Source organism: Micromonospora sp. NPDC002296, assembly GCF_040296145.1.
In the GTDB taxonomy this organism is placed as follows: Bacteria; Actinomycetota; Actinomycetes; order Mycobacteriales; family Micromonosporaceae; genus Micromonospora.
On sequence record NZ_JBEOWQ010000001.1, the window covers coordinates 283,136 to 339,882 of the forward strand.

The 56,747-nt window shown below is 74.1% G+C and carries 54 protein-coding genes (2 of these 54 running past the window's edge); 33 read left to right on the plus strand and 21 right to left on the minus strand.

Features of this window, described 5'->3' with window-relative positions; all coding sequences use genetic code 11:
- The 3 genes in view from ABT023_RS01340 to ABT023_RS01350 are tightly spaced (each overlapping or abutting the next) and all read left to right on the plus strand, a layout consistent with a single transcriptional unit that may run on beyond the window.
- Positions 1-513: the 3' portion of a 5-oxoprolinase subunit B family protein gene (locus tag ABT023_RS01340; RefSeq protein ID WP_350880413.1), read on the plus strand. Its footprint begins 99 nt before the window's first position; the window shows 513 of its 612 coding nt (coding positions 100-612); the start codon falls outside the window, past its left edge; the stop codon is at positions 511-513.
- On the plus strand, positions 510-1,394 hold the full coding sequence (locus ABT023_RS01345) for a 5-oxoprolinase subunit C family protein (RefSeq protein ID WP_350880415.1): 885 nt from the start codon (positions 510-512) through the stop codon (positions 1,392-1,394). Before ABT023_RS01340 ends, ABT023_RS01345 begins: the two co-directional genes overlap by 4 nt.
- Positions 1,378-2,127 carry a LamB/YcsF family protein gene (locus tag ABT023_RS01350; protein WP_350880417.1) on the plus strand — a complete coding sequence of 250 codons (750 nt, stop codon included), beginning with the start codon at positions 1,378-1,380 and terminating at the stop codon, positions 2,125-2,127. Before ABT023_RS01345 ends, ABT023_RS01350 begins: the two co-directional genes overlap by 17 nt.
- Before the next feature lie 39 nt (positions 2,128-2,166).
- On the opposite strand, the gene ABT023_RS01355 is transcribed toward ABT023_RS01350, so the two are convergent.
- From ABT023_RS01355 to ABT023_RS01385, 7 genes are all read right to left on the minus strand, one after another.
- Positions 2,167-3,999, minus strand: coding sequence for an NHL domain-containing thioredoxin family protein (locus ABT023_RS01355; RefSeq protein WP_350880419.1), 1,833 nt, complete (start codon positions 3,997-3,999; stop codon positions 2,167-2,169).
- A gap of 120 nt (positions 4,000-4,119) precedes the next feature.
- Positions 4,120-7,272 carry a hypothetical protein gene (locus ABT023_RS01360; RefSeq protein WP_350880421.1) on the minus strand — a complete coding sequence of 1,051 codons (3,153 nt, stop codon included), beginning with the start codon at positions 7,270-7,272 and terminating at the stop codon, positions 4,120-4,122.
- A 343-nt stretch (positions 7,273-7,615) separates the two neighbouring features.
- On the minus strand, positions 7,616-7,753 hold the full coding sequence (locus ABT023_RS01365; protein WP_165878079.1) for a hypothetical protein: 138 nt from the start codon (positions 7,751-7,753) through the stop codon (positions 7,616-7,618).
- 222 nt (positions 7,754-7,975) lie between these two features.
- On the minus strand, positions 7,976-9,469 hold the full coding sequence (locus tag ABT023_RS01370) for a dihydrolipoamide acetyltransferase family protein (RefSeq protein WP_350880423.1): 1,494 nt from the start codon (positions 9,467-9,469) through the stop codon (positions 7,976-7,978).
- The gene (locus ABT023_RS01375) at positions 9,466-10,455 is read right to left on the minus strand and encodes an alpha-ketoacid dehydrogenase subunit beta (RefSeq protein ID WP_350880425.1); all 990 of its coding nucleotides are present in this window, start codon (positions 10,453-10,455) and stop codon (positions 9,466-9,468) included. The genes ABT023_RS01370 and ABT023_RS01375 overlap by 4 nt, the downstream gene beginning before the upstream one ends.
- Positions 10,455-11,639, minus strand: a complete 1,185-nt coding sequence (gene pdhA / locus ABT023_RS01380; protein WP_350880427.1) for a pyruvate dehydrogenase (acetyl-transferring) E1 component subunit alpha — start codon at positions 11,637-11,639, stop codon at positions 10,455-10,457. The genes ABT023_RS01375 and pdhA overlap by 1 nt, the downstream gene beginning before the upstream one ends.
- 610 nt (positions 11,640-12,249) lie before the next feature.
- Positions 12,250-12,852, minus strand: a complete 603-nt coding sequence (locus ABT023_RS01385) for a hypothetical protein (RefSeq protein WP_350880429.1) — start codon at positions 12,850-12,852, stop codon at positions 12,250-12,252.
- A gap of 11 nt (positions 12,853-12,863) precedes the next feature.
- Here ABT023_RS01385 and ABT023_RS01390 point away from each other — a divergent pair, with 11 nt between their 5' ends.
- Positions 12,864-13,685, plus strand: a complete 822-nt coding sequence (locus tag ABT023_RS01390) for a phosphoesterase PA-phosphatase (RefSeq protein ID WP_350880431.1) — start codon at positions 12,864-12,866, stop codon at positions 13,683-13,685.
- Positions 13,686-13,795: 110 nt separating this feature from the next.
- Here ABT023_RS01390 and ABT023_RS01395 read toward each other — a convergent pair whose 3' ends face one another.
- From ABT023_RS01395 to ABT023_RS01405, 3 genes are read right to left on the minus strand one after another with little or no spacing between them, the layout of a single operon-like run.
- Positions 13,796-15,013, minus strand: coding sequence for a hypothetical protein (locus tag ABT023_RS01395; protein WP_350880433.1), 1,218 nt, complete (start codon positions 15,011-15,013; stop codon positions 13,796-13,798).
- A gap of 53 nt (positions 15,014-15,066) precedes the next feature.
- Positions 15,067-16,758, minus strand: a complete 1,692-nt coding sequence (locus ABT023_RS01400) for a GTPase (protein WP_350880435.1) — start codon at positions 16,756-16,758, stop codon at positions 15,067-15,069.
- Positions 16,755-18,602, minus strand: coding sequence for a GTPase domain-containing protein (locus ABT023_RS01405; protein WP_350880437.1), 1,848 nt, complete (start codon positions 18,600-18,602; stop codon positions 16,755-16,757). The genes ABT023_RS01400 and ABT023_RS01405 overlap by 4 nt, the downstream gene beginning before the upstream one ends.
- A 209-nt stretch (positions 18,603-18,811) precedes the next feature.
- Here ABT023_RS01405 and dnaK point away from each other — a divergent pair, with 209 nt between their 5' ends.
- The 5 genes from dnaK (at position 18,812) to ABT023_RS01430 (ending at position 23,591) form a co-directional block, all read left to right on the plus strand.
- Complete coding sequence (gene dnaK, locus ABT023_RS01410; RefSeq protein ID WP_350880439.1) at positions 18,812-20,686, plus strand: molecular chaperone DnaK; 1,875 nt, start codon at positions 18,812-18,814, stop codon at positions 20,684-20,686.
- Between the two features lie 46 nt (positions 20,687-20,732).
- Positions 20,733-21,476, plus strand: coding sequence for a nucleotide exchange factor GrpE (grpE, locus tag ABT023_RS01415; RefSeq protein WP_350880441.1), 744 nt, complete (start codon positions 20,733-20,735; stop codon positions 21,474-21,476).
- A gap of 79 nt (positions 21,477-21,555) precedes the next feature.
- Positions 21,556-22,743 (plus strand): molecular chaperone DnaJ, encoded by a 1,188-nt coding sequence (gene dnaJ / locus ABT023_RS01420; RefSeq protein WP_350880443.1) that lies wholly within the window; start codon positions 21,556-21,558, stop codon positions 22,741-22,743.
- A 32-nt stretch (positions 22,744-22,775) separates the two neighbouring features.
- Complete coding sequence (locus tag ABT023_RS01425; RefSeq protein ID WP_350880445.1) at positions 22,776-23,210, plus strand: heat shock protein transcriptional repressor HspR; 435 nt, start codon at positions 22,776-22,778, stop codon at positions 23,208-23,210.
- A gap of 159 nt (positions 23,211-23,369) precedes the next feature.
- Positions 23,370-23,591: a hypothetical protein gene (locus tag ABT023_RS01430; protein ID WP_350880447.1), complete on the plus strand. Its 222-nt coding sequence runs from the start codon at positions 23,370-23,372 to the stop codon at positions 23,589-23,591.
- Between the two features lie 75 nt (positions 23,592-23,666).
- On the opposite strand, the gene ABT023_RS01435 is transcribed toward ABT023_RS01430, so the two are convergent.
- The 3 genes from ABT023_RS01435 to ABT023_RS01445 form a co-directional block, all read right to left on the minus strand.
- A complete protein-coding gene (locus tag ABT023_RS01435; RefSeq protein WP_350880449.1) occupies positions 23,667-24,098 on the minus strand; it encodes a hypothetical protein in 432 nt (143 codons plus the stop codon).
- Between the two features lie 174 nt (positions 24,099-24,272).
- Positions 24,273-25,478, minus strand: coding sequence for a cation:proton antiporter (locus ABT023_RS01440; RefSeq protein ID WP_350880451.1), 1,206 nt, complete (start codon positions 25,476-25,478; stop codon positions 24,273-24,275).
- Between the two features lie 7 nt (positions 25,479-25,485).
- Positions 25,486-25,986 carry a cation:proton antiporter regulatory subunit gene (locus ABT023_RS01445; protein ID WP_350880452.1) on the minus strand — a complete coding sequence of 167 codons (501 nt, stop codon included), beginning with the start codon at positions 25,984-25,986 and terminating at the stop codon, positions 25,486-25,488.
- Between the two features lie 197 nt (positions 25,987-26,183).
- On the opposite strand from ABT023_RS01445, the gene ABT023_RS01450 reads away from it, so the two are divergent.
- A complete protein-coding gene (locus ABT023_RS01450; protein ID WP_350880454.1) occupies positions 26,184-27,116 on the plus strand; it encodes a beta propeller repeat protein in 933 nt (310 codons plus the stop codon).
- A 106-nt stretch (positions 27,117-27,222) separates the two neighbouring features.
- On the opposite strand, the gene ABT023_RS01455 is transcribed toward ABT023_RS01450, so the two are convergent.
- A complete protein-coding gene (locus tag ABT023_RS01455; RefSeq protein WP_350880456.1) occupies positions 27,223-27,441 on the minus strand; it encodes a winged helix-turn-helix domain-containing protein in 219 nt (72 codons plus the stop codon).
- Positions 27,442-27,747: 306 nt separating this feature from the next.
- On the opposite strand from ABT023_RS01455, the gene ABT023_RS01460 reads away from it, so the two are divergent.
- The 17 genes from ABT023_RS01460 (at position 27,748) to ABT023_RS01540 (ending at position 41,804) form a co-directional block, all read left to right on the plus strand.
- Positions 27,748-28,116, plus strand: coding sequence for a DivIVA domain-containing protein (locus tag ABT023_RS01460; protein WP_502890564.1), 369 nt, complete (start codon positions 27,748-27,750; stop codon positions 28,114-28,116).
- On the plus strand, positions 28,113-28,364 hold the full coding sequence (locus ABT023_RS01465) for a hypothetical protein (RefSeq protein WP_350880460.1): 252 nt from the start codon (positions 28,113-28,115) through the stop codon (positions 28,362-28,364). The genes ABT023_RS01460 and ABT023_RS01465 overlap by 4 nt, the downstream gene beginning before the upstream one ends.
- 150 nt (positions 28,365-28,514) lie before the next feature.
- Complete coding sequence (clpB, locus tag ABT023_RS01470) at positions 28,515-31,103, plus strand: ATP-dependent chaperone ClpB (protein ID WP_350880462.1); 2,589 nt, start codon at positions 28,515-28,517, stop codon at positions 31,101-31,103.
- Positions 31,104-31,194: 91 nt separating this feature from the next.
- Positions 31,195-31,566 carry a hypothetical protein gene (locus ABT023_RS01475; RefSeq protein WP_350880464.1) on the plus strand — a complete coding sequence of 124 codons (372 nt, stop codon included), beginning with the start codon at positions 31,195-31,197 and terminating at the stop codon, positions 31,564-31,566.
- A 69-nt stretch (positions 31,567-31,635) separates the two neighbouring features.
- A complete protein-coding gene (locus ABT023_RS01480; RefSeq protein WP_350880466.1) occupies positions 31,636-32,517 on the plus strand; it encodes a hypothetical protein in 882 nt (293 codons plus the stop codon).
- Positions 32,518-32,600: 83 nt separating this feature from the next.
- A complete protein-coding gene (locus tag ABT023_RS01485) occupies positions 32,601-33,233 on the plus strand; it encodes a DUF4178 domain-containing protein (RefSeq protein WP_350880468.1) in 633 nt (210 codons plus the stop codon).
- 3 nt (positions 33,234-33,236) lie between these two features.
- Positions 33,237-33,740 (plus strand): DUF2617 family protein, encoded by a 504-nt coding sequence (locus ABT023_RS01490; RefSeq protein ID WP_350880470.1) that lies wholly within the window; start codon positions 33,237-33,239, stop codon positions 33,738-33,740.
- Between the two features lie 55 nt (positions 33,741-33,795).
- Entirely contained in the window at positions 33,796-34,224 is a 429-nt protein-coding gene (locus ABT023_RS01495; RefSeq protein ID WP_350880472.1) for a DUF4247 domain-containing protein, read from the plus strand.
- Between the two features lie 34 nt (positions 34,225-34,258).
- On the plus strand, positions 34,259-34,681 hold the full coding sequence (locus ABT023_RS01500) for a DUF350 domain-containing protein (RefSeq protein WP_350880474.1): 423 nt from the start codon (positions 34,259-34,261) through the stop codon (positions 34,679-34,681).
- Positions 34,681-35,463 (plus strand): hypothetical protein, encoded by a 783-nt coding sequence (locus ABT023_RS01505; protein ID WP_350880476.1) that lies wholly within the window; start codon positions 34,681-34,683, stop codon positions 35,461-35,463. The genes ABT023_RS01500 and ABT023_RS01505 overlap by 1 nt, the downstream gene beginning before the upstream one ends.
- Positions 35,460-37,052 (plus strand): polyamine aminopropyltransferase, encoded by a 1,593-nt coding sequence (locus tag ABT023_RS01510; protein ID WP_350880478.1) that lies wholly within the window; start codon positions 35,460-35,462, stop codon positions 37,050-37,052. Before ABT023_RS01505 ends, ABT023_RS01510 begins: the two co-directional genes overlap by 4 nt.
- A 40-nt stretch (positions 37,053-37,092) precedes the next feature.
- Positions 37,093-38,115, plus strand: a complete 1,023-nt coding sequence (locus ABT023_RS01515) for a hypothetical protein (RefSeq protein WP_350880626.1) — start codon at positions 37,093-37,095, stop codon at positions 38,113-38,115.
- Positions 38,116-38,173: 58 nt separating this feature from the next.
- A complete protein-coding gene (locus tag ABT023_RS01520) occupies positions 38,174-39,091 on the plus strand; it encodes a hypothetical protein (RefSeq protein ID WP_350880480.1) in 918 nt (305 codons plus the stop codon).
- Between the two features lie 126 nt (positions 39,092-39,217).
- Positions 39,218-39,844, plus strand: a complete 627-nt coding sequence (locus tag ABT023_RS01525) for a hypothetical protein (RefSeq protein WP_350880482.1) — start codon at positions 39,218-39,220, stop codon at positions 39,842-39,844.
- Between the two features lie 8 nt (positions 39,845-39,852).
- On the plus strand, positions 39,853-40,662 hold the full coding sequence (locus ABT023_RS01530) for an SDR family NAD(P)-dependent oxidoreductase (RefSeq protein ID WP_350880484.1): 810 nt from the start codon (positions 39,853-39,855) through the stop codon (positions 40,660-40,662).
- Positions 40,663-40,829: 167 nt separating this feature from the next.
- On the plus strand, positions 40,830-41,369 hold the full coding sequence (pyrE, locus tag ABT023_RS01535; RefSeq protein ID WP_350880486.1) for an orotate phosphoribosyltransferase: 540 nt from the start codon (positions 40,830-40,832) through the stop codon (positions 41,367-41,369).
- Between the two features lie 57 nt (positions 41,370-41,426).
- Entirely contained in the window at positions 41,427-41,804 is a 378-nt protein-coding gene (locus ABT023_RS01540; RefSeq protein WP_007454255.1) for an ArsR/SmtB family transcription factor, read from the plus strand.
- A gap of 208 nt (positions 41,805-42,012) precedes the next feature.
- Here the strand turns inward: ABT023_RS01540 and ABT023_RS01545 are convergent, their stop codons facing one another.
- The 3 genes from ABT023_RS01545 to ABT023_RS01555 all read right to left on the minus strand — a co-directional run bounded on the left by ABT023_RS01545 (position 42,013) and on the right by ABT023_RS01555 (position 47,046).
- On the minus strand, positions 42,013-42,909 hold the full coding sequence (locus ABT023_RS01545; RefSeq protein WP_350880488.1) for a DedA family protein: 897 nt from the start codon (positions 42,907-42,909) through the stop codon (positions 42,013-42,015).
- Between the two features lie 97 nt (positions 42,910-43,006).
- Positions 43,007-45,529 (minus strand): polynucleotide kinase-phosphatase, encoded by a 2,523-nt coding sequence (locus ABT023_RS01550; protein WP_350880489.1) that lies wholly within the window; start codon positions 45,527-45,529, stop codon positions 43,007-43,009.
- Positions 45,526-47,046, minus strand: coding sequence for a 3' terminal RNA ribose 2'-O-methyltransferase Hen1 (locus ABT023_RS01555; RefSeq protein WP_350880490.1), 1,521 nt, complete (start codon positions 47,044-47,046; stop codon positions 45,526-45,528). The genes ABT023_RS01550 and ABT023_RS01555 overlap by 4 nt, the downstream gene beginning before the upstream one ends.
- 120 nt (positions 47,047-47,166) lie before the next feature.
- On the opposite strand from ABT023_RS01555, the gene ABT023_RS01560 reads away from it, so the two are divergent.
- Positions 47,167-47,652, plus strand: coding sequence for a SigE family RNA polymerase sigma factor (locus tag ABT023_RS01560; protein ID WP_350880492.1), 486 nt, complete (start codon positions 47,167-47,169; stop codon positions 47,650-47,652).
- A complete protein-coding gene (locus ABT023_RS01565; RefSeq protein WP_350880494.1) occupies positions 47,649-48,716 on the plus strand; it encodes an LCP family protein in 1,068 nt (355 codons plus the stop codon). Before ABT023_RS01560 ends, ABT023_RS01565 begins: the two co-directional genes overlap by 4 nt.
- 69 nt (positions 48,717-48,785) lie before the next feature.
- On the opposite strand, the gene ABT023_RS01570 is transcribed toward ABT023_RS01565, so the two are convergent.
- On the minus strand, positions 48,786-48,998 hold the full coding sequence (locus tag ABT023_RS01570; RefSeq protein WP_350880496.1) for a hypothetical protein: 213 nt from the start codon (positions 48,996-48,998) through the stop codon (positions 48,786-48,788).
- A gap of 133 nt (positions 48,999-49,131) precedes the next feature.
- Here ABT023_RS01570 and ABT023_RS01575 point away from each other — a divergent pair, with 133 nt between their 5' ends.
- Positions 49,132-49,515 (plus strand): phage holin family protein, encoded by a 384-nt coding sequence (locus tag ABT023_RS01575; RefSeq protein ID WP_350880498.1) that lies wholly within the window; start codon positions 49,132-49,134, stop codon positions 49,513-49,515.
- Between the two features lie 180 nt (positions 49,516-49,695).
- Positions 49,696-50,718, plus strand: a complete 1,023-nt coding sequence (fbaA, locus tag ABT023_RS01580) for a class II fructose-bisphosphate aldolase (RefSeq protein WP_350880500.1) — start codon at positions 49,696-49,698, stop codon at positions 50,716-50,718.
- Between the two features lie 62 nt (positions 50,719-50,780).
- Here the strand turns inward: fbaA and ABT023_RS01585 are convergent, their stop codons facing one another.
- The gene (locus ABT023_RS01585) at positions 50,781-51,989 is read right to left on the minus strand and encodes an LOG family protein (RefSeq protein ID WP_350880502.1); all 1,209 of its coding nucleotides are present in this window, start codon (positions 51,987-51,989) and stop codon (positions 50,781-50,783) included.
- 328 nt (positions 51,990-52,317) lie between these two features.
- Between ABT023_RS01585 and ABT023_RS01590 the strand changes: the two genes are divergently transcribed.
- The gene (locus ABT023_RS01590; RefSeq protein WP_350880503.1) at positions 52,318-52,746 is read left to right on the plus strand and encodes a DUF3151 domain-containing protein; all 429 of its coding nucleotides are present in this window, start codon (positions 52,318-52,320) and stop codon (positions 52,744-52,746) included.
- 58 nt (positions 52,747-52,804) lie between these two features.
- On the opposite strand, the gene ABT023_RS01595 is transcribed toward ABT023_RS01590, so the two are convergent.
- The gene (locus tag ABT023_RS01595; RefSeq protein ID WP_502890565.1) at positions 52,805-54,598 is read right to left on the minus strand and encodes a MinD/ParA family ATP-binding protein; all 1,794 of its coding nucleotides are present in this window, start codon (positions 54,596-54,598) and stop codon (positions 52,805-52,807) included.
- A gap of 892 nt (positions 54,599-55,490) precedes the next feature.
- Positions 55,491-56,489 carry a diacylglycerol kinase family protein gene (locus tag ABT023_RS01600; RefSeq protein ID WP_350880505.1) on the minus strand — a complete coding sequence of 333 codons (999 nt, stop codon included), beginning with the start codon at positions 56,487-56,489 and terminating at the stop codon, positions 55,491-55,493.
- Between the two features lie 122 nt (positions 56,490-56,611).
- Between ABT023_RS01600 and ABT023_RS01605 the strand changes: the two genes are divergently transcribed.
- A protein-coding gene (locus ABT023_RS01605; RefSeq protein ID WP_350880507.1) for an adenylosuccinate synthase crosses the window boundary here: on the plus strand, positions 56,612-56,747 show its start. Its footprint extends 1,154 nt past the window's final position; only the first 136 of its 1,290 coding nucleotides appear in the window; its start codon is at positions 56,612-56,614; its stop codon lies off the right edge, out of view.

Genomic DNA, 56,747 nt, shown 5'->3' on the forward strand with positions numbered 1-56,747 from the left:
GCCGGCGAGCTGACCGCCGTCGAGATCGTCCCGGCGGCCCGTACCGTGCTGCTCGACGGGGTGCCCGACCCGGCCCGGGCCGCCGCACTCGTCGCCGGCTGGACGCCCCGGCCCGCCGACGCCGCCGCGCCCGCCGACGAGGTCGAGGTCCCCGTCGGGTACGACGGTGCGGACCTGCCCGCCGTCGCCGGCCACTGGGGGGTGGACGTGCCCGAGGTGGTCGCCCGGCTCACCGGCACCGAGTTCCGGGTCGCCTTCTGCGGGTTCGCGCCCGGGTTCGCGTACCTGACCGGGCTGCCGGCGGAATGGGCCGTACCCCGGCTGCCGACGCCCCGGGCCCGGGTGCCGGCCGGCTCGGTCGCCCTGGCCGGCCCGTACGCCGGGATCTACCCCGGCGCGTCGCCCGGCGGCTGGCTGCTGGTCGGCCGGACCGACCTGACCCTGTTCGACGTACGCGCCGACCCGCCGGCCCGGCTCACCCCGGGCACCCGGGTCCGCCTGGCGGCCCGGTGACCGCCCCACCGGCCGCCGGCGATCCGGCCGGCCGGATCGAGGTGCTGCGGGCCGGCGCGCTCACCACCGTGCAGGACCAGGGGCGGCCCGGCTGGGCGCACCTCGGTGTGCCCCGGTCCGGGGCGCTCGACCCGGCGGCGCTGCGGCTGGCCAACCGCCTCGTCGGCAACCCGGAGGCCGCCGCCGGCCTGGAGATCACCCTGACCGGCTGCACGCTGCGGCTGACCCGGGCCGGCACGGTCGCGATCGCCGGCGCGGACGTCGACGTCCGGGTCGGCGACCGGCCCGGCGACGTCGGCCGGCCCCTCGCGGTCCCGGCCGGGGCGATCGTGCGGGTCGGCCCGGCCCGCGCCGGGCTACGCAGCTGGCTCGCGGTGGCCGGCGGGATCGCCGTCGCACCGGTGCTCGGCAGCCGGTCCACCGACACCCTCTCCGGCCTCGGCCCGCCCCCGCTGCGCGACGGCGACACCCTGCCGCTCGGCGCCCCGGCCGGCGACCCCGCGCCGGTGGACGGCACCGTCGGCCGCCCGGCCCCGGTCGAGCTGCTCCTCGGGCTCCGACCCGGCCCCCGGGACGACTGGTTCACCTCTGCCGCGTTCGACCTGCTGTACGACACGGCGTACGCGGTGAGCACGGTGAGCAACCGGGTCGGCGCGCGACTGGTCGGCGCGCCGCTGGCCCGCGCGGTGGCCGGGGAACTGCCCAGCGAGGGCATCGTGCTGGGCGCGGTGCAGGTGCCCGCCGACGGCCAGCCGCTGATCTTCCTCGCCGACCACCCGACCACCGGCGGTTACCCGGTCGTCGGGGTGGTGGACGACGTGACCGGGCTCGCGCAGGCCCGCCCAGGGACTACGGTGAGGTTCCATGGACCTCAACGCTGACCTCGGCGAGGGATTCGGCATCTGGCGGCTCGGCGACGACGAGGCGCTGCTGGACCTGATCACCTCGGCCAACGTCGCCTGCGGCTTCCACGGCGGCGACCCGTCCACCATGCGCCGGGTCTGCGCCGCCGCCGCCGAGCGCGGGGTCACCGTCGGCGCCCAGGTCGGCTACCGGGACCTCGCCGGATTCGGCCGCCGGCACATCGCGTACACCTTCGCCGACCTGCGCGACGAGGTGACCTACCAGCTCGGCGCGCTCGACGCGTTCTGCCGGGCGTTCCACATCCGGGTCCGATACCTCAAGCCGCACGGCGCGCTCTACCACGCGGCGGCGGCCGACGAGCCGCAGGCCGCCGCGCTGGTCGCCGCGATCAACGACTACGACCACGAGCTGCCGGTGCTCTGCGCGCCCGGTTCGGTGCTGGCCCAGCTCGCCACCGGGGCGGGCATCCGGGTGGTCGCCGAGGGCTTCGCCGACCGGGGCTACCTGCCCAACGGCGCGCTGGTGCCCCGCACCGCCCTCGGCGCGCTGGTCACCGACCCCGAGCGGGTGGCCGAGCGGGCCGTCCGGATGGCCACCGAGCGGACCGTGGTCGCGGTCGACGGCACCGTCGTCCCCTGCCCGGTCGAATCGATCTGTCTGCACGGGGACACCCCGGGGGCCGTGGCGTCCGCCGCCCTGGTGCGGGCCGCGCTCATCGACGCGGGAGTCACCCCCACCCCGTTCGTGTGAACGGGCCGCTCCGCCGGCCCCGCTTCGGAGCGGCGGCGCTCAGGCGTCCAGGCCGCGCAGGACCAGGGGGAGCCGGGCGGCGGCGCCCTCGACCACCCGGACCGGCACGCCCCAGTCCTGCCGGGTCAGGTGGCAGGCCGCATGCTCCACGTCGGCGTCGCACGTCGCCGCCTGGGCGGTCACCTGGAGCACCCCGCCGGCCACCGTCCCGTCGACCACCAGCCGGCGGGACAGCTCCGTGCCGGTGCCCGCCCCGTCCAGCAGCAGCTCCGGCGGGGACGCCGAGACCACCAGCCGGGTCGACGGCCCGTACGTCTCGTCCAGCTTCTGCCCCGGGGCCGGGGTGAAGACGATGTCCAGCGTCACCTCGCCGGCCGCCACCTCCGTCGGCTTGCGTTCGGTGCGGTGCCGGGGGCCGTCAACCGTGCTCGCCCCGGCGGCCGACAGCACGCCCGGGGCCAGCCGGGTCAGCCGGTGCGCCGCCGACTCGACCACCAGCACCCCACCGTCGGCGGTCAGCACCAGGTCGCTCGGCTCGGCCAGCCCGTCGGCGACCGTGGACACCTGACCGGTCCCCGGGTCGAACCGCCGTACCGCGCCGTTGTACGTGTCGGCGACCAGCACCGAGCCGTCCGGCAGCGCGCAGACGCCCAGCGGGTGCTGGAACAACGCCCGCTCGGCCGGCCCGTCGACGTGGCCGAAGTCGAACAGGCCCTGCCCGACGGCGGTGCCCAGAACGCCGTTCTCGACGTACCGGACCGCGCTCGTCTCGCTGTCGGCGATCCACAGCCGAGCGCCGTCGGTCGACACCGACAGGCCGGACGGCTGCGCCATCCACGCCTCGGTCAGGGGGCCGTCGCGCAGCGCCTCGACCGTCGTGCCGGCGTACATACCCGCCGTGCGGCGGATCGGGTCGAACCACCAGAGCTGGTGGATGCCGGCCATCGCGACGATCACCCTGTCGTCGTACCAGGCCAGGTCCCAGGGGGAGGAGAGGTCGACCGAGAGCGCGTCGTGGGCGTGGTCGTCCACCGTGGAGCGCCACTGCCGGCCGGTGCCGGTGACGGTGACCACCTCGCCGGTGCCCAGCCGTACGCCGCGCAGCAGGTGGTTGACGGTGTCCGCGACGACCAGGTCGTACCCGGCGACCTCGGCCACGTGCTCCGGCAGCCGGCACAACCCCTGCGGCTCGGAGAACGCGGCGGCACCCGCCGGGCCGTCGGCCCGCCCCCGCTCGCCCGAGCCGATCCGGCGGACCAGGGTCTCGCCGTCGGGGGCCAGTTCGGCCAGGCAGTGCCGGGCCGAGTCGGAGATCAGCAGGTTCCCGCCGTCGAGCAGGACCGCCTTGCCGGGGAAGCGCAGGAGGGTCTCCGGCTCGGCCGGCGGCACGTACGGGCCGTCGCCCCGGTGCAGGGTGCCCTTGGCCTCGTGGGCGGCGACCAACTCGTCCACCAGCCGGGCCAGCCCCTCGGCGTGGCCCTCGCCGGCCATGGTGGCCACCACGTACCCCTCAGGGTCGATCACCGCGAGGGTCGGCCAGGCCCGGGCCGCGTACTGCTGCCACATGTCCAGCTCGGGATCGTCCAGGACGGGGTGGTGCACGCCGTACCGCTCGACGGCGGCGGCGAGGGCGTCCGGGTCCTTCTCGTGCTCGAACTTCGGCGAATGGACGCCGACGACGACCAGCACGTCGGCGTACTTCTCCTCCAGCGGGCGCAGCTCGTCGAGCACGTGCAGGCAGTTGATGCAGCAGAAGGTCCAAAAGTCCGCGACTACGATCTTGCCGCGCAGGTCGGCCAGCTTCAGGTCCCGCCCACCCGTGTTCAGCCAACCCCGTCCGCGCAGCTCCGGGGCCCGTACTCGTGCGCTCATCTCCTCAGTCTGCCCGAACGGGGATGCCCCGCACGCCAACACCCTGCGCGGCCCCGGTCACACCCGGCGTACGACGAGGGCGGGGCCACGGTGGTCCGTGGCCCCGCCCTCGGGAATCCGCTACTTGGCGGACGGCTTCAGGCAGAGCACCTTGTTCGGCACGTCGCCTGGGAGCAGCGCGGACGGCTGGGCCGGGCCGCACTTCTCCTTGGCGTCGACCCTCGACACCACGGTGAAGGTGTCGGCGTCGCCGCAGGACGCCGCCGTCACGTTGGCACCAACCCGCTTCACGCAGGAGCCGACCGCCGGCACCTTGTCGTCGCTGAACTTGCCGAGCAGCATGAGCAGGCCGAGCGGGACCGCGAGGATCAGCACGGCGGCCACCAGCACGGCGACCAGCACCCGGCCGTTGCGCACTTTCGGTGGTGGCGCCTCGGTCTTCTGCTCGGCCGCGTCCGGCTTGAACGAGTCGAACCGGCCCTGTTCGGGCTCCACGTCCCAGGACGAACCCGACTGCTGGCCCTGCGTCGGGAAGGCCGGCGGGAAGCCACCCTGGGCCGGCTCGCCGAACGGGGCCGGGCCGTGCCCGGGCACCGCGCCCTGGACGGCCCCGCCGCCGCTGACCGGGGCCGACGGGCCGCCGAACTGGTCATTCGGCCGGTCGCCGTCGTGCGGTCGGACGCCGTTCACCGGCCGGTTGCTGGCCGGCGGGTCCACGAAGGACGGCACGCCGGGCGGGAAGACGGGCGGGGCTGCCGCTGCCGCGGCGGCCGGCCCGTCGCCGTATCCGTGTTGCCGGTCGGGCTCGTCGAAGCGCTGCGGCGCCCGGTCGTCGAACCGCTGCTGCTGGCCGTGCTCGTCGAACCGGCCGTGCGGGCTCGGCTCGTCGAACCGGCTCTGCGGCCCGGGCTCGTCGAACCGACCGTGCTGGGCGGGCTCGTCGAACCGACCGTGCGGGCTCGGCTCGTCGAACCGGGCCTGTGGGCCGTGCTCGTCGAAGTGTCCCTGTGGGCCCGGCTCGTCGAAGCGGTGCGGCGGGTTGGGGTCGGGGTAGAAGCCGTGCCCCTCCGCCTGCTCCGGCTCCTCGACCGGCTCCGGGCGGGTGGGCCGGCCGTACACCCGGGGCTGCGGCGCGGGCGTGTCGCTGGGCCGGGCCTGGTCGGTCGGGGGCGTCACCCGGCTGGTCAGCGGCACGGACGCGCTCGCCGAGACGCTGCCGGCCGCGCCGGCTGCGGACTCCCCGGCCTCTGGCAGGGAGACAGCGGCACGGGCGGACGCCTGGCCCTCCGGCGAAATCCGGGGAGCGGGAACGACCGGGCCGGCGGGAGGCTGGGGCTCCTCGGCGTGGCCCCAGCCGTTGTCGGCCCCCGCCAGTTCCGGCTCGTACGCCGACGGCCCACCCTCGCGGCCTGACGGCTCGGCCTCCGGGGTGAACTGGGCCGGCGGCAGGTAGTCGGCCGGCGGGACGGCGGCCAGGCTGGCGCCGGGCACCCGCTGCTCCTGCGGCGGCAGCGGGACCGCGTTGGCCGGCGAGATCCCCGGTGCCGGTGCCGGCTGGTACAGCGGCCGGTCCTCCGACCGCTCCGGCTCCCAGCCGTTGCCGGCCGGCTGCGGCGCGGCGGGCGCTGCCTCGGCGGAACGTCCCCACGCCTCGCCCGGTGCCCACGGCTCGACGTCCGGCACGCCGGGCCGCTCGGTCCGATCCGGGCCGGGCCATTGCTGCTGGTCCTCTGCCGGGGCGTTCCAGGATGGCGGCCCGTCCACGTTGACGGTGGCGGTGGCCCGGGCAGGCGGCACCGACGTCGGCTCGGCCGCCGCCCAGTCCGGGACGGCCGGCCGGTCCCCCTGCTGCTGCGGCACCGACGCCGCGCCCCACGCGCCGGGCTTGGCCGTGCCGTCGGCGCCGCCCCAGGCGGTCGGCTGCGGCTGGTCGTCGGGCTTGCCTTCCGCGGCAGCCCAGCCGCCGGAGCGGGCGGGGTCGTCCTGAGGGGTGGCGGGCGAGCCGGCGTTCCAGCCGCCGGAGCGGGTGGGGTCGTCCTGTCCGTCGGCGTTCCAGCCGCCGGAGCGGGCGGGGTCGTCGTCCGGCTGTCCGTTGGGGTTCCAGCCGTCGGACGGGTTGGCGTCGGCCTGGGCGGGCCAGGCGTCCTGGGGCGGGGTGGCCTGGCCGGGGATGCGGGCGGCGCCCCGGGCGGCCGACTCGTTCTGGCCCCAGGGCGTGGACGGTTGCTCGGCCTTGCCGGCGAACGCGGGCTGCTCGGTCGGGGCCCAGCCAACTGGGTGAACGGGTCCGCCGTCCGGCTGCCGGCCGGCGTTCCAGCCGCCGGAGCGGGTGGGGTCGTCCTGAGGGGTGGCGGGCGAGCCGGCGTTCCAGCCGCCGGAGCGGGCGGGGTCGTCCTGTCCGTCGGCGTTCCAGCCGCCGGACGGGTTGGCGTCGGCCTGGGCGGGCCAGGCGTCCTGGGGCGGGGTGGCCTGGCCGGGGACGCGGGCGGCCCCCCGGGCGGCCGACTCGTTCTGGCCCCACGCGGCGGGCGGCTGCTCGGCCTGGGCGGGCCAGGCCGGCGCCGGCTGTTCGGGCTGCGCTCCCCAGGCGGGCTGGGGCGGATCACCGGCGGAGCCGGGCGGCGTGGGCGGCGCGGTGGCGGCCCAGGCGGGGCCGGGCTGATCCTCCTGCTTCCAGCCCGGCCCCGGCTGGTCGGCCTGGCCCCAGGCGGGCTGCGACGCGGCGGACGGTGGCCCCCACGCGTCCGGCCGGTTCGGCTCCGGCTGCTGTGCGGGCGCCTGGGCGGCGCCCCACGCGGCGGTGGGTGGCTGGTCGTTCTGCGGTGCGGCGCCCCACGCGGCGGTGGGTGGCTGGTCGTTCTGCGGTGCGGCGCCCCACGCGGCGGGCGGCGGCTGGTCGCCCTGCGGCGTGGCGCCCCAGGCGGCGGGCGGCGGGGCGTTCAGCGGGGCGGCGCCCCAGGCCGCCGTCGGCGGCTGGCTACCCTGCGGTGCGGCGCCCCACGCGGCGGTGGGTGGCTGGTCGCCCTGCGGCGTGGCGCCCCAGGCTGCGGTCGGCGGCTGGGCGTTCGGCGGGGCGGCGGCACCCCAGGCCGCCGTGGGCGGCTGGTCGTTCTGCGTTGCCCGGGCGGGAGCTGGCGGACTCGGCCGGGTCGTGGGGGGCGGGGGTGCCCAGCCCAGGTCCGGGTTGGCGACGCCGTACGGCGCGGGCGCGCCGGTGCCCGGCGACACCTCGTCCGGCTCTTGGCCGGGGTGGTGCGGGCCCTCGGACGTCATCGGTGCGCCTCCTCCATCAACTGTCGGCCGCCGACGCCGACGGTGCGTCGGCGTCGGTGCCGGTGTCGCCGGCGATACCGGCAGCGGGGACTCCCCGCACCGTATCCGGTGACCGCCCGCGGCATCCGGGGAGCACCGGCCGTCACTCCGCGTCGCCGGACCGTGTCGAGCAGCATCTATCGGCGCGACGGGTCCGGACGGTGTGGTTGACGACCGAGCCCCACCGTACCGGGCGGTGCTGCGGGGCGGAATCCCGGTGTCAATCGGTCCGAAACGCCGACGACCCGCCCGGGGGTGACCGGGCGGGTCGTCGAACTGGAGGAGGAGAGAAAAGTGTGGGGCGTCAGCTCATGTGACGCTGGGCGATGGCGAGAAGCTCGTCACGGACCGCGGGCGAGTTGGCGGAACGCAGCGCGTGCTCGATGGCGCGGGCACGGCGGTTGGCGTCGCGGCGGTTGCGGATTCGCTCGATCATGCTCATCTGGATCTCTCCTCCTGGCTTATTCGGTTGTCAGCCCCTGATGTATCCATTGAAGCGCAAGATGGGCGGGGAGTCCATCGATTAGTAGGTGAGCTGAGACACCTGCCTAAGGATCGTAGGTCAACGAGGCTTTCAGCCTGGGTTTTCTTCTGCCAACGGCAACGGCCGGTGTGCCGGGCGTTCACCCGTGGCACACCGGCCGTCGCTGGTGTCGGCTAACCGTCAGGTCCAGGCGAGCAGCGCCGCCTCCGGGTCGGCCAGGAAGTCCCCGATGTCGCGGAGGAACTTCGACCCGAGCTCACCGTCGATGATCCGGTGGTCGAAGGACAGGCCCAGCGTGGTCACCTGACGCGGCCGGACCTTGCCCTTGTGTACCCAGGGCATCTCACGGACCGCGCCGAAGGCCAGGATCGCCGACTCGCCCGGGGGGAGGATCGGCGTGCCGGTGTCCACCCCGAACACCCCGACGTTGGTGATCGTCAAGGTGCCGCCGGACATGGCGGCGGGCGAGGTCCGGCCGGCCTTGGCCGTCTGCACCAGGTCGGTCATCGCGTCCGCCAACTCGCGCAGCGACAGCCGGCCCGCGTCCTTGATGTTCGGCACGATCAGCCCGCGCTCGGTGGCCGCCGCGATGCCCAGGTTGACGTAGTCCTTGACGACGATCTCGTCACCGGCCCACGTCGAGTTGACCATCGGGTGCCGACGCACCGCGAGCAGCACCGCCTTGGCCACCAGCAGCAGCGGCGAGACCCGGACGTCGCGCCACTCCCGCCGGCCGCGCAGCCGGTCCAGGGCCTTGGTCGCCCGAGTGACGTCGACGGTCATGAACTCCGTCACGTGCGGGGCCGTGAACGCCGAGCGGGACATGTTCTCGGCGGTGAGCTTACGTACCCCCTTGACAGGGATGCGCTGCTCGCGGTCCGCGCCGAAGCTCGCCGCCGCCGTGGTCGGTGCCGCCGCCGTCAGCGGCTCGGCCGCCGTCGCGGTGCCGCTCGCCGCCTGCCGTACGTCCTCCCGGCTGATCGAGCCCAGTGGACCTGAGCCGGTCAGCGCGGCCAGGTCGACCCCGAGGTCCCGGGCGAGCTTGCGTACCGGCGGCTTGGCCAGCACCGGCCCGCCTGCTCGCGTACCCCCGTGGCCGTTGCCGTTCGTCGGCGCGGCGACCACCGGAGCGGCCGGGACCGGTGCCGGGGCGGCCGGTGCCGGAGCGTGGCTCGCCGGGGCGGCGGTGGACTGGGCCGGGACCCCGCCCTTGCGCGGCCGGCGCTTGGCCGCCGTGGTGCGCGGGCCGTAGCCGACCAGGACGGCGGTACGGCCGCCCGGGGCGGGGCCGCCGATCAGGCCCGGCTCGACCGCGCCCTCGCTCGGGGCCACCTCGACCGCCGCCAGCGATGCCGCCGACGGGGTGGGCAGGTCCGCCGACGGGGTGCCCGTGGTCGACTCCTCGATCGGGCCGGCGCCTGGGTCGGTGTCGATCGCGATGATCGGCGTGCCGACCTCGATCGTGCTGCCCGCCGGGTGGAAGATCGACCGCACCTGGCCGGCCCACTTCGCCGGGATCTCGACGGCGGCCTTGGCCGTCTCCACCTCGACGATCGGCTGGTTCAGCTCGATCATGTCGCCCACCTTGACCAGCCAGGTGAGGATCTCGCCCTCGGCCAGGCCCTCGCCCAGGTCGGGCAGGTTGAACTCCTTGATCCGCGACACGCCGCTCACCACCCGAAGGCCCGGTCGACGGCGTCGAGCACCCGATCGAGGTCAGGCAGGTACTCCTCCTCCACCCGGGAGGCCGGGTAGGGGGTGTCGAAGCCGGTCACCCGCAGCACCGGGGACTCCAGGGAGTAGAAGCACTCCTCGGTGATCCGGGCGGCGATCTCCGAGCCCAGGCCCAGGTTGCCCGGGGCCTCGTGCACCACCACGCACCGGCCGGTGCGCCGCACCGACTCGTACGCGGCGGTCAGGTCCAGCGGGGAGAGGGTGCGCAGGTCGACGACCTCCAGCTCCCGGCCGTCCTCCGCGGCGGCGGTCGCCGCCTCCACGCAGGTGCGCACCATCGGGCCGTACGCGAGCACGGTCACGTCCGTCCCGGGTCGCGTCACCCGGGCCGAGTGCAGCGGGTACGCCGCCGACAGCGGGGTGTCCAGCTCGACCGGACCCTTCTCCCAGTAGCGCCGCTTGGGCTCCAGGAAGACGATCGGGTCGTCCGAGGCGATCGCCTGCTGGATCATCGAGTAGCCGTCCTGCGGGTTTGCGCAGGTGACGACCTTCAGGCCGGCGGTGTGCGCGAAGTACGCCTCCGGCGACTCCGAGTGGTGCTCGACCGCGCCGATGCCCCCGCCGTACGGAATGCGGATGACCATCGGGATGCGGAGCTTGCCCTGCGAGCGGTAGTGCATCTTCGCCACCTGCGACACGATCTGGTCGTACGCGGGGTAGACGAAGCCGTCGAACTGGATCTCGCAGACCGGGCGGAAGCCGCGGATGGCCAGGCCGACCGCGGTGCCGATGATGCCGGACTCGGCCAACGGGGTGTCGATCACCCGCTGGTCGCCGAAGTCCTTCTGGAGCCCGTCGGTGACCCGGAAGACGCCGCCGAGCTTGCCGACGTCCTCGCCCATGATGATGACCTTCGGGTCGTCCTCCAGGGCCCTGCGCAGGCCGGTGTTGAGCGCCTTTCCGAGGGTGAGCGTCTCCGTGGCCATCAGTGGGCGCTCCCCTCGAACGACTCCATGTAGCGGCTGAACCGCGCCCGCTGCTCGTCGAGCTCGGGGGACCCGTTGGGGTAGACGTGGTCGAACATCGTCACCGGCTCGGGGTCGGGCATGGCGAGCACCCGCTCGCGCAGGTCCACCGACTCGGCGCGGGCCTGCTCGTCGATCTCGGCGAAGAAGCCGTCGTCGGCGATCTTCTGCTTCTCCAGGAACGCCTTCATCCGGGCGATCGGGTCCTTGGCCTGCCAGGCCTCGACCTCGCTGGCGATCCGGTACCGGGTCGGGTCGTCGGAGGTGGTGTGCGCCCCCATCCGGTAGGTGTATGCCTCGATCAGGCGGGGGCCCTGGCCGTGTCGCGCGTTGTCCAGCGCGTGCCGGGTCACCGCGTACGAGGCGAGCACGTCGTTGCCGTCGACCCGGACGCCGGGGAATCCGAAGCCGCCGGCCCGTTGGTAGAGCGGCACCCGGGTCTGCCGCTCCAGGGGCTCGGAGATGGCGTACTGGTTGTTCTGGCAGAAGAACACCAGCGGGGCGTTGAAGACGCTGGCCCAGACGAACGCCTCGTTGACGTCGCCCTGGCTGGTTGCGCCGTCGCCGAAGTAGGCGATCACCGCCTCGCCGTCCTCGGTCCCGGTCTTGCCGTCCATGTGGACGCCCATGGCATACCCGGTCGCGTGCAGGGTCTGTGCCCCGATCACGATCGTGTACATGTTGAACTTGAACTCGTTCGGGTCCCAGCCGCCCTGGTTGACGCCCCGGAACAGGCCGAGCGGCATGATCGGGTCGATGCCCCGGCAGTAGAGGACGCCGTGCTCCCGGTAGGTCGGGAAGGCCATGTCCTGGCTGCGCAGCGCCCGGCCGGAGCCGACCTGCGCGGCCTCCTGGCCCAGCAGGCTCGCCCACAGGCCCAGTTCGCCCTGCCGCTGCAACGCGGTGGCCTCGGCGTCGAGCTTGCGGACCAGCACGAGGTCGCGGTAGAGCCCGCGGTACTCCTCGTCGGTGAAGTCGACGCGGTACTCCGTCCCGTCCGGGCCGAACGCCGTCTCGATGCGCTCGCCCTCGGGCGTCAGCAGCTGTACGAGTTCCGGGTTGCCGGAAGCCGCTGACGCGGCCCGCTTGGAACGGGGTGCGGCCCGCCGGCCGCGGGTGGTGACCCCGGGGTCGCCCTTTGCCATCCGTCTCTCCCTGTCATGTCTGCGTCGGCACCGGGGGTGACCCGTCCGCGCGCAAATCGTGCGCCGGCCCGGCCGGTGCCGGGCTGGTCCTGGCGGCCGCGCCTAGCCCCGGTGGGGGTTGCCGCGCGGCGTGAAGCCGGATCCGTGGGACGAACCCGGTTCGGGAGCGCCGACGCCCAACCGGGCCTGCCGCGGGGTGCGCGGAGGCCGCGGCTGCGTTGCCGTCGTGGTCCATATTCGCAGAGGAGGTGAGGGGCCCCACAGTACGCCCGCCCCAGGTTTCCCGGCGGTGTCGGATTAGCGGCTCATCAGGCTATTTGTCGTAGCCGGACTCGCGTCTCGGTGGCGGCGGCGGACAAATTGTGTGTCGACACGCTGTGGTGCCTGGTCAACTGACCGTCACTGGTCCAAGCTGATGACGCCGGGGCGCACCTTTCGGGGGGTTATGTCCGCTTATTGCTGCTCCGCCGCCCGTGACCGTGTCCGACGACCGAGGAGTGTGCGTGTCCCAGTCAGGTGAGGGTCCGGCCGCTCCGCTGCTCGGTCGGCACCGCGCGGCGGGCGGCTACCGCCGGGTCGTCGGCGTGCACCGCGCCCCCGGCTCCGCCGCTCACGGCCGGGGGTACCTCTTCACGGTCGCCCTGCTCGCCGGCACCGCCTCGATGCCGATCCTCGCCGCCGTCAGCGCCGGCTCGGCCACGGTGGGCAGCACGGCGCTGCCGGACAGCAGCACCCCGTTCATTCCCACCCCGTCCGTCGGCCCGGTGGTCGTCCCGCTGCCGGGGAACGGCCGGCCCGAGGTGATCCCGGCCGCCCGGCCGGGCACGGTCGTGGTGCCGTCGACCGACCCGGATCTGGCACCGCTGGCCCCGGCCCCGCCGGCCGACCCCGATCGGTCCGGCCCGGACGCGATACGCCACCCGCCGCCCCCGGCGCCGATCCCCCCGCCGGCCCCCCGGCCGCCCGCGACGTCCCCCTCGCCGAGCCCGACCCCGGCGCCACACCCGACGCCGGTGCCGTCACCGACCGACCCGCCGACGCCGGATCCGACGCCCACGGTGACGCTCTCCGGCTCGACGCAGGCCCCTTCCCCGCCGGGCGACACCGGGCCCTCGCCCAGCTCGGAGCCGACGAGTTCGGAACCGACCAGTTCGGAGCCGACCACGAGCAGCCTCGGCGCGACCGTTGACCCGGCCGCCCGGCCGCGTGGCATGCTCCGCGGTCGTGGAGCGTGAACCGGATCGGCGGGCAGGCGCGCGGCAGCGACCGGAGCGGGGCCAGGCCGGCGCGACCGGGGACGGGGCGCTGAGCGGCCCGGGCCTCCCGACCGAGCCGACCGAGCCGACCGAGCCGGCCGAGCCGACCGAGCCGGCCGAGCCGACCGAGCCGGCCGAGCCGACCGAGCCGGCCGAGCCGACCGAGCCGGCCGAGCCGGCCGAGCCGGCCGAGCCGACTGAGCCGACTGAGCCGGGCCTGCGGATCGCCCGGCTGGTCACGGAGCTGACCGCGCCGGCCGTCCTGGTGACCCTGCTGACCGTGGTGGTCGCCTGGCACGGAGCCCGGGGCGGGGTCCACGGGCTGGCCTGGGGGCTGCTCGCCACCGTCTTCGCCAGCGGCATCCCGTTCGCGTACATCCTCGGCGGGGTGCGGCGCGGACGGCTCACCGACCACCACGTCGGCGTACGCGAGCAGCGCCGGCTGCCGCTGCTGTTCGGGCTGGCCTCGGTGGCGGTCGGGTGGGCCCTGCTCGCGGCGTTCGGCGGGCCCCGTCCGCTGCTCGCCCTGGGGGCCGCCGGCGTGGTGGGGCTGGTCGTGGCGGTGGCGGTGAGCCACTGGTGGAAGATGTCGATCCATACGGCGGTGGCCGCCGGGGCGGTGGCCGTCCTGGCGCTCACCTTCGGCGCGCCGCTGCTGGCCGCCGCGCCGCTGCCCGTGCTGGTGGGCTGGTCAAGGGTGCGGCTGCGCGCCCACACGCTCCCGCAGGTGGTGATCGGCGGCGCCGTCGGCGGGCTGGTCGCCGGGGTCGTCTACGCCACGCTCGGCTGAGCCGCCCGCCCCGGGCCGCTCCTGACCCGGCGGGCCCGGCGGGCCCTCGGGCAGGGCCGGCCACCCGTCGGGGCGGGCGCTCAGCGGTCGAGCAGCGACGCCGTGCCCGCTCAGGCCCCGTCGTCGGCGAGCCGGTGCCGGTTCGCCTCGATCCAGGCGTCCAGGGCGACCGGGTCGTCCGGGTCCACCCCGTCGGCCATGAGCTGGGCCACGGCCGCGGTGGCCGGGCTGCGCCGTTCCCCTGTCGAGTAGAGCCGGGCGAACTCCGGGATCATCTCCTCGATCGCGGTGTCGGTCCGGGTCGCCGCCGCCTCCGGCAGCCCTCTGCGCCGGGCCGCGTACGCCGCCCAGCCGCGCAGCACCCGGGGGAGCATCGCGGCGTCGTCCATGTCGAGCACGGCCCGCCGGTGCACCCAGTCGAGCAGGAACAGCTCGGCCACCGTGGGGCTCCACCGCAGCGGGTCCGCGTCCGGGAAGCTCGCGGCGTGGTCGAGCAGCAGGCTGAGACAGAAGTGCAGCGAGGCGAGCCCCGCGTCGTCGGACGGGTCCAGATCGAACCGGACCGCCTCGGGCGAGGCGAGAAATGCCCGGACCAGGGCGGTCCGCTCGTCGCCGGAGAGCGGCTCGGCGCCACGGGCGGCACGCGCCGGCGGGGGCAGCAGCGCGAGCCGCGCGCCGGCCAGCGCGCGGTCGGTGGCGAGTGATCCCTCGGCGGGCAGCTCGCCCAGCTCGTCGGTGACCGTCAGGTGCCGGCCGACCTCGCCGTGCAGCCTGGCCGGGTCCTCCTCCCGGAACCAGGTCAACTCGTCGCCGTCGACCATCTCCCGGACCTGGTCGACGATCCGGCCGGCAGGGCCACCGACGAAGATGTCCTTGGCGATGCCGATGTTGTGGTCGACCAGGGCCACCAGCGCGTGCTCCGGGCCGCCGGCCTCGTTGTCGTAGGCAAAGGTGGCCAGGTAGGAGGTCTGGTCGCCGTACACATCGCCGTAGCACCAGGTGCCGGTGAGGTGCACCCGGCCGAGCTGCTCGGACCAGGCGGGGGCCTGGGTGCCGGGGTGGACCTTCGCCGCGCCCTCCGCGTCCGGCACCAGGGCTGCGAAGACGGTGCGAATGGTCTTTGCCGCGGCCGTGCGGCGGCGGGTGGTGGCGGCGAGGAAGCCGGAGACGAACTCCCGGACGGCCCCCTCCCGGTCGGTCTCGGCGACCGCGTAGACGCTGCCCAACAGCGCCGCGCCGAGCATCTCGGCATCGAGGGCGGTGTCGAGCCTGGTCACGTCGCGTGCGGCGTGCAGCACCGCGTCGTAGGGGGTCTGAGGCGTGGCCATGCGTCGACCCTACGCCCGCGGGGGAGCCCCGGACAGTGAAGGCTGACGGGGGTTCAGCTGCGCTCGGCGTCCCGCAACGCCTGCCTCGCCTGCCCGTACCGGTCGAGCACCGCCCGGACCGGCGTCACCACGCACTCCCGGCCGACCGCATCGACGGCGGCGGTGAGTCGCTTCTCGGCCCGGCGGCGGGCCCGGCGGGCCGACCAGCGCACCACCGGGCGGGTCAGCGCGGCCAGCAGCAGCCCGGCGAGCAGGCCGCCGAGCAGCAACACGGTGGGCAGCGGGGCCTCGCCGACCCGGGGATACTCCAGCGCCGGCAGGCCGAGGGCCCGCAGCGCGTAGCCGAGGGCGAGCCAGCCGAGGCCGGCGACGGCCGCGACCGTGACCAGCCACTGCACCGCGCCGACGAACCGCCACCAGATCGGCCTGCGGTCCATTCCCAGGTCGGCGCCGGCCACCGCGCGGTCCAGCGCGTCCGGCAGGTCGCCCAGCCGGGACCGGGCGGCGGTGGTCACCGCGGTCGCCCAGGGGGTCGGCAGACCCGCGGCGGACCGGTCGGCCACCGCCCGCACGGCCAGCCCCAGCGCCGAGCGTTGGGCGGCGGTCGGATCGGGTACGGAGGTCGCGGCGACCAGGCTCTCCGCAGGGGCCCCCGCGTCCGCGCCGGCGACCGGGCCGGGCAGGTGCAGCCGGCGCAGCGGGTCGGGGCGCAGCCGCCGCCAGCCCCGCACCAGCGGCCAACCGGTGCTGGCCACGGCCCGGTGCCGATATGCCCCTTCGACCGCCGCCGCCACCGTTGGCACGCCGGCCGTCTCGGCCAGCGCTCGGCTCAGCGAGCCGATGGTTCCCTCGTCCGGCCCGGCGGCCGGCGCGTCGGCGGCGACCAACTCGTCCAGCCCGGCGACGACCGCGTCGACGTCCCCGGCGAGGCGCCGCAGCGCGGCCTGCCGCCCGGCGACCGTGCGTTCCAGCGTCCCGCGCAGGTCGACGATCCCGGCCGGGTCGACGGCGGTGGTGGCCAGCAGCGGCACCCCGCCCAGCCCGTCGTGGTCGAGCAGCCGGCGAAGGTCGTCCAGCACCCGGGGCAGCTCGGCCGGGGGCAGCCGGTCGGCCTGGTTGAGCACCACCAGCGTCACGTCCCGGTGTCGGCGGAACTCGCGCAGGTAGCTGGTGTGGATCACCCGGTCGGCGTACTTCTGCGGGTCGACGACCCAGACCACCAGGTCGACCAGGCCGAGCAGCCGGTCGACCTCCAGCCGGTGCGACCGCTGCACCGAGTCGAAGTCCGGCAGGTCGAGCAGCACCAGCCCGTGCAGGGCGGACTCGTCGTCGGCGTCGAGCGCGCTCTCCCGGACGAACCGGTGGCGGGGCAGCACGCCGATCCAGTCGAGCAGCCGGTTCGCCCCGTCCAGTGGGCCCCAGACGCAGGCGTGCGCCACGCCGGTGGTGGGGCGGCGCACCCCGACCGGGGAGAGACCCAGCCGGGCGAGCGCGTTGAACAGGCTCGACTTGCCGCTGCCGGTGGCCCCGGCGAGGGCGACGACGGTGTGGTCCCGGGAGAGCGCAAGCCGGGTGCCGGCCCGCTCGACCAGGGTGTGCGCGGGCACGAGCTGGGTGTCCGGGAGCTGGCCGTCCACCGCGTCGAGGAACCGGCGGACCGCGTCCAGGCGGGCGATCAGCACGTCGGGGTCGACCCGCTGGTCACCCCGGAGCGCCGCGCGCACCCGGTCGGCGATGTTGGTCATCGGGCCTCGGCCTCCGGGGTCGGTGCGGCGGGCAGGCCCGGCGCGTCGGCCATCGCCAGGCCGCTACGGCGCCGGGCGTCCTCCACCCGGTCGCCCGCGGCGCGCAGCGGGTCGCCGACGTCCGCCGCCGGGCGGGCCGCCGCGGTGCGGGACAGGAACCGGTCGGCCTCGGCGTCGAGCAGCTCCCGGACCCGCGCCAGCAGGTCGCCCCGGGCCCGGTTGGCCAGCGTACGGACGGCCTGGTCGCCGAAGATCGCCTGGAGCACGGCCTGCGCGGCGACGGTGGTGCCGGCCCCGGTGGCCACCTCCAGCCCGGTCGGGATGAACGCGGTCGAGGCGAAAACGGCGATCATCACGGCCAGCCCGGTGGCGTTGACCGCGTACGAGGCGGTGCGGGCCACGAACCGCTTGTCGCCGCCCTCGGCCCGGACCAGCTCCAGCACCCCGCGCTGCCAGTCGCGGACCAGGCGCTCGGCGCGGGCGGGGAAGTCCTCGGCCGGGTGCGCCAACGGCGGGTCGAGCAGCGCCGCCCCGGCGGGGTGTGCCCGCCACCCGGTGTACGCGTTCTCGGCCGCCTCGGCGGCCACTCCCCGCAGCAGCGTGACGAGCTGGGACTCGATGGCGTTGCTCAGCTCCGCGGCGGGCGCGGGCCGGCCGGTCACCGCGGACACCAGGCGGTCTCGCAGCCGGCCGATCCGGGCCTCCAGGGTGCGGAAGAACTCGCCGGTGCCGACGAACTCCTGCCAGCGGGCGAGCACCTCGCCGCGGAGCAGCCGGCCGTCCTTCAGCCCCTGCTCCACGGTCCGCTCAGCCCCCCGGTACGCGGCCTGCACCCGCTCGTCCAGGGCGTCGGCGGCGGCCACCTGCTCGTCGGCGGCGTCGGCCAGCCCCGCCACCGCGGGGTGCAGGGCGGCCAGCGCCCCGTCCAGCGTCTGTCGGACGACGGCGGCCCGTGCCCCGGCGTCGGCGGCCAGCCGGGCGAACCAGGTGCTCAGCGGGGCGGTGGTCTGGTCCGGCAGCAGGCCCTGGCCGTCCACCCACGTCTCGGGCAGGACGAACAGCGGCGCCGCGCCGAGGCCCTGGTCGGCGAGCATCTCGGCCAAATGGGCGGCCACCTCGTCGGTCGCCTCCGCCGGCACCCGGTCGAGCACCATCGCGATCACCACGCCCCGGGCCCGCGCGGTGTGCAGCAGTTCCCAGGGGACCGCGTCGGCGTACCGGGCGGCGGTGGTGACGAAGAGCCAGAGGTCGGCGGCGGCGAGGAGTTGCCCGGCCAGCGCCCGGTTGGCGTCGACCACCGAGTCGATGTCGGGGGCGTCGAGGAAGGCCAGCCCGGCGGGGAGCGCCGGGGCGGTGACCAGGTGCAGGGTCCCAGGGTCCTCGCTCGGCTCGTTGGTGCGGGTGAGGCCCGGCAGCAGCTCGCCCTGGCGGAACCAGCCGGAGTCGGCCGGGTTGCACACCAGCACCGGCGAGCGGGTGGTCGGCCGGAGCACCCCGGCGGCGCTGACCCGGGCCTGGACCAGGCTGTTGACCAGGGTCGACTTGCCGGCCCCGGTGGAGCCGCCGACGACCACCAGCAGCGGCGCGTCGAGCCGGGCCATCCGGGGCAGGAGATAGTCGTCGAGCTGCGCGGTGAGGCTCGCGCCGATCTGGCGGGCGGACTCGGCCGAGGGCAGGGCGAGCGGGAACCGGGCCGCGCCGATCGCGGCCCGCAGGCCGGTGAGCGCGACGGGCAGGCCGTCTCCGGTAGGGCCGGACGGGTCCTCCCCGGCGTCCCCGGTGCCGGTACGGGCGGCGACGGCGGGCGAACCGGAGCGGGTGGCGGGATCCCCGTGCGTCGTCACCGCTAAAGCGTGCCCGACCGGCGCAAGAGAAGACAACCGGGCTCCCCTGGAACGTGAAGTTGCGTCGGGTCGGCTCAACCCGATTTGACGATCGCCGTGGGCGTGGCACTATTGAGTCAAGTTCACTCAACTTGTGGCGAGTGCGCGGCGGGTTGATCCCGTCACCTGCCCAACGTAAGAACCCCAACGTAAGAAGCGAGGAAGCGAAGATGGCACGTGCGGTCGGTATCGACCTCGGCACGACGAACTCCTGCGTCAGCGTTCTCGAGGGCGGTGAGCCAGCCGTCATCGCCAACGCTGAGGGCTCGCGGACGACCCCGTCGATCGTCGCGTTCGCCCGCAACGGCGAGGTGCTCGTCGGTGAGGTCGCCAAGCGCCAGGCGGTGACGAACCCGGACCGGACCATCCGGTCGGTCAAGCGGGAGGTCGGCACCAACTGGACCGTCGACATCGACGGCAAGAAGTACACCCCGCAGGAGATCTCAGCCCGGACGCTGATGAAGCTCAAGCGGGACGCCGAGGCGTACCTGGGCGAGCAGATCACCGACGCGGTGATCACCGTCCCGGCCTACTTCAACGACAGCCAGCGCCAGGCCACCAAGGAGGCCGGCGAGATCGCCGGCTTCAACGTGCTGCGGATCGTCAACGAGCCGACCGCCGCCGCCCTGGCGTACGGGCTGGACAAGGGCTCCAAGGAGCAGACCGTCCTGGTCTTCGACCTCGGCGGCGGCACCTTCGACGTCTCGCTGCTGGAGCTGGCCGAGGGCGTCGTCGAGGTCAAGTCCACCAGCGGTGACAACCAGCTCGGTGGCGACGACTGGGACCAGCGGATCATCGACCACCTGGTGAAGACCTTCCGGGGCGAGCACGGCATCGACCTGGCCCAGGACAAGATGGCCCTCCAGCGGCTCCGCGAGGCGGCCGAGAAGGCCAAGATCGAGCTGTCGGCGGCCACCACCAGCAACATCAACCTGCCGTACATCACCGCCGGCGCGGCGGGCCCGCTGCACCTGGACGTGACACTCAGCCGCGCCGAGTTCCAGCGGATGACGCAGGACCTGCTGGACCGCTGCAAGGGCCCGTTCGAGCAGGCCGTGAAGGACGCCGGCATCAAGGTCGCCGACGTCGAGCACGTGATCCTGGTCGGCGGCTCGACCCGGATGCCGGCCGTGACCGACCTGGTCAAGCAGCTCACCGGCCGCGACCCGAACAAGGGCGTCAACCCGGACGAGGTCGTCGCCGTCGGCGCCGCACTCCAGGCGGGCGTGCTCAAGGGCGAGGTCAAGGACGTCCTGCTGCTCGACGTGACCCCGCTGAGCCTGGGTATCGAGACCAAGGGCGGCATCTTCACCAAGCTCATCGAGCGCAACACCACCATCCCGAGCAAGCGCTCCGAGGTCTTCACCACGGCCGACGACAACCAGCCGTCGGTGCTGATCCAGGTGTTCCAGGGCGAGCGGGAGATCGCGGCCTACAACAAGAAGCTCGGCACCTTCGAGCTGACCGGCCTCCCGCCCGCGCCGCGCGGCGTGCCGCAGGTCGAGGTCACGTTCGACATCGACGCCAACGGCATCGTGAACGTGCACGCGAAGGACCTGGGCACCGGCAAGGAACAGAAGATGACGATCACCGGTGGCTCCTCGCTGCCGAAGGACGACATCGAGCGGATGCGCCGGGACGCCGAGGAGCACGCCGACGACGACAAGCGTCGTCGCGAGGAGGCGGAGACCCGCAACCTCGCCGAGGCGCTCCAGTGGCAGACCGAGAAGTTCCTCGCCGAGAGCGGTGACAAGCTGCCGGCCGAGAACCGGGAGCAGCTCACCGAGGCCCTCGGCGAGCTGCGCGGCGCGCTCGGCGGCCAGGACATCGAGAAGATCAAGGCTGCCCACGAGCGGCTCGCGCAGGTCTCCCAGCAGGCCGGCTCGCTGCTTTACGCGTCTCAGCAGGCCGATCAGGCCGAGCCGGGCCAGCAGCCGGGTGCGGCGGGCGCGGCGGGCGCGGGGACCGGGGCGACCGGCGGCGCGCAGGCCGGCGGCGCCGACGACGTGGTCGACGCGGAGATCGTGGACGAGGACAAGAAGTGACGATCCGCCTCGGACACGTACTCACGGCAGAGGGATGAGGTAACCCATGACGGAGAAGCCACGAGCCGCCGACCCGGGCTCCACCGGGTCGGCGCCGGGTGGCTCCGCGACCGCCGGGCAGTCCGCCGGCGAGCAGCCGCGGGTCGTCATCCGTGACAACCGCAAGATCAACACGTCGGAGGAGCCTGCCGCCACCGACGCCGGGGCGGACGTCCCGGCGGAGGGGCTGGTCGCCGACGCCGAGGTCGTGGTCGACGAGATCGAGGTCGAGGCCGCCTCCGTGGACGGGCCGCCCGTGGTCGACGCCCCGGCGCAGCCGGTGGAGAGCGGCACCCAGGCCACCGGCGCGCCGCCCGGCGCGGAGTCGGAGGGGCTGCGGGCCGAGCTCGACGAGCGGACCCGGGACCTCCAGCGGGTCACGGCGGAGTACGCCAACTACCGCAAGCGGGTGGACCGGGACCGCAGCCTGGTCCAGGAGCAGGCGACCGGCTCGGTGCTCGCCGCGCTGCTGCCGATCCTGGACGACCTGGACCGGGCCCGCGAGCACGGTGATCTGGTGGGCCCGTTCGGTTCGGTGGCCGAGCAGCTCACCACCGCGCTGGGCAGGTTCGGCCTGAACGCGTTCGGCGAGCAGGGCGACCCGTTCGACCCGACCCGACACGAGGCGGTTGCCCACCAAACCTCCGCCGACGTGACCGAACCGACCTGCGTACAGGTCATGCGCCGGGGCTATCAGCTCGGCGAACGGTTGCTGCGGCCGGCCATGGTCGCGGTCGCCGACCCGGAGTAGTGCCGACCCGCGCCGTCCCGCCCGCCCGCACCGGGCGGGCGGGACGTCCGGGATACGTCCCGTGGAAGGGGGTGGACCGGTGAGTTCCAAGGACTGGATCGAGAAGGACTACTACGCCACGCTGGGCGTGCAGAAGTCCGCCTCCCCGGACGAGATCAAGAAGTCGTACCGAAAGCTGGCCCGGGAGTCGCACCCGGACCACAACCCCGGCGAACCACAGGCCGAGGAGCGGTTCAAGGCTGTCTCCGAGGCGTACGCGGTGCTCGGCGACGAGGCCAAGCGCCGCGAGTACGACGAGATGCGCTCGCTGTTCGGCTCGGGCGCCTTCCGGCGCAACGCCCGGGGAGCGGGCGGGCCCGGTGGGCAGCCGTTCGACGTCTCGGACATGTTCGGCGGCGCGGCCGGCGGCGGTGACCGTCGCTTCGGCGGGGCCGGCTTCCAGGACCTGTTCAGTTCGATCTTCTCGGGCGGCGGGGCAGCCGGTGGCCCGTCCCGTCCGCGCGGCCCCGCCAAGGGCCGGGACATCGAGACCGAGGTGGCGCTCGACTTCGACGACGCGGTACGCGGGGTGACCCTCCCGCTGACCCTGCGCGCGCCCGGGATCTGCGACACCTGCCACGGCAGCGGGGCGAAGCCCGGCACCCAGCCGGTGACCTGCCAGGTCTGCCACGGCGCCGGGGTGACCACCCGGAACCAGGGGTCGTTCAGCCTCTCCGAGCCGTGTCGCAACTGCCAGGGCGTGGGCACGGTCGTCGAGGAGAAGTGCCCGGAGTGCCACGGCACCGGCGGGGTCACCAAGACCCGCACGCTGAACGTCCGCTTCCCCGCCGGGGTGGCCGACGGGCAGCGGATCCGGCTGGCCGGGCGCGGCGAGCCGGGCGAGCGCGGCGGCCCGGCCGGCGACCTGTTCGTGCACGTGAAGGTCCGGCCGGACGATCTGTTCGGGCGTACCGGGGACGACCTGACGCTGACCGTGCAGATCACCTTCCCGGAGGCCGTGTTCGGTACGGACCTCCGGGTCCCCACGCTCGACGGCACGGTGACCCTGCGGGTGCCGCCGGGCACGCCGGGCGGCCGGGTGCTGCGGGCCCGGGGCAAGGGCGTGGTACGCAGGGACGGCCGGGCCGGCGACCTTCTGGTCACGCTGGACGTGGTGGTGCCGGCACGGGTGTCCGACGAGGCGCGGGCGGCGCTGGAGGCGTTCGCCGAGCAGTCCCCGCCGGCCGCCCGGGAACATCTCGACGCCCGGGTGCGTCGATTCAGTTGAGCCTGCTGGAGTGCGTGCGGAGGTGAGCGGGGATGGTGGGAGAGTTCACCGGCTCGGATGACCCTGCCTACGAGGCCAAGGTCCTGATGATCTCGGTGGCGGCGCGGATGGCGGGGATGCATCCGCAGACGCTGCGCCAGTACGACCGGCTCGGCCTGGTGCAGGCCGGCCGGGCGGCCGGTGGAGGGCGCCGCTACAGCGTCCGGGACGTGGTGCTGCTGCGCGAGGTGCAGCGGCTCAGCCAGGACGAGGGGGTCAACCTGGCCGGGGTCAAGCGGATCATCGGCCTGGAGCGCCTGCTGGAGCATGCGCAGCAGCGGATCGCCCGGATGGAGGCGGAGCTCGACGCCGCGTACCGCCGGGTGGCCGAGCTGGAGTCGCTGGCCCGGTTTCCCGGTCGGGACCTGGTGCCCACCACCCGCACGTCCACCGCTCTGGTGGTCTGGCGCCCGCGCCGCGACCGCTGACCGCACAGTTCCACAGCTCCGGACCGTTCCACCGGCCCGGTCCGCTTCCCGGGTATCCCGGCGCGGACCGGGCCGTTCCGTTAACCTGTGAATCAGGCCCTATCCGCTCAATTCGGGCCAGAGGCACCGCTGGAACCACCGCACCGGCGAGGGGGGACCATGTCGGAACCGGCCAAGAAGGTGGCGCAGCAGGCGGAGGCGCGGCTCGACCGGATCGCGAAGTCCGCCCGGGAGCAGTTCAACAAGATCACCGAGAGTCGGTTCACCGACAGGATCAAGGACGGCCGGTTCGCCGACCAGGTCGACCACGGCGTCGACCAGGGGCGGGCCGACGTGCGGCGCGACCAGCGGGGCGAAGGGCGCGGCGGGTCGGCCGCCTGACGGCCGGTACGCCGACGTGCGGGCCGGGTTCCACGGGGGAACCCGGCCCGTTCGCGTGCCCGGGACGCGTGCGGCTCAGCCGATGCGGCGGTTCTCCCGGACCAGACCGCCCTCGCACCAGTCCCGGTAGGCGAACAGGTTCGGACGGGCCAGCAGCACCCGGCTGTTGTGCGCCCAGTTGTGCATCAGCTCGTCGCCGGCCCGTTCCGCCTGCTCGACCAGCTTGCGGAAGCGCCGCTTGGGATGGGCGCGGAAGTTCGTCCGGATGCTGTCGGCGGCGTAGATGTAGAGGCAGTGCAGCGCGAACCGGCGGGCCGGGCAGGCCGGGTCCATCGCCAGCTCGAAGAGCGTCTGCACGAGGTGGTCCCCGGCGACCAGCAGGTCCCAGTCCTGGGGCATCGAGGTCAGCGGCACGGAGTCCGGTTGGTAGGCCCACGCCCTCAGCTCCGCTGGAGAGGGGTCGACGGGGTTCGCGAAGCCGCGGAAGGTCGACTCCTGCACGCTCACCGGCCAACCTTCCGCTTGCGTACGCGAGGGGACCGGCCCGCCGCGGACTGGCTGCTGGGGCGAACGGTAGCCGGGGTCGCCGACCAGCGGAAGGGCTCCGCGGCACGAATTCGACAACCGATGGAACGGGTCGGGTCAGCCGTACGGCCGACCCGACCCGTTCCGGGTCGCGGATCAGTCGGCGCTGACCAGCGGCTCAGTGCGCTGGCGGAGGGCCCGCTGCCGCAGCCAGGTCTTGAACCATGCGAAGTCCGGCAGTCGGGCCAGCATCGGCCCGGTCACCACGGTGATCAGCACGTACGCCGTGGCCAGCGCGGCCAGCTTCGGCTCGACGCTGCCGGCGGCGACGGCGAGCCCGGCGATGACGATGGAGAACTCACCGCGTGGCACCAGGGCCAGTCCGGCCCGCCACCGTCCGGGCTCCTTGATCCCCACCCGCCGGGCGGCCAGGTACCCGGTCAGGGTCTTGGTGCCCATCGTCACCACGGCCAGCGCGAGCGCCGGCAGCAGCACGGGCGGGATGTCCCGTGGGTCGGTGACCAGCCCGAAGAAGACGAAGAAGACGGCGGCGAACAGGTCCCGAAGCGGGGAGAGCATCTCGGTGGCGTGGTGGGCCACCGGCCCGGACAGCGCGATGCCGACGAGGAACGCGCCGACCGCCGCCGACACCTGGAGCTTGGCCGCGATCCCGGCGACCAGCAGGGTCAGCCCGAGCACGCCGAGCAGCAGCGCCTCCGGGTCCTTCGCCGACAGGGCCGTGGAGATCAGGTGGCCGTACCGGATCGCCACCACGAGCACCAGCACCACGGTGCCGACCGCGACGCCGAGCGCGATGCCACCGCCGAGCAGGCCGCTGCCGGCCAGTACCGCGGTGAGCAGCGGCAGGTAGAGCGCCATCGCCAGGTCCTCGATGACCAGCACCGAGAGGATCACCGGCGTCTCCCGGTTACCGAGCCGGCCCAGGTCGGCCAGCACCTTGGCGATCACCCCGGACGAGGAGACCCAGGTGATGCCGCCGAGCACGATGGCGGCCACCCAGTCCCAGCCGAGCATGAAGGCGAAGGCCGCGCCGGGCAGCGCGTTGAGCACGCCGTCGATCAGCCCGGCGGGCGCCGCCGAGCGTAGGTTGCCGACCAGTTCGCCGGCCGAGTACTCCAGGCCGAGCATCACCAGCAGCAGGATCACGCCGATCTCCGCGCCGACGGCGAAGAACTCCTCGCTGGCGTTCAGCGGCAGTACACCGCCGTGCCCGAAGAGGAGCCCGGCGAGCAGGTAGAGGGGAATGGGTGAGAGGCCGATCCGCCGGCCGAGCCGCCCCAGCAGCCCAAGCAGGAAGAGCAGCGCACCGACCTCGATGAGCAGCGTTGTGGTTTCGTGCATCCGCGGCTCAGCCGTCCGGATCGTTGTCGGCGAGGATGGCCGTCACGCCGTCGAGCCCCTTGCGGGTCCCGACCACGACCACCACGTCACCGGCCGCGAAGCGGAAGGTCGGGTCCGGCGAGACGATCACCTCGCCGTGCCGCAGCACCGCAACGATGGAGGCGCTGGTCCGGGTGCGCGCCTTGGTGTCGCCGAGCCGCCTGTTGACGTACTTCGAGCCGGCCGGGATGGCGACCTGCTCGGTGAGTAGACCGGCGGCCTGCTCGCGGAGTCCGGAGAGCTGACCGAGCATCAGCGACGCGCCGAGGATGTCTGCCAATGCCTCCGCCTCGTCGTCGGTCAGGGGTATGTCGGCCTGACAGGAGTCGGGATCGTCCGGGTCATACAGGACAAGGTCACGACGGCCATTGCGGTGGGAAACCACGCCGAGCCGGCGGCCGGATTCCGTCACCAGATCGTGACGCATTCCGATTCCAGGGAGGGCAGTCTGTTCGACACGTACTCGCACGCGGGCAAGGCTACCGGCTGAGGGAGAGGTCGATGAATGGTCGGTTCCTCCGACGGGCGGTCGCTGGGCTGCTCTTACCGCTGGTGACGGGCTGTTCGATCGGTCCGGTCCGTCGCCCACCCCCGGACCGGACGGCCCCTCCGCCCGGTCCGGCGACCACCGCGCCGGCGTCGTCCCCCACGGCCTCCGACGTCGAGGTGCGCGAGGTCCGGGTCGCCGTCGACCAGCGGTACGACCTGCCGTACGTCGAGTTCGTCACCGCCGAGCGCGGGTACGCCCAGTTCAGCGGCTGCGGCCCTCCGGTGGACCGGAGTTGCCCGGCGCTGCTCTACTCCACCACCGATGGCGGGCGCACCTGGCGACGGCTCCGGCATCCGTACCCGCTTTCCGTGAACCCGCAGCTCTACGCCGTTCCGGGTGTGCTGGCGATCTTCGCCGACCCCCACGGCTGGTACACCTCCACCGACGGCGGCGTCACCTTCGCGCACACCGGCGGGGACCGGGCCCCCGTCGTGTGGCAGGCCGCCCAGGGCCGGTTCCAGCTCGACGAGGCCACCGGCCGGGCGGTTCGCTGGCAGGGGCGGCGGATGACGCCTCTGCCAGCCCAGCCGCCGGTGCCCGGCCTGCACGGTCTCGTCGAGACCCGTGGCCTGCTGGTGGCGGCCGGCGTCGACGGCGGGAGGCCGTACGCCGCGGTTTCCCCCGACGGCGGGCGGAGCTGGCAGCGGACGGCGGTGCCGGCCCCCGACGGCGAGGTCGGGATGCTGCGCCCGGTGGCCGGGCCGGACGGCGAGGCGAGGCTGATCGGCTGGCCACCGGACCGGACGGGGTTTCCCACCTTCTGGCGATACCTGGGCCGGTGGTTGCCCGTGCCCGCCGAGGGGCATCCGGCGCGGGCGCTCTCGGTGGTGCCCCTGACCACCGGCCGGTTCGCCGTCAGCGGCCCGGACGGCGTGGGCGTGGTCGCCGACGGCCGGTACGACCGGCTCGACTGGCCGGTCGGCCCCGAGCACCACCTGACCCTGCTGGACGACGGAACGGTGCTGGGCCGCGCCCCCGACGAGGTACTGCTGGCCTCGGGGCCGGTCGGCAGCCGCCACTGGGTGCGGGTGGTGCTGGAACCCGCCTGAGCGGCCGGTTCGTGCGGCTGGCGGCTGCCCGCAACGGTTGTGCCGCGCCGGTGAGGGCCCTATTTCACCGCCTGTGGAGCTGCCCCGTCTGCGCTACCAACCGCACCTACTGCTTCTCCGCCACGAAGACGCCCACCCCTTCGAGTGTCTCGGTCAGCCCGGTCGCTCGGAGGATCATCATGGCCTTCCCGACCACCGTGTCCGACACGCCGTACTCCTTGCAGAGTTGCGACCGACTCGGCAGCTTCGCGCCGGGAGGCCAGTCACCTGATTCGATCTTGCTACGTAGCTCGTCTGCGAGCACCTGGTACTGCTGCTTGGGCATGCACACTCCCCGGATGGCAAGCCCATTCGATCACGGCACCACCTCCAACCTCAAGCAATTGGGGGTTGGTCATTGACCTACAACCGGTACCGATTGTAGGTTGCTGTTGAACGCCCCCGGATGGCACTGAGGGCGCTCGACGAGGCGGGACGGCATTCCCCGGTTGACCGTCCCGACCTCCCGGTGGTCCTGCTCTCCTGCGGCTTGGCGGCTGTTGATAGCAGGGCCGGGCGGTCGGTCGGCCGTGTCGACCGACCGCCCCTCCCGGTATCGCACACCGAGTCGTCGAGGAAAGGACAGCCTGTGGTGTATGCACTTCTGCGATCCCTGCTCATCCGCCGGCACGCCGGGCCGTACTCGGCAGCCCACCGGCCCGCCGGTGCTGCCCGGCCCGTCGGGCACGGTCCGCGCAACCGGCCGCCGGCCGGCGCGTACCGCTCGTACCTTCCCCTGCGGCCCTGGCAGGTGCGGAGCCGGACCTTCACGCCGCGCCGGCGCGGCGCGGACCCGGTGGAGGTGGCCGAGTTCCTCGACCGGGTCGCCGCCGACCTGGCCGCCGCCTACGCGGCGCTGGCGCGCAGCCGCGAGGAGGTCGCCCGGATCAAGGCGGCGCTGCGGGAGTGGCAGTCCCGCCAGGCACCCGCCGCGCGTGACCTGGCCCGGCGGCGTCCGTGAGCCGCCGGTACGTCATCCATCTGCCGGTGACGGCGGCCGACCTGGCCCGCGCCAAGATCCTGGCCCGGACCGCCGTCCGCTCGCTGGCCATCGTCGCCCCGGTCGATCCCGGCGAGACCACCGTCTCGACCGAGGACGACCAGGGGGTACGCCACCGCGTGTTCTGCGACCGCCGGCTCGACGGCGGGCGGCGCTGCGTGCTGCGTGCCGACCACGAGACGCCCTGCGCCGCGCGCGTACCCCGCTGATCCGGGGCTGCGCCCACTCCTCGATCCGCCCGGTCCGGTGCCCCCGGATGCGCGCCGCAACGTGACCCAGCTCACACCCTCAGGGTTGAGCGGAATAGGCTCAACTCTGGTTGTGTCCTTCCTAGTGGACACGCCGATCCGGGGGAGCCCATGAACACGGAACGTCTTACCACCAAGAGCCGCGAAGCCATTACCGGTGCCGTCGCGCTGGCGAACCAGCGCGGCCACGCCACCGTGGAGCCCTGGCACCTGCTGCTGTCGCTGCTGGACACCGAGGGGTCGACAGCGGCGGGCCTGCTGCGCGCTGCCGGGGCCGACCCCGCCGAGCTGCGCCGGGCCGCCCAGCGCGCGGTCGACGGCCTGCCGGCGGCCAGGGGCTCCAGCCTCGCCGAGCCCACCCTGGCCCGCGAGTTCGTCAACGCCATCGGCGCCGCCGAGCAGATCGCCCGCCCGCTGGGCGACGAGTACACCTCGACCGAGCACCTGCTCGCCGGCCTGGCCCGGGTCGGCGGCGCGGTCGCCGGCGCGCTGAAGAACGCCGGCGCGACCGAGGAGAACCTGGTCGCCGCCTTCCCGACCGTCCGGGGCGGGGACCGGCGGGTCACCACCGCCGACCCGGAGCAGACCTACCAGGCACTGACCAAGTACGGCGTCGACCTGACCGCCAGCGCGCGGGACGGCAAGATCGACCCGGTGATCGGCCGGGACTCCGAGATCCGCCGGGTGATCCAGGTGCTGTCCCGGCGTACCAAGAACAACCCGGTGCTGATCGGCGAGCCCGGCGTCGGCAAGACGGCGATCGTCGAGGGGCTGGCCCAGCGGATCGTGGCCGGCGACGTGCCCGAGTCGCTGCGGGGCAAGAAGCTGGTCTCGCTCGACCTCGGCGCGATGGTGGCCGGCGCGCAGTACCGGGGGCAGTTCGAGGAGCGGCTGAAGTCGGTGCTGGAGGAGATCAAGAACTCCAACGGCCAGGTCATCACCTTCCTCGACGAGCTGCACACCGTCGTCGGTGCCGGCAAGGGCGAGGGCTCGATGGACGCCGGCAACATGCTCAAGCCGATGCTGGCGCGCGGCGAGCTGCGGATGGTCGGCGCGACCACCCTCGACGAGTACCGCGAGCACATCGAGAAGGACCCGGCCCTGGAGCGTCGCTTCCAGCCGGTGCTGGTCGGCGAGCCGACCATCGAGGACACCATCGGCATCCTGCGCGGCCTCAAGGAGCGCTACGAGGTGCACCACGGGGTACGGATCACGGACGCCGCCCTCGTCGCCGCCGCCTCCCTGTCCGACCGGTACATCACCGAGCGATTCCTGCCGGACAAGGCCATCGACCTGGTCGACGAGTCCGCGTCCCGGTTGCGCATGGAGATCGACTCCCGGCCGGTCGAGGTGGACGAGATCGAGCGGGCGGTGCGCCGGCTGGAGATCGAGGAGATGGCGCTGGCCAAGGAGCCGGATGCCGCCTCCGTGGAGCGGTTGGAGCGGCTGCGCAAGGAGTTGGCCGACAAGCGCGAGCAGCTCACCGCGCTGTCCGAGCGCTGGCATGTGGAGAAGGACCACATCACCCGGCTCTCCACGGCCAAGGAGGAGCTGGAGCGGCTCGGCGGCGAGGCCGAGCGGGCCGAGCGCGACGGCGAGCTGGAGCGGGCCGCCGAGCTGCGCTACGGCCGGATTCCCGCACTCAACGCCGACCTGGCGAAGGCAGAGGAGGAGCTGGCCCGGCTCCAGGCCGAGGGCGCGATGCTCAAGGAGGAGGTCGGCGCGGACGACATCGCAGCCGTGGTCGCCTCCTGGACCGGCATCCCCGCCGGCCGGCTGCTGGAGGGCGAGACCGCCAAGCTGCTCCGGATGGAGGAGTCGCTGGGCTCGCGGGTCGTCGGCCAGTCCGAGGGCGTCGCCGCCGTCTCCGACGCGGTCCGCCGGGCCCGGGCCGGCGTCGCCGACCCGGACCGCCCGACCGGCAGCTTCCTGTTCCTCGGCCCGACCGGCGTCGGCAAGACCGAGCTGGCCAAGGCGCTCGCGGAGTTCCTCTTCGACGACGAGCGAGCCATGGTGCGCATCGACATGAGCGAGTACGGCGAGAAGCACTCCGTCGCCCGGCTCGTCGGCGCCCCGCCCGGGTACGTGGGCTACGAGGCGGGCGGCCAGCTCACCGAGGCGGTGCGCCGCCGGCCGTACTCGGTGATCCTGTTGGACGAGGTGGAGAAGGCCCACCCCGACGTGTTCGACGTGCTGCTCCAGGTGCTCGACGACGGTCGGCTCACCGACGGCCAGGGCCGCACGGTGGACTTCCGCAACGCGATCCTGATCCTCACGTCCAACCTCGGGTCGTCGGTGATCAGCGACCTGACGATGGCCGAGGAACAGCGCCGGGAGGGCGTCCTCGCGGTGGTCCGGTCGCACTTCAAGCCGGAATTCCTCAACCGGCTCGACGACATCGTGGTCTTCGCCGCGCTGCACGGGGACGACCTGCGGGCCATCGTGGACATCCAGCTTGAGCGGATGCGTCGGCGGCTGGCCGACCGCCGGCTCGGACTGGAGATCACCGAGGCCGCCCGCGGCTGGCTCGCCGAGCACGGGTACGACCCGATCTACGGGGCCCGCCCGCTGCGCCGGCTGGTGCAGTCCGCCATCGGCGACCAGCTCGCCAGGGCGCTGCTCTCCGGCACGGTCCGCGACGGCGACACGGTGCGGGTCGACCTGGCCGACGGCAGGGACGGCCTGACCGTCACCGCCTGACGCCGCCGCCGAGGTGTCGGAAGGGGCCCCCGGTGCAACGTTCTGGCGTTGACAGGGGGCCTTTTCGCCCGATCGGGGTATGGAGGTGGGCATGTTCGGACGCGGAAACAAGGAGCTCGACGCGGCGGTGCGGGAGCTGGCGAAGGCCGACACCCTCGCGTTCGGCGGGGTGGGCATCGCCGGCACGCTGTTGCCGGTGACCGAGGCGTACCGGGAGGTCGAGCGGCAGCTCGACACGCACCCGGAGCAGGCCCGGCGGAAGGTCGACCGGCTGCTGGAACACGGCTCGCCAGCCGGTCGGGCGTACGCGGCGACGCTGCTCGGCCGGGTCGACCCGGCGGGCGCGCGGGCGGCGTGGGAGTCACTGCGCGACGAGCCGGACGAGTTCACCACCTTCAGCGGCTGCGTCATGGGCCGGAGCCGGCTGGGCGAGTACGCCGCCGTCCGGCTCGCCGAGGGCTGATCGACCAGTCGGGTCGACGCTGACCGATCGGGGCTGACACCCACCGGCCGCTGGCCGTACGGTCCTGCCATGACCGCACCCGTGGCCGCCCCGGTCCGTCCGCCCCGACCGACCTCGGTCGTCGTCGCCTGCTGGCTCCAGATCGTCACCGTGCTGATCCTGCTCGGACTGGTCGCCCTGGTCGTGTTCGAGGCGGTGCGCTTCGACGGCGAGATCAGCCGGGTGGCCCGGCTGGTGTCGGACGCCGACCCGGCCGAGGTACGGGGCGAGCGGGAGGGGAACGTCTTCGGCGCCCTCTTCATGGGCATTCCCGTCCTGCTGCTCGCCGGCTGGCTCGCCGGCACCGCACTACCGCTGCTCCGGGGTCGGAATGTCGCACGCATCCTGGTCTTCGTCTCCGGCGGCGGGCAACTGCTGCTCTGTTTCGGTCAGGCGTGCTCCGGCGCGCTGGTGCTTCCGATCATCTTCGCGCTCGGGTTCTCCGCCGAGCCGGACGTCGAGGGGGAGCCGTTCCCCGACGAGGACTTCTGGCAGGAGTCGACATTCATGGAGACCCTGTACGACCGGCAGGGGCCCCACGAGGCGGTGATCTTCCCGATCATCGGGATCAGCGCGCTGACCGTGCTGCTGCTCACCGCGACAGTGGTGCTGCTGCTCTCCCTGCCGCCCGCGAACCGGTACTTCCGCCCTCGGGCGCAGCCGCCGGCCGGCCCGGTGCCTTACGTCGGCTGGCCCGCCGCCCCGGTCCCGCCGGTCGCACCGGCGGGAGCCTGGGTGCCGGCCGGGTACCCGGTCCCGTCGGGGTACCTGATCTGCCCCGACCCGGCCCTGCACCTCGCCCACCCCCCGACGTCGCCCGGCCCGGCCGGTCCGGCGTCAGTGCCGCCCGGTTCGACCCCCGCGCCGGCCGGGCCCCCGGTCCCCGATCCGCCCGCAGCGCCCGGTAGCTGATTCCCTACTCAGCGATCGCGAGGTTCCCCGACGTGCGCAGGGTTGTTACCGTCTCCGCCGACGCAACTGGGGAGGCGATCGGATTGAACGGATCGGTGGCGTATCTGGTGGCGGCGGCAGGCTGCCTCATCGCGGTGGCCGGGATCGTCGTCGCCGTGGTGGCGGTTCGGCGGGGCCGGACCAAGCAACCCCGGCACCCCGGGCCGAGCGACCCGTTCCGCGACCGGGACGCCGACGCGTTGCGGGGCGACCCGCGCCGGCTGAGCCCCGGCGACATCGTCGAGATCCGCGGGACGTCGTACGCGGTGCGCGGCTCGGTGCTGCTCAAGGAGGGCAGCTGGACCTGGTCGGAGCACCTGCTCGACGACGCCGGCGGCGGCCAGCTCTGGCTCTCCGTCGAGGAGGACCCGGACCTGGAGCTGGTGTTCTGGACGACCGACCCGGCGCTCACCCTCACCCCGGGCGCGCCGACCGTCGACCTCGACGGCCACCGGTACACCAGCAACGAGTCCGGGCACGCGCTCTTCACCGGCACCGGGACCACCGGCCTCGACCCGTCCGGCGCCATGCGCTACCACGACTACCGGGGCCCGGGTGCCCTCCGGCTCTCCTTCGAGGCGTACGGCAACGCCGCGTGGGAGGTGGCGCGGGGCGAGGTGCTGCACCGCGCAGAAGTGATGATCTACCCGCAGGCCGGCCCCGGGAAGGTGAGCTGACCCGTGCTGGTCACCCTCGACACCCCGTACGTCGACACCAGCGCCGCCGACCTCAGCCTCGCCCTCGGCGACGCGGAGCGCCCCGCGCTGCACGTGCTCGACCTCGACCTGCCCGCCGGTGTCCGGCTGCGGCTGCGCCTGCTCGGCGCCTCCCACCAGGTGGTGCTCCGTGCGGCGGGCGCCGAGCTGACCGAGACCGTGGCCTGCCTGCCGGGCAGCCCGCCCGAGCTGCCCGCCACGAGGCTGGACGAGGCGAACGGCTACCGGTTCACCGCCACGGTGCTCCGGCCGGCCGGAACGGAGCTCAGCGACCGGGTCGCCGCGCTCCGCGCGGAACTGGCCGGCGACCCGTACGCCCTGGTCGGGGTCTTCCCGGGCGACGCGGACGCGGTGACCGCCCTCGCGGTTCGGCCGGACCAGCCGGACGGGACGGTCTCCTGGCGCACCTGGCACGCGTACCCCCAGACCAACGAGCTGGTCCTGACCGAGACGGTGGTTTCCCTGTGATCGCGAGGAGTGAGTCGGGTTTGCGAGCCCCGCAGTCGGGAACGGAGGCGACCCTGTGAAGACGTACCGACCCTGGTTCGTGGTGGGAGCGGCGGTCGCCGTGATCGGTGCGCTGATCGCCGCCTTCGCGATCTTCTACGGCAACTTCTCCCCGCGTGGCTACGTGGAGGACAGGTACACCCGGGCGGCGAGCCGGGACATCGGCGGGAACGCCGCCGCGTACACCTCGTCGAAGTCGCCCAGCCAGGTCGCCGACGAGATGACCGACGCCTGGAAGCCGGCCGACCAGTACATCGACGGCAGCGGCGTCTACCTGCGCTACGACGACGACTCGGTGGTGATCCTGCCGATCGCCGCCGGCTCGGTGATCCTGCTCGAACGCATGACCACCGCCTACCCCCGCTACCACTCGACCGTCGGGTCGCACTGGGGCTGGGGACGCGGCAGCACCGTCCGGGGCGGCGGCCCCGGCACCGGCAAGTAGCCCGACGACCGACCCCTCACCCTGGAGCCCTCCTGTGCAGAACCTCGTCATCGATCTGCTGGTCACCCTCGCCTACGGCGTGGTCGGCGTCGTCCTGATGGGCATCGGCTACGGGTTGGTCGACGTGGCCACCCCCGGCAAGCTCCACGAGCTGATCTGGACCGAGCGCAACCGCAACGCGGCGCTGTTGCTCTCCTCCAACCTGCTCGGCGTCGGCACCATCGTGGTCGCGGCGATCGTGGCCAGCGAGGACGACTTCGTCATCGGTCTGGTCGGCGCGGCGGCGTACGGGATCGTCGGCCTGGTCATCATGGCCGCCGCGTTCCTGCTGCTCGACGCGGTGACCCCGGGCCGGCTCGGTGAGCTGCTCGTCGACCCGGAGCCGCACCCCGCCGTGTGGGTGTCGGCCGTGGTGCACCTCGCCACCGGCGCGATCATCGCCGCCGCGATCAGCTGATGGCCTCCGCAGCTCACCGGGGCGGCGGCCGGCCGGGCAAGCCGACGGCGAAGGCGTCGTCCTCGGCCGCCTCCGGCTGGATCGTCGGCCTGGTCACCGTCATCGTGGTCGGTGGCTGCATCGGCATCGGCGTCCTCAACGGCGACTCCGGCGGCACCACCGTTCCCGCCCCGGCGGCCGACGAGCGTGTCGACACCGTGCCGATCCTCGCGCAGGCCGCCACCAGCCAGGGCATCTGCTACGGCTGGCGGCTGGAGAGCTACTACGGCTCCGCGGTCAGCGTCGGCTCCAACCTCGGCGACGGGGTGGCCGTGGTCGACAACCCGGCCTGCCCGCGCTGGGTCGAGGTGACCGCCGAGGTCAGGTACACCTCGGAGAGCAGCGAGAGCAGCGACTCGGCGACCGTCGACGTGACCGGCTCGACCGACATCGACCGCTCCGACCTGTACGCCGTGGAGAACGGGCTGCGCCGGTTCGGGCTGGACGAAGACGCCTTCGTCGACGACCCCGGCTGGGCGGTCTGCCGGGCGGCCGTGGCGCTGCCCCTGCTGATGGTCGAGGCCGGCGTGGCCGAGCCCGCCGCCACCCCGGCCGCCGCGCCGGGCTCCTCGGCGTCTCCGCTGCCGGCCGCCGGCAGCGACTTCTGGCGGGACCGGTGGGGCTGGCTGCTCGCCACCGCCGGGCTGCTGCTGGTCGCCGCGCTGCTGTTCACCGTCGGGTTCGTGCGGCGCAGTAGGCAGCGCGCCCAGGCGCCCGCCGGGCGTACCCGGGGGAAGGCGTGACCACCGAGGCGCCGGCGGCGGCCGACGGCGGCCCCGCCGCCCGGCCGCGCTGGCGGCTGTCCCGCGCGGCGGTGCTGGTCGCGGTCTTCGTCTGCGCCGCCTGCGGCCTGGTGTACGAGCTGGCCCTCGTCGCGCTCGGCAGCTACCTGATCGGCGACACCGTCGGCCAGGCGTCGATCGTGCTCGGCGTGATGGTCTTCGCGATGGGCGTCGGCGCGCTCGCCGCCAAGCCGTTGCAGTCCCGGGCCGCCGCCGCGTTCGCGTTGGTCGAGCTGGCCCTGGCCCTGCTCGGCGGGCTGTCGGTGCTCGGCCTGTACGCCGCCTTCGCCTGGCTGGACCTGTACGGCCCGGCGCTGGTCGGCACCGCGTTCGTGCTCGGCCTGCTGATCGGCGCGGAGATCCCGCTGCTGATGGTCATGCTGCAACGCATCCGGGAACAGTCCGCCGGCAGCGCGGTGGCCGACCTGTTCGCCGCCGACTACGTCGGCGCACTGCTCGGCGGGCTCGCCTTCCCGTTCCTGCTGATGCCCGTCTTCGGCCAGCTCAAGGGCGCCCTGGTGGTCGGCGCGGTGAACGCGGTGGCCGGCGTCGCGCTGGTCTGCACGGTGTTCCGCGCCGAGCTGAGCCGCCGGGCGCGGATCGCGGTCGGCGCCGGCTCCGTCGTGGTGGCCCTCTGCCTCGGGTACGCGTGGATCACGGCCCACGACTTCGAGGTGACCGCCCGGCAGCAGCTCTACCGGGACCCGGTGGTGCACGCCGAGCGCAGCCGGTACCAGGAGATCGTGCTCACCCGCTCGGTGCGGGAGGCCGGCCACGCCGACACCGACCTGCGGCTGTTCCTCAACGGCGACCTCCAGTTCAGCTCGGTCGACGAGTACCGCTACCACGAGGCGCTGGTGCACCCCGCGCTGAACGGCCCCCGCGGCGAGGTGCTGGTGCTCGGGGCCGGGGACGGGCTCGCGGTCCGGGAGATCCTGCGCTACCCCGACGTGCGCCGGGTGACCGTGGTCGACCTCGACCCGGCCGTGGTGGCGCTCGCCCGCAGCGAGCCGCAGCTGCGCCGGCTCAACGGCGACGCGTTCGCTGACCCCCGGGTGCGGGTGGTCAACGTCGACGCGTTCGGTTGGCTGCGCGCCGCCACCGAGCGGTTCGACGTGGTGGTCGCCGACCTGCCCGACCCGGACGAGACGGCCACCGCCAAGCTCTACACCGTCGAGTTCTACGAGCTGATCCGGGCGGTGCTCGCCGAGCGCGGGCGGCTGGTCGTGCAGTCCGGCTCGCCGTACTTCGCGCCCCGGTCGTACTGGTCGATCGAGGCGTCGGTGCGGGAGGCCGGCTTCGCCACCGTGCCGTACCACGTCGACGTGCCGAGCTTCGGCGACTGGGGGTTCGTGCTCGCCGCGCCGGGGGGCACCCCGCCGGGGCTGGCGCTGCCGGCCGACGCGTCCGGGCTGCGCTTCCTCACCGCCGGGACGCTGGCGTCGGCCGCGAACTTCCCCGCCGACCGGAGCCGGATCGAGCTGCCCGCCTCGACCCTGCTGCGGCCCCGCGTGCTGGAGTACGCCCGCGCCGAGTGGCGCGGCTACTAGGGTCGTTGCCATGGTGCGCGGACCGTCGCGTCGCCGGTGGATGCCGCCCCGGGCGGAGGCTGCTGCGGCGTACCTCCAGGCGTTCGTCCTGTCCGGGGTGGCCTCTGTGCTGCTCATCCGGGCGTACCTCCAGGCCACCGACTACCCGCAGCTCGGCGGCGGCGGCCTGCACATCGCGCACGTGCTCTGGGGCGGCCTGCTGATGGCCGCCGGCCTCGGCGTGGCGCTGGTCTTCCTCGGCGGCGCGGCCCGGATGACCGGAGCGATCCTCGGCGGCATCGGATTCGGCCTGTTCATCGACGAGGTGGGAAAGTTCGTCACCACCGGCACGGACTACTTCTACGCCCCGGCAGCCGGCATCATCTACGGCGTCTTCGCCCTGCTCGTGGTCATCACCCAGGCGGTGCGCGGCCGGACCCGGCTGCTCCCCGCCGAGCGCACCGCGAACGCCCTGGACGCCGTGCTCGGCGGCCTGATCAACGGTCTCACCGACCGGCGTCGGGCCGAGGTGCTCCGGCTGGCCCGGGGCTCCGGGGCGCTGACCGAAGCCGCCGTGGCCGGGCTGCTCGACGCGGTGCCCCGCCGGGAGCCGCCGCCGCCCCGGTTCTGGCAGCCCTGGCTGGCCCGGCTCCGCCGGTTCGTCATCGGGCTGACCGCCCAGCGCTGGCTGGTCAGCCTGGTGGTGGTCTACCTGGTGGCGGCGCCGGCCCTGACCCTGATCGGCGTGCTGCTGGACGGGGTGACCGGCGCGCTGGACCAGGAGCGGGAGTGGGGCGCGGTGCTCGGCGTCTCGGCGTCCGCGCTGGTCACCGCCGTGCTCAGCGTCACGGCGGCGTTCCGGCTGCGCCGGGACCCGGTCGACGCGTTCCGGCTGTTCAAGCTGGCGATCCTGGTCGACCTGCTGTTCGGGCAGATCTTCAACTTCACGGTCAACCAGTTCGGCGCGGTCACCGCGGTGGGTGCCGACCTGTTCCTGCTCGCCGTGGTGACCGCCGAGCACCGGCAGTTGCGCCGCGAGGCCGAGCGGCATGCGTCCGCGTCCGGCGCGCCCCGCACGGTCTGACGTGCCGGGGTGGCCCGTACTGGATACGGTGTGAACCCGACTCCAGGGAAGGAGCGCCGTGGTCGACCCCCACAGCCCACCGCCGGCTCGGACACGTCCGGCCGTCGTCACTGTTTCCAGCTACCTGCTGATCCTCGTCGCCGTGATCCAGGTGATCCAGCTGATCCTGACGCTGACCACCATCGGCACCACCCGCGACGTGCTGCATGACGCGTACTCGGGCACTGACGCCAACGGCGCCGACACGCTGGCGGACTTCACCGTCGCGGTCGGCATCGGTGGGGCCATCCTGGTCCTGCTCATCGGGATCGGGCTGGTGGTGCTGGCCATGCTCAACAACCGGGGCCGCAACGGCGCCCGGATCACCACCTGGGTGGTCGGCGGCATCATGGTCTGCTGCACCGGCAGCAGCCTGATCAGCGGGCTCGCCGGCGGCTTCGCCGGCACCGGCCAGACCTCCGGCGACGCGCCGAGCCCGGAGGAGATCCAGCGCCGGCTGGAGCAGGAGTTGCCCTCGTGGCTGACCCCGGTCAGCACCCTGCTCGCCGTCGTCGCGCTGCTCGCCCTGCTGACCGCGCTGATCCTGCTGGCCCTGCCGGCCGCGAACGAGTTCTTCCGCAAGCCGCAGCAGGGCTGGGAGCCCCCGATTCCGGGTGCCGCCTACCCGGCCTACCCACAGAATCCGGGCTATCCGCAGGCCCCGGCGTATCCGCAGACCCCCGGCTACCCGCACGGTCCGGGCCAGCCCGGCCAGCCGACCTACCCGCACGCGACCCCCGGCCCGTCCTCCCCGGACCAGCCGACCCCGTACCCGGACCAGCCGACCCCGGGGCCGTCCTCGTCCGACCGGCCGGACCCGTCCGGGCCGGGCCAGTGGGGCGACTCGGGGCCGTCCACGAGCGGTGGTGACTCCGGGCCGTCCGGCGGCGGCGACTCCGGATCGTCCTCCGGCGGCGGCTCGTCGTCGTCGGACTGAACACCGGCCACCGCCCCGCCCGCCGGCCGGCGCAGCCCGGGCGGCGGGCGGGGCGCGTCGGATAACGGCGACATCGACGATCCCTCCGAGTAGGTTCCACACGGACGCCTACCGGAGGGATCTGTCGTGTCGTACCCCGATCAGGCGCAGCCCCGTCGCCCCGCGGTCGTGGGGCTGGCGGCGGCGGTGCTGGTGCTGATGGCCGTCGGTGCGCTGGCCTACGCGGTCGCCGGTCTGGTCGCCCTCGGCGGCACCGTCGACCGGTTCCGGGCGGCGGCGGCCGGCACCACCGCCGGCTCCGGGGAGACCGACGGCCTGGTCACCCTGTTGCGGCTGGCGGTGGGGGTGTCGGCGGCGCTGACCGTGCTGGTCGGCGTCGTGCTCGTCGGGCTGGCGTTCGGCCTGTTCGCCGGCCGGCCCGGGGCCCGGGTGGCGACCTGGGTGGTCTGCGGACTGGGCCTGGCCTTCGGCTGTTGCGGGCTCGCGGCGCTGGTCGGCCAGCGGGCCGTTCCGCTGCGGCTGTCCGGGAGGGACCAGGCCACCACCGCCGAGCTGCTCGGGCTGCTCGGCGACGCCTATCCCTCCTGGTGGATCCCGGTCAACGCGGCCCTTTCCGTCGGCCAGCTGCTCGGCTACCTTGTGGTAACCGCGTTGCTGGCCCTGCCGGCCGCCAACGCGTGGTTCCGCCGAGGCCGTCCCGTGCCGACCCCGGCCGGCCCCCCGCCGGCCGCGCCCCTCCACCCGAGCCGCTGAGGACACCCGTGACGGCAGAGCAGGTTCCCGCCGAGCGCCGCGCGCTGGTCACCGGCGCGACCGCCGGTATCGGCGCGGAGTTCGCGCGCCGGCTGGCCGCCGACGGATGGGCCCTCGTGCTGGTGGCGCGCGATGCCGCCCGGCTGGCGGCGGTCGCCGCGGAGCTGACCGGCAGGTACGGCCACCCGGTCGAGGTGATCGCGGCGGACCTGTCCACCGACGACGGTTGCGCCGCCGTGGAGCTCCGGCTGGCCGAGGGCAGCCCGGTCGAGCTGCTGGTCAACAACGCCGGGATCAGCCTCAACCAGCCATTCCTGAGCTCCTCGGTCGCCGACGAGTCCCGCTTGCTGCGGCTGAACGTGCACGCCGTGCTGCGGCTGACCCTCGCCGCGATCGGCCCGATGACTCGCCGGGGCCACGGGGCAGTGATAAATGTCTCTTCGGTTGCGGGCTTCGGGCCGGTCATGCCTGGCTCGACGTACCCGGCCAGCAAGGCGTGGGTCACCGCGTTCAGCGAGTCCGTCGACCTGACCACCGCCGCGTCCGGGGTGCGCGTGATGGCCCTGTGCCCCGGCTACACCCGCACCGGCGCGCACGAACGACTCGGGATCGACATGTCCGGGACCCCCCGTTTCATGTGGCTCCAGGCCGCCCAGGTGGTCGATGAAGCCCTTCGTGACCTGCGGAAAGGCCGCTCCGTAAGCGTTCCGTCGCTGCGCTACAAGCTGGCCGTCGCCGGGGTCCGGCACGCGCCGCGGAGCCTGCTGCGCCGGTTCGCCCGGGACACCCGCGGTCGCGACGACCGCCGCGCTGGCTGACCTACGGCGCAGTGCCAACCGCCGGGCCCGGCGGCACGTGTCCGCCCCTGCCCGACGGCGGCGGTCGCACAGAGTAGCCGAACATCGCCAACCATCGGTCGCCCGCAGGGCTGATCGGGGTGGACCCGACACACGGCTCCCAGACTTGCGCAGTAACCTCTATCGCCATGGGGGACCACGACGACCTGCGCAAATTCATCAACGACCTGGCCGTGGTCCACGGGCGGGTGGTGCTCTCGTCAGGCCAGGAGGCGGACTGGTACGTCGATCTGCGACGTGTCACGCTCCATCACCAGGCCGCACCGCTGGTCGGTCGCGTACTGCTCGACCTGACCTCCGACTGGGAGTACGACGCCGTCGGCGGCCTGACCCTGGGCGCCGACCCCGTCGCCCTCGCAATGCTGCACGCCGCGTCGACGGCCGACCGGTCGGTCGATGCTTTCGTCGTCCGTAAAGCGGGTAAGGCTCATGGTCTGCAACGCCGCATCGAGGGACCGGACGTGGCCGGACGGCGGGTGTTGGCGGTCGAGGACACGTCAACCACCGGTGGCAGCGTGCTGACCGCGGTTGAAGCGTTGCGCGAGGCCGGGGCCGAAGTGGTGGGTGTTGCGGTTATTGTTGATCGTGGCGCCGGCGACGCGGTGCGAGCCGCCGGACTGCCGTATCGGGCGGCCTATACGTTGGCTGACCTCGGCCTTGTGGCCTAAAAGTTTACCGATTCGGATCTGCTGATATGCAGGCGGATCGATGCTGCTGGTGGAAGGATGGAATACGTGGGAACTGCGTTGGCTGAAATGACCATGCCTCAGATCTCGCCGCTTGCCGGCGAGCCGATCGAACGTGCCGACGCCGAGCGGCTTGCGGGGGTCCTCAAGGCCCTCGCGGACCCCGCTCGGCTGCGGCTGCTCAGCCTGATCCAGTCGGCGCCCGAGGGCGAGGCGTGCGTGTGCGACCTGACCGCACCGCTCGGCCTCTCCCAGCCGACGGTCAGTCACCACCTGCGTATCCTCACCGAGGCCGGCTTGCTGGAGCGGGAGAAGCGCGGTGTCTGGGCGTACTACCGGCTGGTGCCGTCCGCGATCGCGACGATCGCGGATCTGCTCACCCCGCCGCGCAAGCGAGCCACCAAGAAGGCTCGCTGACGACAAGGCTCTGTTCCGGGTCGTCCCGCCTCGGGTCGGCATCGGGTGGCGTGTCAGGGGTGGCGCCACCACCGGGCGGTGACGCGTAGCCGCGTCACCGACAGTTGCCTCGTTGATTTGTCCGCCGTGGATCCGTCACGGCCTCGACCGATGGCCGGCCCCGTGCTGCGGGACCGGCCATCGGCGTACGCCGTGACGGATCGTGCCGTCAGTGGCCCCTGCCCTGCTCCGGCCACCGCCCGCCATCGTGCGGCTGCTGCGGTGCCTGCTGCCCGTACTGGTGCTGCTGCCCGTTCGGCTGCTGCGGCGACCGGTCGTGGGGGTGGTGACGGTGGTGCTCGACGGCTTCCCGGACGGCCTCCACCGCGCCGGCTGCGCTCGCCGCCGCCACCACGGTCATCACCTCGCCGCGCTTGCGGGCCCGCCGGTCGCGGAGGAACTCGAAGAAGATCGGCAGCACCGAGATCAGGATGATCAGCGCGACCACCGGCAGGATGTACCGGTCGATCTTGTCACCGATCGCGTTGTAGATCTGCTCGGCGAGCAGGTACCCGATCAGCAGGATGCCGTCCACCCAGAGGATCGCGCCGACGACGTTCCAGAGCAGGAACTGCCGGGCCGGCATGCCGAGCGTCCCGGCCACCGGGTTGAGGAACGTGCGGACGATCGGGATGAACCGGGCCAACACCACGGCCTTGGCCGGGCCGAACTTCTGGAAGTAGTACTCCGCCTTCTCCACGTACTCCCGCTTGAACAGCCGGGAGTTGGGGCGCTCGAACATCCGCCGGCCGTACCGTGCGCCGAGCCAGTGCCCGAGCTGGGCGCCGACGATCGCGCAGATCGGCCCGCCGATCAGCAGCCCGACCAGGGAGAGCCGGGTGCCGTCGCCGAAGATCGCGTCCGCCACCGGCGATGCGGCGACGCCGGCCAGGAACAGCAGCGAGTCGCCCGGGAAGAAGAAGCCGACGAGCAGGCCCGTCTCGGCGAACAGGATCACCCAGACGCCGATCAGCCCGAAGGTATGGAGCAGATCCTTCGGGTCTAGCGGATTCAGGGCGACGGTCTCGACGACCGCCCTTGCCTTCTCTGCTGTGTCCACGGCCACACAGGGTACCGAACCCCGGTTCCGCTCCCGCCCGGCACCGCCCCGGTCCACCTGGGACGGTGCCGGGCCACATACCCGGTGAGCCCCTCGACCACCGTCACAGGCGGGGGTCGACCGGCTCGGACTCGCAGGCCAGGACGGCGAAGACCAGCTCGTGGCGGCGCCAGAGCGGGGCGCCCGCCGCCAGCGCGTCCAGGGCGGCGAGCCCGAGGGCGTGCTCCCGCAGGGCCAGCCCCCGCTTACGGCCCAGCGACCGTCGGCGCAGCGCGGCGAGCTGCTCCGGCCCGGTGTACCCGGGGCCGTAGATGATCCGCAGGTACTCCCGGCCCCGGCACTTGATCCCCGGCTGGAGCAGCGACCCCCGCGAGGACCGGGCGGCCGGCCCGGCGTACGGCTTGACCACCATGCCCTCCCCGCCGCTGCCGGTCAGCGTTAGCCACCAGTCGGTGGCCTCGGCCTCGGCCGAGGGGTCGGCCAGGTCGACGACCCGTCGCCGGGTGGGGGTGAACAACCCCGGGTCGGCGGCGCACAGTCGGTCGGCCAGGTCGAGGTGCCAGCCGTGGTCCCGGTCGGCGTGGCTGGCCCCGGCGGAGGCGAGCACCACGAACGGGGCGAGGGTCACCCCGCGCAGCCCGTCGGTCGGCGCCACGTACGCCCGGTACGCCGCCGAGTACGCCTCGACCTCCAGGGACCGGACGGCCATCCGCTCCCGCAGCTCCCCGACCGGCAGTCCCCGACCGGCCGCCGCGTCCAGAGCGGCCAGCACCGCCGGCAGGGCGGCCCGGCCGGCCGCGCCCACGCTCGCGTACTGCTCGCGGATCAGCCCGCCCGCCTTCGCCGACCAGGGCAGCAGCTCGCAGTCCAGCAGCAGCCAGTCGGTGCCCAGCTCCGCCCACAGCCCCGCCGTGGTCACCGCCGCCCGGACCCGGTCCAGCAGCTCGCCGTCCAGCGGCGGGCCGAAGAACGGGCGGCCGGTGCGGGTGTGCACCACGCCGCCGCCCGGCCCGAACGGGCCGCCGTCGGGGTCGCGGCAGACCAGCACCACGGCACGCGAGCCCATGTGCTTCTCCTCGCAGACCACCCGGTCGACGCCGGCCGACCGGTAGTCGGCGAACGCCTGCGCCGGGTGCTCCAGGAACCCCTCGACCGTCGACGTCGAGCACGGCGCCATCGTCGGCGGCAGCCAGGTCAGCCAGCTCGGGTCGACCGCGAACCGGCTCATCACCTCCAGCGCGGCGGCGGCGTTCTCCGCCGGCACGGTCAGCGTCCCGTACGGGTGCTCGACGTGCCGTCGGCCGGCGACGTCGCGCAGGTCCAGCACCGTGTCCGGGCGGGCCGGGGCCGGCGCGACCAGCGGCCGGGCCGGGGCGTACCACTCCTGCACCGCGCCGACGGAGACCAGCTCCCGCTCCGGGTAGCGCAGCGCGGTCAGCTTCCCGCCGAAGACGCAGCCGGTGTCGACGCAGATCGTGTTGTTCACCCATTCCGGCTCCGGGGCGGGCGTGTGCCCGTACACGACCATGGCCGAGCCCCGGTAGTCGCGCGCCCACGGGTAGCGCACCGGCAGGCCGTACTCGTCGACCTCGCCGGTGGTCTCCCCGTACAGCGCGAACGCGCGGACCCGGCCCGACGCGCGACCGTGGTACTCCTCCTTCAGCCCGGCGTGCGCGACCACCAGCCGGCCCCCGTCCAGCACGAAGTGGCTGACCAGGCCGTCGACGAAGGCCACGGCCTCCGCGACGAACTCCGCCGGCTCCGCCTCCAACTGGGCCATCGTCTCGGCCAGGCCGTGGGTGAGCCGCACGTCCTGGCCGCGCAGCTTGCGCAGCAGCTTCTGCTCGTGGTTGCCCGGCACGCAGATCGCGTGCCCGGCCGCCACCATGCCCATCACCAGGCGGAGCACCCCGGGGGAGTCCGGGCCGCGGTCCACCAGGTCACCCACGAAGACGGCGGTACGACCAGCCGGGTGCGCCGCGTCCACCGGGCGGCCCGCTTCGTCGCGACGCAGGCCGTAGCCGAGCCGGAGCAGCAGCGCCTCCAGCTCCTCGCGGCAGCCGTGCACGTCGCCGACGATGTCGAACGGCCCGGTCAGGTGCCGTCGGTCGTTGAACAGCTTCTCGTACCGGACCTCCGCCGCGTCGATCTCCTCGACGCCGCGCAGCACGTGCACCTTGCGGAAGCCCTCTCGGGCCAGCTGCCCGTACGACCGGCGCAGGTCCCGCTGCATCCGGGCCAGCACCGGCCGGCCGAAGGTACGGTCCGCGCGGGACTGCGTCCGCTCCCAGGCCAGCGCCTCCGGCACGTCCAGCACGATCGCCACCGGCAGCACGTCGTGCTCCCGGGCCACCCGGACCAGCCCGGCGCGGGCGTGCGGCTGGAGGTTGGTGGCGTCCACGACGGTGAGCCGGCCGCGCCGCAGCCGGACCCCGGCGACGTGGTGCAGCGCGTCGAACGCGTCCGCCGACGCCGACTGGTCGTTCTCGTCGTCGGCGACCAACGCACGGAACGCGTCGGAGGAGAGCACCTGGCTCGGGGCGAAGTGTCGCCGGGCGAAGGTGGACTTGCCGGAACCGGAGACGCCGACCAGCGCCACCAGGGCCAGCTCGGGGATGTCGATCATCGGCCCGCCTCCTTCGGTGCGGCCGTGCGCGCCGCGGCACTCGGCTGTGGCGTGGCATTCGGTTGCGCCGTGGCATTCGGTTGCGCCGCGGCATTCGTCGGCGTCGTGGTGAACACGGCGAGCTGGGTGGGGGCGCCGACCTCGGGATCGTCGTCGCCGATCCCGCCGATCGTCGCGGTGTAGCCGTGCGTGGCGGTGACCCGGTCGACCCAGGCGGCGAACTCCGCGCGGGTCCACTCGAAGCGGTGGTCCGGGTGCCGGAACCGCCCCGCCTCCAGCCCCTCGTAGCGGACGTTGTGCTCGGCGTTCGGCGTGGTCACCACGACCGTGGCGGGCCGGGCGTGGCCGAACACGGCGTCCTCCAGCGCCGGCAGGCGGGGCGGGTCGAGGTGTTCGACGACCTCCATGAGCACCGCCGCGTCGTACCCGCGCAGCCGGTCGTCCCGGTAGGTCAGGGCGGACTGCCACAGCCGGATCCGGTCGCGCTGCCGCTCCGGCAGCCGGTCCAGCCGCAGCCGGCGCTCGGCCAGCGTCAGCGCCTGGGCGGAAACGTCGGTGCCGACGATCTCGGTGTACCGGCGGTCGCCCACCAGGGCGGACAGCAGCGCCCCGCCGCCGCAGCCGAGATCCACCACCCGGGTCGCCCCGCTGGCCGCGAGGGCGGCGAGCACCGCCTCCCGGCGGCGCACCGCCAGCGACGGCCGGCGCGCGGCCTCCCCGCCGTCGACCTCGGCCACGCTGTCGACGGGCGGCTCCTCGGCCAGCCGCTGCTCGGCGAGGCGGGCCATGGCCTCCCCGGCCAGGGCGCGGCGGTGGGCCAGGTAGCGGCGGGTGATGGTGGACCGCTCCGGGTGGCCGGCCAGCCAGCCGGCGCCCGCCCGGAGCAGCTTGTCGATCTCGTCCGGCGCAACCCAGTAGTGCTTCGCGTCGTCGAGCACCGGAAGCAGCACGTACAGGTGGTTCAGCGCGTCGGCGAGCCGCAGCGTGCCGGTCAGCGTCAGGTCCACGTACCGGCTCTCGCCCCACTGCGGGTACGTCTCGTCGAGCGGGATCGGGTCGGCCGCCACCGCCCAGCCCAGCGGCGCGAACATCCGGGCGGCCAGGTCGGCGCCGCCCCGGCAGCGCAGCACGGGCACCCGGACCTCCAGCGGGATCTCGGCGGCCGCCAGCTCCGGCCGGTCCCGGGACTCGCCGCGCAGGGCGGACCGGAACACCCTGGCCAGCGCCGAGGCGAGCAGACTCGACGCGGCGTACGGCCGGTCGTTGACGTACTGGCCGAGGGTGAAGCCGTCCGGGGCGGTCTGCTGGCCCCGGCTCTTGCCGCGGCCGCCGGCCAGTCGCAGCGGGTCCACGTCGACCAGCAGGGCCACGGTGCAGCGCCCCTCGTCCGCCTCGGGGTAGAACACGTGCGCGGCGCCGACGGGCAGCTCGAAGGAGTGCACCCGGTCGGGGTGCTTGACCAGCAGGTACCCGAGGTCGGTCGCCGGCCGGTGGGTGGTGGTCAGGGTGAGCAGCACGCGCCCATGGTGTCAGGGGCTTCGATCTTGCGTCGTCCCGTTTTCGGGTGGCAACGGCGGCGCGGTCGCAACGTTCGGTCGGCCCGGTCCCGTCACTAGGGCAGGACACCGGGAGGTGCAGTGACGTACGAGGAGTTCGCCGATTCGCGGCTGACCGCCCTGCTGCGGTACGCGGTCATGCTGACCGGCGACCCGCACCAGGCGCAGGACCTGGTGCAGGAGACCATGGTGCGGGCCCAGTTGAACTGGCGGCGGGTGGCGCGGGCCGACTCCCCGGAGCGGTACGTGCGCCGGATGCTCACCAACCAGTACGTCGACTGGCGACGCGGCTCGTGGGTGCGCCGGGTGCTGCTGCGCGCCGAGACCGACGACGCCGTTCCGGTCTCCACCGACCACGCGCAGACCGCCGTGGATCGGGACCAGGTCTGGACCTGGCTGTCCCGCCTGCCGCGCAGACAGCGCGCCACCCTGGTGCTGCGCTACTACGAGGACCTGCCCGACGCGGAGATCGCCGAGATCCTCGGCTGCGCGGTCGGCACCGTTCGTTCGTCCATCTCCCGCGCCCTGGCCACTCTCCGGGCCGAATACGTGGAGGCCTGCTCATGATCGAGGACGACCTGCGTGCCGCGTTCGCCCGGCACGAACCGCTGACCCCGGCGACCGGCCCGCTGCGGGCCGCCATCGACCGGCTCGCCGCCGTCCGTCGGCGTCGCCGTCGGCGCACCGCGCTCGGCGGGGCGACCCTGGCCCTGCTGGCGGTCACCGGGCTCGGCTCGGCCCAGGTCATCACCTCGGCGCAGGCCCCGGGGCAGGCCGAACTCCTGGCCGGACCGACCGGTGGGGGACCCGCCGGGGCGATGAACCTGCTGCTTCTCGGCGTGGACTCCAGCGGCCCGCAGCCCCCGATGGCCGACTCGATCCTGCTGGTGCACGTGCCGGCCGACCGCAGCCGGCTCTACCTGCTCTCGATCCCGCGCGACCTGAAGGTGGCCGTCCCCGGCCACGGCAGCGACAAGATCAACGCTGCCTTCGCCTTCGGGAGCCGCGGGGCGGGGCGACAGCCCGACCTCGGCGCGGGCTATCGCCTCACCTCACAGGTCGTCGCCCGGTTGACCGGGGTACGCGTCGATGCGGGCGCGGTGCTGACCTATCCCGTGCTGCGGAAGGTCACCGACGCGGTGGGCGGGGTGGAGCTCTGCCTGCCGACCGAGGTTCGCTCGATCCACACCGGCCGGACGTACCCGGTCGGCTGCCAGCACCTGGACGGTGCCGCCTCCGTGGACCTGCTCCGGCAGCGGCGCACCCTTGCCGGCGACTCCCAGGACCGGGACCGCAACGCCCAACGATTCGCCGCCGCTCTGGTGCGCCGGGCCGACGAGCGGGGCGTGCTGCACGACCCGGTACGGGTTTCCCGGCTGGCCGCCGACATCGGCCCGCACCTCACCCTCAGCTCGGCGGGCGGCTCGCTGCTCGACCTGCTGGCCCTCGTGCCCCGGTTGAAGTCCGCCGAGGTGGTCGGCCTCAACCTGCCGGCCGTGCCGGTCGACGCCCCGTCCCACCGCTACGAGCCGGACCCGGCCGCCGCCCCGGAGCTGCTCGCCGCGCTGCGCGAGGACCGCCTCGCGGCGTGGGTCGCGGCGCACCCCGAGCGGGTCACCGGCCTGCGCTGACGTCGGCGGCGACGGGCGGACATCCCGCCCGCCCGTCGCCGCCGGCCCGCTGCCGCCCGTCGATCGGGCTCAGCGGTAGTCGTCCTCGTCGGGTGCGACCACCCGGGCCTGCTCGATGGCGTCCCAGTCGTCGACCTCCAGGCCCCGGCTCGGCTCCTGCTCGCCGTCGGCCGGGTCGGTCGAGGTGGCCTGCTCCACGGCGTCGGCCGGGGACGCCTCCGGGTCCCGCTCCTCCGGAGCGAGGTGGTCGCTCGGAGTGAAGTCCTCGTCGGGCTGACCCATCGTCCCTCCCTGATTCCGGTGGAAAGCTACCCACACCGTACGGGCTGACCCGGGTGCGCGCTCGGAGCCGAGGAGAAAGCCGAGTCGCCGGAATCGGTCCTCCGGGCCCGGCCGGCGGTGCCAGGATGGTGTCGTGGGCTTCCTGATCCGGCTGGTGATCACGGCGATCGCGTTGTGGATCGCCACCCTGGTCGTGCCCGGCGTCGAGGTGGGCGGCCGGCACGGCGGCAACACGGCGCTCACCCTCGTGGTGGTGGCGCTGATCTTCGGCGTGGTCAACGCCGTGCTGAAGCCGGTGATCAAGGTGGTGGGCTGCGTCTTCTACCTGCTGACCCTGGGGCTGTTCGCGCTGGTGGTCAACGCGCTGCTGTTCCTGCTGACCGACTGGATCGCCCGCCAGCTGGACCTGCCGTTCCGGGTGGACGGTTTCTGGGCCGCCTTCTGGGGAGCCATCGTGATGGCCGTGGTGAGCTGGCTGATCAGCGTCGCCGTGCCGGACCGGTGGGAGGGCCGGTGAGGTGCCGCAGGGGGGTGCCCGGCGCCCCGGTCACCGGCCCACACCTCGGGCGGGTCAAGGGTCGGTTACGCCCGCGGTCACCCTCTACGGGATACTTCCGGCGGAGGACAGCGCGGTCCGGCGCACCCACGGAAGACAGCGGCCAGTACGGCCGACAGCGGTAAGTAAGGAGCGTTCGATATGCCCATCGCTTCCCCCGAGGCCTACGCGGAGATGCTGGACCGTGCCAAGGCGGGCCGGTACGCGTACCCCGCGATCAACGTGACCTCCTCCCAGACGCTGAACGCGGCCCTGAAGGGCTTCGCCGACGCGGAGAGCGACGGCATCATCCAGGTCTCCACCGGCGGCGCGGAGTACCTGTCCGGCCCGTCCGTGAAGGACATGGTCACCGGTGCCGTGGCGTTCGCCGCGTACGCCCACGAGGTCGCCAAGAAGTACCCGGTCAACATCGCCCTGCACACCGACCACTGCCCGAAGGACAAGCTGGACAAGTTCGTCCGGCCCCTGATGCAGATCTCCAAGGAGCGGGTAGCCGCCGGCCAGGACCCGCTGTTCCAGTCGCACATGTGGGACGGCTCGGCCGTGCCGGTGGCGGAGAACCTGAAGATCGCGTCCGAGCTGCTGGACCGGGCCGCCGAGGCCAAGATCGTCCTGGAGATCGAGGTCGGCGTCGTCGGTGGCGAGGAGGACGGCGTCGAGAACGCCATCAACGACAAGCTCTACACCACCGTCGAGGACGGCCTGGCCATGGTCGAGGCCCTCGGCCTGGGCGAGAAGGGCCGCTACATGGCGGCGCTGACCTTCGGCAACGTGCACGGCGTCTACAAGCCGGGCAACGTGAAGCTCCGCCCGGAGATCCTCAACCAGATCCAGGAGGCGGTCGGCGCCAAGTACGGCAAGGACAAGCCGCTCAGCCTGGTCTTCCACGGCGGCTCCGGCTCGCTGCTGTCCGAGATCCGCGAGGCGCTGGACTACGGCGTGGTGAAGATGAACATCGACACCGACACCCAGTACGCCTTCACCCGGCCCGTCGCCGACCACATGCTGCGCAACTACGACGGCGTGCTGAAGATCGACGGCGAGGTCGGCAACAAGAAGCAGTACGACCCGCGCGCCTGGGGCAAGCTCGCCGAGGCCGGGCTCGCCGCCCGCGTCGCCGAGGCCTGCGAGCACCTGCGCTCCACCGGCACCAGGATGAAGTAACACCCACCCGTACGACACGACGGCCGGCACCCGGGAGGGGCCGGCCGTCGTCGTCACGGGGTTCAGCCGGCGGTCAGCACCCGGACCGCCTCCCGCACGTCGTCGGTGAGGTGCACGGTGCCGGAGAGGTCACCGAACGGCGAGGCGGTCAGCAGCGGGCGCAGCAGCGCCTCGATCGGCAGCTCCGTCGTCCAGTAGGTCCGGTCCAGGAAGACGTACGCGCCGCTCGACCCGTCCGTGCCGTAGTACGTCTTCGTCGCCGCCTGGAACACCTCCTGCACGGTGCCGGCCCGGCCGGGCGCGAAGACGATCCCGCCCCGGGCCAGCCGCAGGATGGTGTCCTCCCGGATGGCGTTGGAGAAGTACTTGGCGATCCGCCCGGCGAACAGGTTCGCCGGCTCGTGCCCGTACAGCCAGGTGGGGATGGCGAGCCCGCCGGCTCGCGCCCAGTCCACGCCGGCCCCGCGCTGCTGCGGCACGTCCGGCGGCGCGCCGTACCGGGCCCGGACCTCCAGCGCGGTGGCGGTGTAGCGCTCGTGGTCGGTGAAGTCCGGCGCGGTCGTCAGCAGGTCGATCGCCGCGGTCAGCTCCTCGGCCGGCCGGCTCGACAGGTAGGCGCCCAGGTTGGCCGCCTCCATCACGCCGGGCCCGCCGCCGGTCACCACCAGCCGGTCGGCCCGGGCCAGTTCCCAGCCCAGCACCGCCGCCATCCGGTACGGCACGCTGCCCCTTCGGACGGCGTGCCCACCCATCACACCGACCACCGACTGCGGGCCGTGCGTGGCGAGCCAGGCGCGGGTGGCGTCGACCAGCGCGTTGTCCACGCCGTGATCGTGCAACCGCTGACCGAGCGCCTCCTTGACCTCGGGCAGCGCGCCGCCGTGCGCCCGGAAGTGCTCGTACACCCGGGTGTCGTACATGTTCGCGAAGCCGCCCTCGGCGAAGCCGGCGGCCAGTTCGTCGGGGGTGTAGAGGTGCGACGGCTGGGTCGGGTACGGCAGCCCGGAGAAGGGCGGCACCACGTTCGCACCGCGCCGGACCAGGTCGGCGCCCACCTCGCGGGAGGCGAAGCGGCAGCCGACGAAGAGGGTGCCGGTCACCTCCGTCCCGGTGAGGTCGGGGACCGGGTCGAGGTCCAGGCGTAGGCCCTGGACGGTCAGCCCGGTCAGGGTGCCGGTGGTCAACCGCTGTTCGAAGACGCTGCGGGTCTCGATCTCGGTGGCGCTGGTGTCGTGCGGGGAGATGACATCCGCTGGAGGTGGGGTCGGCACCAGCCCATCCTGCCCACCCGGGGCAACCCGCCAAACCCGCCCGCCGGGGCGCACCGCCGGCCCGCCGGTTCGGCGGTGCGCCGGCCTCCGGCCCCCGGGCTCCGCGCTCCGGACGACAGGAGCCCGGCGGCGAGGCCACCGGGCTCCTGCGTGACCGGTTCCTGGGGAGGCTCCGGACCAATAGTTGTAGTGGAGAACGTCTCCCGGCGGCATGGGCCGCGGGTCCCCCGGCTTGGGGCCACAGGCGTGACCGATGCCTCAACCGTTCAGCCAGGCGGGTCTGCCGACCCGCTCGCGCGGCGCAGAGCGAAGCGGGTTGAATGGGACGATGCAGAACCTGTTGCCTGAGCCGCCGGCCACCCTCCTGCCGGTCCACGACGAGGCCGACGCCACGCTCGCCGCCGCCACCGAGGCCGGCACCGACGAGGCGTACGCCGAAGTCGCGGCCCGTTTCCCGACCTACAGCGCCGGCTGGGCCGCGCTCGCGGGCCGCGCCCTGGCCGCCGGCCAGGTCGTCCCGGCGTACGCGTACGCCCGGACCGGGTACCACCGGGGCCTGGACCAGCTGCGCCGCAGCGGCTGGAAAGGGCACGGCCCGGTGCCCTGGTCGCACGTGCCGAACCAGGGCTTCCTGCGCTGCCTGTACGTGCTCTCCCGGGCCGCCGGCGAGATCGGCGAGGCCGACGAGGCGGCGCGCTGCGCCCAGTTCCTGCGCGACTGCGATCCCGCCGCCGGGGACGCCCTGGCCAGCGCCTGATCCCTGCGAGCCGGCGCGACGGCCGGCCCGGCATTTGCCGGACCGGCCGTCGCGCTGCTCAGAGCCCTTCGGCGACCGATGCGGCGATCTTCAGCCAGGCGTCCCGGGTTGCCGAGGAGAGCCCTCCGTACCGGATCGGCTCGCCGGTGTCGATCAACCGCTCGTACGGAGCCAGCAGCACCGCCCGGGTCCGGGCCGCGAAGTGTTCCTGGATGGCCGGCAGGTCGATCTCCTTGCGTGACGGCGGCATGGACACCACCGTCACCGCCTGCCGGACCAGTCGCTGCCGGCCGCTCTGCTCCAGGTGGTCGAGCATCCGGGCGGCGGTCTCCGCCGAGTCGTTCCGGGCCGACATGGTCACCACGAGTTGGTCGGTGGCGTCCATCGCGGCCTGCCAGTTCTGCGCCCGGACGTTGTTGCCGGTGTCCACGAAGATCAGCTTGTAGAACCGGCTGACCACCTCCCGGATCTCGGCGAACGCCGACGCGGTGAGCATCTCCCCACCGGTGGCCGACTCGTCCGAGGCGAGCACGTCGAACATCCCCTCGCCCTGCGAGCGGACGTACTGCGACAGGTCGCCGACCCGCCCGTGGGCACCCTGGAACTGGCCCAGGTCGCGCAGCATGTCGCGCACCGTGCGGGAGTGGAAGTCCTGCTGGGCGCGCATCCCGAGGGTGCCCTGGGTCTCGTTGTTGTCCCAGGCCAGCACGTACCCGCCGCGCTTCTGCCCGAACGTCATGGCGAGCAGCAGGATCGCCACGGTCTTGCCCGCGCCGCCCTTCGGGTTGACCACGGTCACCTGGCGCAGCCCGCCGAAGTTGCGGCGAACCATCTCGATGTCGTGGCGCAACTCCTGCTCGTGCCGCCCCGGCGGGAGCTTGATCAGCCCCGTCTTGTTCACCACGGCCCGTACGCCCATCGTGGCCACCGGGTCGGCCGGGCGGACCTGCCGGCGACGGGTGAAGTCCTCGGCGGTCGGCGCGGTTCCGAGGTCGGGCGTCCAGCCCACGTCCGGGTATCCGGGCGGCACCCGGGTGACCCCGTCCGCCTCCTGGTAGGGCGGGTGCGTCACCGGGGCCGCCGGCTGCTGGCCGTGCTGCGGCCAGCCCGGGGGATACCAGCTCGGCTGCCCCGCGTCGCGGGGCCCCGGGGCGGGCTGCTGTCCCGGCCCCCACCCCGCCGGCGGGCCCGTCACGGCCGCCGGGGGACCGGCCGCGTACGGGTCGACCGCCGGGGGACCGGCCGCGTACGGGTCGACCGCTGGGGGACCGGCCGCGTACGGGTCGACCGGAGTGCCGCTGGTGGCGGGCGGGTAGGGGGTCGGGGGCAGCGGCCCGGGCGGGTTCATCACCGGCGGGAACGGCCCGGGCGGGTGCACTGCGCTTCCCGCCGGACCCGGGGTCGTACGCCAACCGGCGTGCGGCCCCGGTCCCTCCGGCTCGGTCCCGCCCGGCTCGGTCCCGCCGGGCCAGCCGACCGCAGCCGTCCCGACCGCAGCCGTCCCGACCGCAGCCGTCCCGACCGCAGTTGTCCCGTCCGGACCCGGGCCTTCCTGCTCCGGTCCGCTCGTGCCGGAACGCCTCGGTGGCAGGGCCCACGGGGACTCGGCCGTCCCCCGCGCTCCGCCGTTCGACCCCGGCACCGATCCGCCGGCCGATCCGTCCCGCCCGTCGCCGTTCTCGGTAGCCCCGCTCTCGGCAGCCCCGTTCTCGGCCGGTCCGTCGCTCGCGCCCGGGTCGGTCCTCGCGGTCGGGTCGGTCCCCGGGGTCGGACCGGTCCCCGCCGTCGGGTCGGTCACCTCGGGGGTGGCCGTGCCGACCGTCGGCGGCACGGTCGTCGGAGGGACGGGCAGTGGGGAAACGGTCGTCGGCGGTGTCGACGGGTCGGCCGGATCCACCGGCCCACGGGCCGGGATCGGAGCCGGGTGCGCGGTGGCCGCCTGGTCCAGGGTGAAGGGCAGGTGCAGATCCACCGGCCCGGGCACCGGCTGCCCGGCCCGGGGGGCCGGCACGCCGCCTACGGAGGGCGGCGCCCACGCGGTCTCCGACGGCACCGGAGCCCACCCGTCCGGTCCGTTCGCCGGCCACTCGTCGGGCCCCGGTGCACTCTGCCCGTACCCGTGCCCGTACCCGTACCCGTGGCCCTGGCCACCCCCGGCCTGCCCGCCCTGCGGTCCGACCACGGGGTATCCGCCCTGTGGCCCGGCGGTGGCGGGGTACCCGCCCTGCGGTCCGGCCTCGGGATACCCGGACTGCGGCGCGACGGTGGGCGGGTACGCGTCCCGCTGCCCCGCCCCGGGCCGCACGGCCGGCGAGGCGGCCAACGACGGGTACGCGCTCTGCGCGTCAGGCCCCGGTCCGGGGACCGGTGGAAGGGGTGTCGCCTGCTGGGGTGTCGGCTGCTGAGGCGCATTCACGGCCCATGTCGGGCCGGAGTCGGCCGGCCCGGGATCGGTCGGGTCGGGCGGCCAGAGCGGTTCGATGTCCCGCTCCGGAGCTGGCTGCTGGCCGGGTACGTGGACCCGGTCGGCGTTGTCGTCCACGACGGTTCCTCCCCATTCCTCCTGCCGAGGATAGGCCCCGGGGCCGAGCCGCCGGCCATCGACGCGGATCTCCACCGGTCCGCGCCCCGAAGACGCCCTCCCCGGACACCCCAGCGTGCCAACGAATCGTCCGGCACGGTGGCCGTACCCGGCATGGTGGCCGTACCCGAAGCGGGCGCCGCCGGAACGTCGCAGCGGCTCCTCAGGCCGTCCAGACCGCCCAGGCGCCCGGCTCGGTCCACCACGACCGCTTCCGGCTCAGCTCCCCCTCGACCCCGTCGTCGAGGTAGGGCACCCGCTCGTCGCGCGGGATGACGGCCACCGCGCGCCCCCGCGCCCGGCGTACCTCGAACCGCATCCGCTTCCTGCCCAACGTCGAGCGGGTCACCACGGGAACGGCCACCGCCACCTCGACCACGCCGTCCGTCGGGTCTCCGGCGGTGAGCAGGGGAAGGCCGTCGAGCTGGGCGTATCCGCCCGCGTTGCCGATGGCGCAGGCCAGGAGGGGGTCGTCGCCCGCCGAGAGCACGACGTCGTCGACCTCGATCCGGCCCCGCCAGTGCAGCGGCCGGCCGGCGTCGTCGGCGGCGCCGAGCAGCGCGCCGTCCAGCGTCACCGAGCCGCCGTCGTTTCGCAGCAGGTCGAGCCGGCGGGGGGTGCCGTCCAGGATCGCGGCGGCCACGGCCGCCGGGTCGCGCGGCAGCCCGAGCTGCGCCGCCAGGTCACGCTGCCCGCCGCCCCGGGCCGGATCGAGCGGGAGTACGCCCACCGGCGGCAGGTCCGGCACCGTACGGTTCCCGGGCAGGTCGGCGGGGCGGCGGCTGGGCGGTGGGGCGTACCGCCGGACGAGCCGGCGCACGACGGCCCGCAACTGGCTGTCGCTGGCCGTGGCGACGACCAGCCGGGTCTTCGAGTCGGGATCGGGCCAGGTGAGCCCGTCGGGGCGGGGTGGGCCGTCGAGCCGTGCCAGCACCTCGTCGATCTCGGCGTCCGAGCATGCGGTAACGGTCTCCACCCGGGCACCCCGGGCGGTCAGCGCATCCGCGCAGGCCAGCACCGGCACCCGGGGAGTCTCGCACCGTTCCCCGGTCCGCTCGGGAGCGTCTCCGTCGGTGTCACCGCAGCAGGCCCCGCCGCTGCCGCAGCCCCCGCCGGGAGCGTCCCGCTCCGAGCCGAGGGTGAGCAGCACCACGTCGTACACGAAAGAATCTCCTGACTCTCGACGAACCCCTGCTAGTCCCGCCGCGACCTCTTGTTAGCCTGACACCCCGGGCTCGCCGACCGGTCGCCACCTGGCACCCGAGCCTTCTGGAGGCGGAAAAGATGCCAGCGATCGTGCTCATCGGCGCTCAGTGGGGCGACGAGGGCAAGGGCAAGGTTACCGACCTGCTGGGTGAGCGGGTCGACTACGTCGTGCGCTACTCCGGCGGCAACAATGCCGGCCACACCGTGATCACCC

Coding starts and splice junctions, on each gene's coding strand:
- ABT023_RS01350 (WP_350880417.1), top strand. CDS start 1,378: ATGGACCTCAACGCTGACCTCGGCGAGGGATTCGGCATCTGGCGGCTC.
- ABT023_RS01355 (WP_350880419.1), bottom strand. CDS start 3,999: ATGAGCGCACGAGTACGGGCCCCGGAGCTGCGCGGACGGGGTTGGCTG.
- ABT023_RS01360 (WP_350880421.1), bottom strand. CDS start 7,272: ATGACGTCCGAGGGCCCGCACCACCCCGGCCAAGAGCCGGACGAGGTG.
- ABT023_RS01365 (WP_165878079.1), bottom strand. CDS start 7,753: ATGAGCATGATCGAGCGAATCCGCAACCGCCGCGACGCCAACCGCCGT.
- ABT023_RS01375 (WP_350880425.1), bottom strand. CDS start 10,455: ATGGCCACGGAGACGCTCACCCTCGGAAAGGCGCTCAACACCGGCCTG.
- pdhA (WP_350880427.1), bottom strand. CDS start 11,639: ATGGCAAAGGGCGACCCCGGGGTCACCACCCGCGGCCGGCGGGCCGCA.
- ABT023_RS01385 (WP_350880429.1), bottom strand. CDS start 12,852: ATGCCACGCGGCCGGGCGGCCGGGTCAACGGTCGCGCCGAGGCTGCTC.
- ABT023_RS01395 (WP_350880433.1), bottom strand. CDS start 15,013: ATGGCCACGCCTCAGACCCCCTACGACGCGGTGCTGCACGCCGCACGC.
- ABT023_RS01400 (WP_350880435.1), bottom strand. CDS start 16,758: ATGACCAACATCGCCGACCGGGTGCGCGCGGCGCTCCGGGGTGACCAG.
- dnaK (WP_350880439.1), top strand. CDS start 18,812: ATGGCACGTGCGGTCGGTATCGACCTCGGCACGACGAACTCCTGCGTC.
- grpE (WP_350880441.1), top strand. CDS start 20,733: ATGACGGAGAAGCCACGAGCCGCCGACCCGGGCTCCACCGGGTCGGCG.
- ABT023_RS01425 (WP_350880445.1), top strand. CDS start 22,776: ATGGTGGGAGAGTTCACCGGCTCGGATGACCCTGCCTACGAGGCCAAG.
- ABT023_RS01430 (WP_350880447.1), top strand. CDS start 23,370: ATGTCGGAACCGGCCAAGAAGGTGGCGCAGCAGGCGGAGGCGCGGCTC.
- ABT023_RS01440 (WP_350880451.1), bottom strand. CDS start 25,478: ATGCACGAAACCACAACGCTGCTCATCGAGGTCGGTGCGCTGCTCTTC.
- ABT023_RS01455 (WP_350880456.1), bottom strand. CDS start 27,441: ATGCCCAAGCAGCAGTACCAGGTGCTCGCAGACGAGCTACGTAGCAAG.
- clpB (WP_350880462.1), top strand. CDS start 28,515: ATGAACACGGAACGTCTTACCACCAAGAGCCGCGAAGCCATTACCGGT.
- ABT023_RS01475 (WP_350880464.1), top strand. CDS start 31,195: ATGTTCGGACGCGGAAACAAGGAGCTCGACGCGGCGGTGCGGGAGCTG.
- ABT023_RS01480 (WP_350880466.1), top strand. CDS start 31,636: ATGACCGCACCCGTGGCCGCCCCGGTCCGTCCGCCCCGACCGACCTCG.
- ABT023_RS01505 (WP_350880476.1), top strand. CDS start 34,681: ATGGCCTCCGCAGCTCACCGGGGCGGCGGCCGGCCGGGCAAGCCGACG.
- ABT023_RS01515 (WP_350880626.1), top strand. CDS start 37,093: ATGCCGCCCCGGGCGGAGGCTGCTGCGGCGTACCTCCAGGCGTTCGTC.
- pyrE (WP_350880486.1), top strand. CDS start 40,830: ATGGGGGACCACGACGACCTGCGCAAATTCATCAACGACCTGGCCGTG.
- ABT023_RS01540 (WP_007454255.1), top strand. CDS start 41,427: ATGGAATACGTGGGAACTGCGTTGGCTGAAATGACCATGCCTCAGATC.
- ABT023_RS01550 (WP_350880489.1), bottom strand. CDS start 45,529: ATGATCGACATCCCCGAGCTGGCCCTGGTGGCGCTGGTCGGCGTCTCC.
- ABT023_RS01565 (WP_350880494.1), top strand. CDS start 47,649: ATGATCGAGGACGACCTGCGTGCCGCGTTCGCCCGGCACGAACCGCTG.
- ABT023_RS01570 (WP_350880496.1), bottom strand. CDS start 48,998: ATGGGTCAGCCCGACGAGGACTTCACTCCGAGCGACCACCTCGCTCCG.
- fbaA (WP_350880500.1), top strand. CDS start 49,696: ATGCCCATCGCTTCCCCCGAGGCCTACGCGGAGATGCTGGACCGTGCC.
- ABT023_RS01590 (WP_350880503.1), top strand. CDS start 52,318: ATGCAGAACCTGTTGCCTGAGCCGCCGGCCACCCTCCTGCCGGTCCAC.